General features: G+C 63.8%; 49 protein-coding genes (1 of these 49 running past the window's edge). 28 read left to right on the top strand and 21 right to left on the bottom strand.

Annotated features, from left to right (window positions below; all coding sequences use genetic code 11):
* The 7 genes from atpG to cfaB form a co-directional block, all read left to right on the top strand.
* Positions 1-839, top strand: the 3' portion of a protein-coding gene (gene atpG / locus E8E95_RS24100) for a F0F1 ATP synthase subunit gamma (RefSeq protein WP_280354461.1). The gene continues 22 nt to the left of window position 1, outside the view; the window shows 839 of its 861 coding nt (coding positions 23-861); the start codon falls outside the window, past its left edge; its stop codon occupies positions 837-839.
* A 30-nt stretch (positions 840-869) separates the two neighbouring features.
* Positions 870-2,246: a F0F1 ATP synthase subunit beta gene (gene atpD / locus E8E95_RS24095; protein WP_077527489.1), complete on the top strand. Its 1,377-nt coding sequence runs from the start codon at positions 870-872 to the stop codon at positions 2,244-2,246.
* Positions 2,247-2,289: 43 nt separating this feature from the next.
* Positions 2,290-2,715, top strand: a complete 426-nt coding sequence (locus tag E8E95_RS24090; protein WP_120653847.1) for a F0F1 ATP synthase subunit epsilon — start codon at positions 2,290-2,292, stop codon at positions 2,713-2,715.
* 138 nt (positions 2,716-2,853) lie between these two features.
* Positions 2,854-4,218, top strand: a complete 1,365-nt coding sequence (glmU, locus tag E8E95_RS24085; protein ID WP_280354459.1) for a bifunctional UDP-N-acetylglucosamine diphosphorylase/glucosamine-1-phosphate N-acetyltransferase GlmU — start codon at positions 2,854-2,856, stop codon at positions 4,216-4,218.
* 142 nt (positions 4,219-4,360) lie between these two features.
* Entirely contained in the window at positions 4,361-5,131 is a 771-nt protein-coding gene (locus tag E8E95_RS24080) for a DeoR family transcriptional regulator (RefSeq protein ID WP_280354457.1), read from the top strand.
* Between the two features lie 16 nt (positions 5,132-5,147).
* Positions 5,148-6,983, top strand: a complete 1,836-nt coding sequence (glmS, locus tag E8E95_RS24075; RefSeq protein WP_280354455.1) for a glutamine--fructose-6-phosphate transaminase (isomerizing) — start codon at positions 5,148-5,150, stop codon at positions 6,981-6,983.
* Between the two features lie 273 nt (positions 6,984-7,256).
* Entirely contained in the window at positions 7,257-8,444 is a 1,188-nt protein-coding gene (cfaB, locus tag E8E95_RS24070; RefSeq protein ID WP_280354453.1) for a C17 cyclopropane fatty acid synthase CfaB, read from the top strand.
* On the opposite strand, the gene folE2 is transcribed toward cfaB, so the two are convergent.
* Positions 8,432-9,322 carry a GTP cyclohydrolase FolE2 gene (gene folE2, locus E8E95_RS24065; RefSeq protein WP_280354451.1) on the bottom strand — a complete coding sequence of 297 codons (891 nt, stop codon included), beginning with the start codon at positions 9,320-9,322 and terminating at the stop codon, positions 8,432-8,434. The two genes, cfaB and folE2, sit on opposite strands and share 13 nt — an antisense overlap.
* Before the next feature lie 68 nt (positions 9,323-9,390).
* Between folE2 and dksA the strand changes: the two genes are divergently transcribed.
* The 3 genes from dksA to E8E95_RS24050 are packed head-to-tail and all read left to right on the top strand — an operon-like array spanning position 9,391 to position 11,665.
* Positions 9,391-9,810, top strand: coding sequence for an RNA polymerase-binding protein DksA (gene dksA / locus E8E95_RS24060; RefSeq protein WP_280354449.1), 420 nt, complete (start codon positions 9,391-9,393; stop codon positions 9,808-9,810).
* An 11-nt stretch (positions 9,811-9,821) separates the two neighbouring features.
* Positions 9,822-11,030: a zinc metallochaperone GTPase ZigA gene (gene zigA, locus E8E95_RS24055; RefSeq protein WP_280354447.1), complete on the top strand. Its 1,209-nt coding sequence runs from the start codon at positions 9,822-9,824 to the stop codon at positions 11,028-11,030.
* Positions 11,030-11,665, top strand: coding sequence for a DUF1826 domain-containing protein (locus E8E95_RS24050; protein ID WP_280354445.1), 636 nt, complete (start codon positions 11,030-11,032; stop codon positions 11,663-11,665). Before zigA ends, E8E95_RS24050 begins: the two co-directional genes overlap by 1 nt.
* Before the next feature lie 10 nt (positions 11,666-11,675).
* On the opposite strand, the gene E8E95_RS24045 is transcribed toward E8E95_RS24050, so the two are convergent.
* Positions 11,676-12,023, bottom strand: coding sequence for an NADH:ubiquinone oxidoreductase (locus E8E95_RS24045; RefSeq protein ID WP_280354444.1), 348 nt, complete (start codon positions 12,021-12,023; stop codon positions 11,676-11,678).
* A 79-nt stretch (positions 12,024-12,102) separates the two neighbouring features.
* Between E8E95_RS24045 and E8E95_RS24040 the strand changes: the two genes are divergently transcribed.
* The gene (locus E8E95_RS24040; RefSeq protein WP_280354778.1) at positions 12,103-13,080 is read left to right on the top strand and encodes a CobW family GTP-binding protein; all 978 of its coding nucleotides are present in this window, start codon (positions 12,103-12,105) and stop codon (positions 13,078-13,080) included.
* A 191-nt stretch (positions 13,081-13,271) separates the two neighbouring features.
* Here E8E95_RS24040 and E8E95_RS24035 read toward each other — a convergent pair whose 3' ends face one another.
* The 3 genes from E8E95_RS24035 to E8E95_RS24025 all read right to left on the bottom strand — a co-directional run bounded on the left by E8E95_RS24035 (position 13,272) and on the right by E8E95_RS24025 (position 17,919).
* Entirely contained in the window at positions 13,272-14,573 is a 1,302-nt protein-coding gene (locus E8E95_RS24035) for an MFS transporter (protein ID WP_077527478.1), read from the bottom strand.
* A 314-nt stretch (positions 14,574-14,887) separates the two neighbouring features.
* Complete coding sequence (locus tag E8E95_RS24030) at positions 14,888-16,228, bottom strand: sigma-54 dependent transcriptional regulator (protein WP_280354441.1); 1,341 nt, start codon at positions 16,226-16,228, stop codon at positions 14,888-14,890.
* Positions 16,225-17,919 carry an ATP-binding protein gene (locus tag E8E95_RS24025; RefSeq protein ID WP_280354776.1) on the bottom strand — a complete coding sequence of 565 codons (1,695 nt, stop codon included), beginning with the start codon at positions 17,917-17,919 and terminating at the stop codon, positions 16,225-16,227. The genes E8E95_RS24030 and E8E95_RS24025 overlap by 4 nt, the downstream gene beginning before the upstream one ends.
* A gap of 178 nt (positions 17,920-18,097) precedes the next feature.
* Between E8E95_RS24025 and E8E95_RS24020 the strand changes: the two genes are divergently transcribed.
* A complete protein-coding gene (locus tag E8E95_RS24020) occupies positions 18,098-18,976 on the top strand; it encodes an alpha/beta hydrolase (protein ID WP_280354439.1) in 879 nt (292 codons plus the stop codon).
* 89 nt (positions 18,977-19,065) lie between these two features.
* Here E8E95_RS24020 and E8E95_RS24015 read toward each other — a convergent pair whose 3' ends face one another.
* Both E8E95_RS24015 and E8E95_RS24010 read right to left on the bottom strand, forming a co-directional pair.
* Positions 19,066-19,476: a DUF3301 domain-containing protein gene (locus tag E8E95_RS24015; protein ID WP_280354438.1), complete on the bottom strand. Its 411-nt coding sequence runs from the start codon at positions 19,474-19,476 to the stop codon at positions 19,066-19,068.
* 47 nt (positions 19,477-19,523) lie between these two features.
* Positions 19,524-21,059 (bottom strand): sensor domain-containing diguanylate cyclase, encoded by a 1,536-nt coding sequence (locus E8E95_RS24010; RefSeq protein WP_280354436.1) that lies wholly within the window; start codon positions 21,057-21,059, stop codon positions 19,524-19,526.
* 190 nt (positions 21,060-21,249) lie between these two features.
* On the opposite strand from E8E95_RS24010, the gene E8E95_RS24005 reads away from it, so the two are divergent.
* From E8E95_RS24005 to E8E95_RS23990, 4 genes are all read left to right on the top strand, one after another.
* Positions 21,250-21,630 (top strand): DUF2946 domain-containing protein, encoded by a 381-nt coding sequence (locus E8E95_RS24005; RefSeq protein ID WP_280354434.1) that lies wholly within the window; start codon positions 21,250-21,252, stop codon positions 21,628-21,630.
* An 88-nt stretch (positions 21,631-21,718) separates the two neighbouring features.
* Positions 21,719-23,092, top strand: coding sequence for a PepSY domain-containing protein (locus E8E95_RS24000; RefSeq protein ID WP_280354433.1), 1,374 nt, complete (start codon positions 21,719-21,721; stop codon positions 23,090-23,092).
* A 100-nt stretch (positions 23,093-23,192) separates the two neighbouring features.
* Positions 23,193-23,663, top strand: a complete 471-nt coding sequence (locus E8E95_RS23995; protein ID WP_280354432.1) for a copper chaperone PCu(A)C — start codon at positions 23,193-23,195, stop codon at positions 23,661-23,663.
* 284 nt (positions 23,664-23,947) lie between these two features.
* Positions 23,948-25,348, top strand: a complete 1,401-nt coding sequence (locus E8E95_RS23990; RefSeq protein ID WP_280354431.1) for a mannan-binding lectin — start codon at positions 23,948-23,950, stop codon at positions 25,346-25,348.
* A gap of 1,239 nt (positions 25,349-26,587) precedes the next feature.
* Here E8E95_RS23990 and E8E95_RS23985 read toward each other — a convergent pair.
* The 4 genes from E8E95_RS23985 to E8E95_RS23970 form a co-directional block, all read right to left on the bottom strand.
* Positions 26,588-27,067, bottom strand: a complete 480-nt coding sequence (locus E8E95_RS23985; RefSeq protein ID WP_280354429.1) for an acyl-CoA thioesterase — start codon at positions 27,065-27,067, stop codon at positions 26,588-26,590.
* A gap of 107 nt (positions 27,068-27,174) precedes the next feature.
* On the bottom strand, positions 27,175-27,969 hold the full coding sequence (locus E8E95_RS23980; protein WP_280354427.1) for a transporter substrate-binding domain-containing protein: 795 nt from the start codon (positions 27,967-27,969) through the stop codon (positions 27,175-27,177).
* Between the two features lie 104 nt (positions 27,970-28,073).
* Complete coding sequence (locus tag E8E95_RS23975; RefSeq protein ID WP_280354426.1) at positions 28,074-29,441, bottom strand: glutamine synthetase family protein; 1,368 nt, start codon at positions 29,439-29,441, stop codon at positions 28,074-28,076.
* Between the two features lie 62 nt (positions 29,442-29,503).
* Positions 29,504-30,895 (bottom strand): aspartate aminotransferase family protein, encoded by a 1,392-nt coding sequence (locus tag E8E95_RS23970; RefSeq protein WP_280354424.1) that lies wholly within the window; start codon positions 30,893-30,895, stop codon positions 29,504-29,506.
* 271 nt (positions 30,896-31,166) lie between these two features.
* Here E8E95_RS23970 and E8E95_RS23965 point away from each other — a divergent pair, with 271 nt between their 5' ends.
* The gene (locus E8E95_RS23965; RefSeq protein WP_280354422.1) at positions 31,167-31,829 is read left to right on the top strand and encodes a GntR family transcriptional regulator; all 663 of its coding nucleotides are present in this window, start codon (positions 31,167-31,169) and stop codon (positions 31,827-31,829) included.
* 218 nt (positions 31,830-32,047) lie between these two features.
* Positions 32,048-33,808, top strand: a complete 1,761-nt coding sequence (locus E8E95_RS23960) for a cation:proton antiporter (protein WP_280354421.1) — start codon at positions 32,048-32,050, stop codon at positions 33,806-33,808.
* Between the two features lie 137 nt (positions 33,809-33,945).
* Here E8E95_RS23960 and E8E95_RS23955 read toward each other — a convergent pair whose 3' ends face one another.
* Positions 33,946-34,353, bottom strand: coding sequence for an SMI1/KNR4 family protein (locus E8E95_RS23955; protein ID WP_077527465.1), 408 nt, complete (start codon positions 34,351-34,353; stop codon positions 33,946-33,948).
* 140 nt (positions 34,354-34,493) lie between these two features.
* Here E8E95_RS23955 and E8E95_RS23950 point away from each other — a divergent pair, with 140 nt between their 5' ends.
* Positions 34,494-34,970, top strand: a complete 477-nt coding sequence (locus tag E8E95_RS23950) for a GNAT family N-acetyltransferase (RefSeq protein ID WP_280354420.1) — start codon at positions 34,494-34,496, stop codon at positions 34,968-34,970.
* 237 nt (positions 34,971-35,207) lie between these two features.
* A complete protein-coding gene (locus E8E95_RS23945) occupies positions 35,208-35,672 on the top strand; it encodes a YbaK/EbsC family protein (protein ID WP_077527463.1) in 465 nt (154 codons plus the stop codon).
* A 187-nt stretch (positions 35,673-35,859) separates the two neighbouring features.
* On the opposite strand, the gene E8E95_RS23940 is transcribed toward E8E95_RS23945, so the two are convergent.
* The 3 genes from E8E95_RS23940 to uvrD all read right to left on the bottom strand — a co-directional run bounded on the left by E8E95_RS23940 (position 35,860) and on the right by uvrD (position 39,802).
* Positions 35,860-36,723 carry a Tim44 domain-containing protein gene (locus E8E95_RS23940; protein ID WP_280354417.1) on the bottom strand — a complete coding sequence of 288 codons (864 nt, stop codon included), beginning with the start codon at positions 36,721-36,723 and terminating at the stop codon, positions 35,860-35,862.
* A gap of 124 nt (positions 36,724-36,847) precedes the next feature.
* A complete protein-coding gene (locus tag E8E95_RS23935; RefSeq protein ID WP_280354415.1) occupies positions 36,848-37,423 on the bottom strand; it encodes a TetR/AcrR family transcriptional regulator in 576 nt (191 codons plus the stop codon).
* A gap of 198 nt (positions 37,424-37,621) precedes the next feature.
* On the bottom strand, positions 37,622-39,802 hold the full coding sequence (gene uvrD / locus E8E95_RS23930; RefSeq protein ID WP_280354413.1) for a DNA helicase II: 2,181 nt from the start codon (positions 39,800-39,802) through the stop codon (positions 37,622-37,624).
* Positions 39,803-40,017: 215 nt separating this feature from the next.
* On the opposite strand from uvrD, the gene E8E95_RS23925 reads away from it, so the two are divergent.
* Positions 40,018-42,888, top strand: a complete 2,871-nt coding sequence (locus E8E95_RS23925) for a GGDEF domain-containing phosphodiesterase (protein WP_280354774.1) — start codon at positions 40,018-40,020, stop codon at positions 42,886-42,888.
* Between the two features lie 153 nt (positions 42,889-43,041).
* On the opposite strand, the gene yegQ is transcribed toward E8E95_RS23925, so the two are convergent.
* Both yegQ and zwf read right to left on the bottom strand, forming a co-directional pair.
* Positions 43,042-44,367, bottom strand: a complete 1,326-nt coding sequence (gene yegQ / locus E8E95_RS23920; RefSeq protein ID WP_280354411.1) for a tRNA 5-hydroxyuridine modification protein YegQ — start codon at positions 44,365-44,367, stop codon at positions 43,042-43,044.
* Positions 44,368-44,570: 203 nt separating this feature from the next.
* Positions 44,571-45,995 (bottom strand): glucose-6-phosphate dehydrogenase, encoded by a 1,425-nt coding sequence (gene zwf, locus E8E95_RS23915; protein WP_280354772.1) that lies wholly within the window; start codon positions 45,993-45,995, stop codon positions 44,571-44,573.
* A gap of 196 nt (positions 45,996-46,191) precedes the next feature.
* On the opposite strand from zwf, the gene hexR reads away from it, so the two are divergent.
* On the top strand, positions 46,192-47,058 hold the full coding sequence (hexR, locus tag E8E95_RS23910) for a transcriptional regulator HexR (RefSeq protein ID WP_077527452.1): 867 nt from the start codon (positions 46,192-46,194) through the stop codon (positions 47,056-47,058).
* 21 nt (positions 47,059-47,079) lie between these two features.
* Here the strand turns inward: hexR and E8E95_RS23905 are convergent, their stop codons facing one another.
* On the bottom strand, positions 47,080-47,454 hold the full coding sequence (locus tag E8E95_RS23905; protein WP_280354409.1) for a thioredoxin family protein: 375 nt from the start codon (positions 47,452-47,454) through the stop codon (positions 47,080-47,082).
* A 189-nt stretch (positions 47,455-47,643) separates the two neighbouring features.
* Here E8E95_RS23905 and E8E95_RS23900 point away from each other — a divergent pair, with 189 nt between their 5' ends.
* A complete protein-coding gene (locus tag E8E95_RS23900; RefSeq protein ID WP_280354407.1) occupies positions 47,644-47,865 on the top strand; it encodes a transcriptional regulator in 222 nt (73 codons plus the stop codon).
* On the opposite strand, the gene E8E95_RS23895 is transcribed toward E8E95_RS23900, so the two are convergent.
* On the bottom strand, positions 47,807-48,754 hold the full coding sequence (locus tag E8E95_RS23895; protein ID WP_280354770.1) for a LysR family transcriptional regulator: 948 nt from the start codon (positions 48,752-48,754) through the stop codon (positions 47,807-47,809). The two genes, E8E95_RS23900 and E8E95_RS23895, sit on opposite strands and share 59 nt — an antisense overlap.
* Positions 48,755-48,955: 201 nt before the next feature.
* Between E8E95_RS23895 and E8E95_RS23890 the strand changes: the two genes are divergently transcribed.
* From E8E95_RS23890 to E8E95_RS23870, 5 genes are all read left to right on the top strand, one after another.
* Positions 48,956-50,371, top strand: a complete 1,416-nt coding sequence (locus E8E95_RS23890; protein WP_280354405.1) for an acetyl-CoA carboxylase biotin carboxylase subunit — start codon at positions 48,956-48,958, stop codon at positions 50,369-50,371.
* A 16-nt stretch (positions 50,372-50,387) separates the two neighbouring features.
* A complete protein-coding gene (gene oadA / locus E8E95_RS23885; RefSeq protein WP_280354404.1) occupies positions 50,388-52,193 on the top strand; it encodes a sodium-extruding oxaloacetate decarboxylase subunit alpha in 1,806 nt (601 codons plus the stop codon).
* Positions 52,194-52,561: 368 nt separating this feature from the next.
* Positions 52,562-53,002, top strand: coding sequence for a CBS domain-containing protein (locus E8E95_RS23880; protein ID WP_077524396.1), 441 nt, complete (start codon positions 52,562-52,564; stop codon positions 53,000-53,002).
* 133 nt (positions 53,003-53,135) lie between these two features.
* Positions 53,136-53,951: an EAL domain-containing protein gene (locus E8E95_RS23875; RefSeq protein ID WP_280354403.1), complete on the top strand. Its 816-nt coding sequence runs from the start codon at positions 53,136-53,138 to the stop codon at positions 53,949-53,951.
* Between the two features lie 47 nt (positions 53,952-53,998).
* The gene (locus E8E95_RS23870; RefSeq protein ID WP_280354756.1) at positions 53,999-54,595 is read left to right on the top strand and encodes a hypothetical protein; all 597 of its coding nucleotides are present in this window, start codon (positions 53,999-54,001) and stop codon (positions 54,593-54,595) included.
* A gap of 160 nt (positions 54,596-54,755) precedes the next feature.
* Here E8E95_RS23870 and E8E95_RS23865 read toward each other — a convergent pair whose 3' ends face one another.
* The gene (locus E8E95_RS23865; protein WP_280354402.1) at positions 54,756-55,739 is read right to left on the bottom strand and encodes an asparaginase; all 984 of its coding nucleotides are present in this window, start codon (positions 55,737-55,739) and stop codon (positions 54,756-54,758) included.
* Positions 55,740-55,835: 96 nt separating this feature from the next.
* A partial coding sequence (locus tag E8E95_RS23860; protein WP_280354400.1) for an alanine/glycine:cation symporter family protein occupies positions 55,836-56,990 on the bottom strand: 1,155 nt, incomplete at its 5' end.

The raw sequence follows: 56,990 nt of genomic DNA, 5'->3' as shown, positions 1-56,990 counted from the left end.
GCAGCAAGATTGCGAGCATCAAAAGCACGCAGAAGATCACCAGCGCCATGGAAAAGGTGGCGGTCAGCAAGATGCGCAGGGCTCAACTGCGTATGGCTGCCAGCCGCCCCTACGCGGAGCGCATCCGCCAGGTGATCGGTCATTTGGCCAACGCGAACCCGGAATACCGTCATCCCTTCATGATCGAGCGTGAAGTAAAGCGCGTCGGTTACGTCGTGGTGAGTACCGACCGTGGTCTGTGTGGCGGCTTGAACATCAACCTGTTCAAGGCCCTGGTCAAGGACATGGCGGTTTACCGTGAACAAGGCGTGGAGATCGACCTCTGCGTGATTGGTAGCAAGGGTGCGGCCTTCTTCCGCAACTACGGCGGCAACGTCGTGGCAGCTATCAGCCACATCGGCGAGGAACCCTCGATCAACGACCTGATCGGCAGCGTCAAGGTCATGCTCGATGCATACCTGGATGGCCGTATCGATCGCCTGTTCGTGGTTTCCAACAAGTTCGTCAACACCATGACGCAGAAGCCGACCGTGGACCAACTGGTTCCGCTGGTGGCCGACGCCGATCAAGAGTTGAAGCACCACTGGGACTACCTCTACGAGCCCGACGCCAAGGAGATCCTTGAGGGTCTGCTGGTGCGCTACGTGGAATCCCAGGTGTATCAGTCCGTGGTTGAAAACAACGCCTGCGAGCAGGCGGCACGGATGATCGCGATGAAGAACGCCACCGACAACGCCGGTGACCTGATCAGCAGTCTTCAGCTGGTCTACAACAAGGCGCGTCAGGCAGCGATCACTCAAGAGATTTCGGAAATCGTCGGCGGCGCTGCCGCGGTTTAAGACCGGTTCATATATTTAGAGGAACCAGATATGAGTAGCGGACGTATCGTTCAAATCATCGGCGCCGTTATCGACGTGGAATTCCCGCGTGATCAGGTGCCGAACGTCTACGACGCGCTGAAAGTCAGCGGCGTCGAAACCACCCTGGAAGTTCAGCAGCAGCTGGGCGACGGCGTGGTTCGTTCCATCGCCATGGGTTCGACCGAAGGCCTCAAGCGTGGCCTGGACGTATCCAACACCGGCGCAGCCATCTCCGTCCCGGTTGGCACGGCCACCCTGGGCCGCATCATGGACGTGCTGGGCAACCCCATCGACGAAGCTGGCCCCATCGGCGAAGAAGAGCGCTGGGTTATCCACCGCGACGCTCCGTCCTACGCTGAACAAGCGGGTGGCAACGAGCTGCTGGAAACCGGCATCAAGGTAATCGACCTGGTCTGCCCCTTCGCCAAAGGCGGTAAGGTCGGCCTGTTCGGTGGCGCCGGTGTAGGCAAGACCGTAAACATGATGGAACTGATCCGTAACATCGCGATCGAGCACAGCGGTTACTCTGTGTTCGCCGGCGTGGGTGAGCGTACTCGTGAGGGTAACGACTTCTACCACGAGATGAAGGATTCCAACGTTCTGGACAAAGTGGCCCTGGTATACGGCCAGATGAACGAGCCGCCGGGCAACCGTCTGCGCGTTGCACTGACCGGCCTGACCATGGCCGAGAAGTTCCGTGACGAAGGCCGCGACGTTCTGCTGTTCGTCGACAACATCTACCGTTACACCCTGGCCGGTACCGAAGTGTCCGCGCTGCTGGGTCGTATGCCGTCCGCTGTGGGTTACCAGCCGACCCTGGCCGAGGAAATGGGCGTTCTGCAAGAGCGCATCACCTCCACCAAGACCGGTTCGATCACCTCCATCCAGGCCGTATACGTTCCCGCGGACGACCTGACCGACCCGTCCCCGGCGACCACCTTCGCCCACCTGGACGCCACCGTCGTACTGTCCCGTGACATCGCGTCCCTGGGTATCTACCCGGCCGTTGACCCGCTGGACTCGACCTCGCGCCAGCTGGACCCGCTGGTGATCGGTCAGGACCACTACGACACCGCTCGCGGCGTCCAGTACGTTCTGCAGCGTTACAAGGAACTGAAGGACATCATCGCGATCCTCGGTATGGACGAACTGTCCGAAGCGGACAAGCAGCTCGTTAACCGTGCTCGTAAGATCCAGCGCTTCCTGTCCCAGCCGTTCTTCGTGGCCGAAGTCTTCACCGGTTCCCCGGGTAAGTACGTGTCGCTGAAGGACACCATCGCTGGCTTCAAAGGCATCCTCAACGGTGACTACGACCACCTGCCCGAGCAGGCGTTCTACATGGTCGGCGGCATCGAAGAAGCCATCGAGAAAGCGAAGAAACTGTAACCCCCTGAGCGCCCGGCGACGGGCGCTTACGTGAGGCAAGCGTATGGCTATTACTGTCCATTGCGATATCGTCAGCGCCGAAGCGGAGATCTTCTCCGGTCTGGTGGAGATGGTGATTGCGCACGGCCACCTGGGCGATCTGGGTATCGCGCCGGGCCACGCCCCGCTGATCACCGACCTCAAGCCGGGTCCGATCCGCCTGGTCAAACAGGGTGGTGAGGAGGAGGTGTACTACATCTCCGGTGGTTTCCTCGAGGTCCAGCCCAACATGGTGAAGGTCCTGGCCGACACCGTGCTGCGCGCCGGCGACCTGGACGAAGCTGCTGCTCAGGAGTCCCTCAAGGCTGCTGAGAAGGCCCTCCACGAGAAGGGCGCAGAGTTCGATTACTCTGCCGCCTCTGCTCGTCTGGCCGAGGCCGCGGCCCAGCTGCGTACCGTCCAGCAGATCCGCAAGAAGTTCGGCGGCTAAGAGCTCATTCACGATCTTGTGGATAAGCTCTTGGACCCAAGGCTTCATTGCAGACAAGTTAAAGGGTAGCCTTGGCTACCCTTTTTCTTTTCCGGTATTCCGGTTTTCGCTTTCCAGCCTGATTCGGTGATTCCCTCCATGTCCCTCGATATCGTCATCCTCGCCGCCGGCCAAGGCACGCGCATGCGTTCGGCCCTGCCCAAGGTCCTGCATCCGGTGGCCGGCAAGGCCATGCTCGGCCACGTCATCGACTCGGCCCGCAAACTCGAGCCCAAGGGCATTCATGTGGTGATCGGCCATGGCGCCGAGACCGTACGCGAGCGCCTGGCTGCCGATGACCTGAATTTCGTGCTCCAGGCCGAACAGCTGGGTACCGGCCACGCCGTCGCCCAGGCGCTGCCACAGCTGACTGCCGAGCGCGTGCTGATCCTTTACGGCGACGTGCCGCTGATCGAAGTGGAAACCCTCCAGCGCCTGCTGGAAAAGGTGAAGGATGACCAGCTCGCCCTGCTCACCGTGAAACTGGACGACCCCACTGGCTACGGCCGTATCGTTCGCGATGCCGAAGGTGTGGTGAAGGCCATCGTCGAACACAAGGATGCGACGCCCGAGCAGCGCGCAATCCAGGAAGGCAACACCGGCATTCTCGCAGTGCCTGGGAAGCGCCTGGCTGACTGGCTGGGCCGGCTGTCCAACAACAATGCCCAAGGTGAGTACTACCTCACCGATGTCATCGCCATGGCCGTGGCAGACGGCCTGGTAGTGGCCACCGAGCAGCCCCATGACGCGATGGAAGTGCAGGGTGCCAACGATCGCATCCAGCTTTCCGAGCTCGAGCGTCACTTCCAGAAGCGCGCTGCCCGCCGCCTGATGACTCAAGGCGTGACCCTGCTGGACCCTGCCCGTTTCGACCTGCGTGGCGAAGTGAGCGTAGGCCGCGATGTGCTGATCGACGTGAACGTCATCCTCGAAGGACGTGTGGTGATTGAGGACGGTGTGCAGATTGGCCCTAACTGCGTCATCAAGGACAGCACCCTGCGCCGTGGAGCCGTGGTCAAGGCCAACAGCCACCTTGAAGGCGCTGAACTGGGCGAGGGCGCCGATTGTGGTCCGTTCGCTCGCTTGCGTCCCGGTGCCGTACTGGGCGCCAAGGCCCATGTGGGTAACTTCGTCGAACTGAAGAACGCCGTGCTGGGCGAGGGCGCCAAGGCGGGTCACCTGGCTTACCTGGGCGACGCCGAGATCGGCGCGCGCACCAACATCGGTGCTGGCACCATTACCTGCAACTACGACGGCGCCAACAAGTTCCGCACCGTCATGGGCGAGGATGTGTTCATCGGTTCCAACAGTTCCCTGGTCGCTCCGCTCACTTTGGGTGACGGCGTCACCACGGGTGCGGGCTCGACCATCACCCAGGACGTGCCAGCCAACACCCTGGCCGTTGGCCGCGCGAAACAGCGCAACATCGAAGGCTGGAAGCGTCCGGTGAAGACGAAGAAGTAAGCCTGTGGAAAACCTGGGTTGTGGATAACTCATGACCCAGACAAAAAAGGCGGCCCAGGCCGCCTTTTGTCGTTTTTGGGGTTGACGCAAAAGCTTCGTTAGGTTTTGATTCGCGCCATTATCTTTCGAAACGAAACTTTCGTTGATGACGAAACGCAATACTCCCCAACGCCGCCACGCGATCCTTGCGCTGCTCGACGAGCAGGGCGAGGTGAGTGTCGACGAGTTGGCCAAAGCGTTCGCAACGTCCGAAGTGACCATTCGCAAGGACCTCACCGCGCTCGAGAAGAACGGCCTGCTGCTCCGTCGTTACGGTGGCGCGGTACCGATGCCGCAGGAGCTGATCGGCGAAGGTAACCAGCCGGTTTCCTCGTACAAGCTTGCCATCGCCCGCGCAGCCGTCGGCTGCATTCGGGAGCACGCGCGGATCATCATCGACAGCGGCAGCACCACCGCCGCCATGATCCCGGAGCTTGGCCACAAGCCGGGACTGGTGGTGATGACCAACTCGCTGAGTGTCGCCAATGCCCTGCGCGAGCTGGAACATGAACCCGTACTGCTGATGACCGGCGGCACCTGGGACCCACATTCCGAATCCTTCCAGGGCCAGGTAGCCGAACAGGTCCTGCGTTCCTACGATTTCGACCAGTTGTTCATTGGCGCCGACGGTATCGACCTGCAGCGCGGCACGTCCACCTTCAACGAACTGCTGGGGCTCTCGCGGGTCATGGCCGAAGTGGCGCGCGAGGTCATCGTCATGGCCGAGTCCGACAAGGTCGGCCGACGCATTCCCAACCTGGAGCTGCCCTGGAGCAGCATCCACACCCTGATAACCGACGAGCGCCTTTCTACCGAAGCGCGCGAACAGATAGCCGCGCGCGGGGTCAAGCTGATCTGCGCGCGCATAGATTGAGAGAGGAGAACCAGCCATGTGTGGCATCGTTGGCGCCATTGCCGAGCGTAATATCACCCCAATCCTGGTCGAGGGCCTGAAGCGCCTCGAATACCGTGGCTACGACAGCGCTGGTGTGGCCGTCTTCACCAACGAAGGCAAGCTGGACCGCAGCCGCCGCGTCGGTAAGGTGGCCGAGCTGGAACAGGCCCTTGCGGAGCAGCCCCTGGTCGGTCGCCTGGGCATCGCCCACACCCGCTGGGCCACCCACGGTGCACCCAGCGAGCACAACGCCCACCCGCACTTCTCTGGCGACCGACTGGCCGTCGTCCACAACGGCATCATCGAGAACTACGAAGCCCTGCGCGAGCAACTCAAGACGCTGGGCTACGTATTCACCTCGGATACCGATACCGAAGTCATCGTCCACCTGCTGCACCACAAGCTGAAGACCATCCCGGATCTCGCCGATGCGCTCAAGGCCGCGGTACCGGAACTGCATGGTGCCTACGGCCTGGCCGTTATCAGTGCCAGCCAGCCTGACCGCCTGCTCGCCGCCCGCAGCGGCAGCCCGCTGGTGATCGGCCTGGGCCTGGGCGAGAACTTCCTCGCGTCCGACCAACTGGCCCTGCGCCAGGTGACCGACCGTTTCATCTACCTGGAGGAAGGCGATATCGCCGAGATCCGCCGCGACAGCGTGCAGATCTGGGACGAGCAGGGTCGCGCTGTGCAGCGTGAGCCTGTGCAGTACCACGAAGGCGCCGAAGCTGCCGACAAGGGCGAGTACCGCCACTTCATGCTGAAGGAAATCCACGAGCAGCCGAAGGTCGTGCAGCGCACCATGGAAGGCCGCCTCGGTGCGGACCATGTCCTGGTCAACGCCTTCGGCCCGCGTGCCGCCGAGCTGTTCGCCAAGGTGCGCAATGTGCAGATCGTCGCCTGCGGCACCAGCTACCACGCCGGCATGGTCGCCCGTTACTGGCTGGAAGACCTGGCCGGCATTCCCTGCCAGATCGAGGTGGCCAGCGAGTTCCGCTACCGGAAGGTAGTGGTCCAGCCGGACACCCTCTTCGTGACGATTTCCCAGTCCGGCGAAACCGCCGACACCCTGGCCGCGCTGCGCAATGCCAAGGAGCTGGGCTACCTGACCAGCCTGGCCATCTGCAACGTCGGCACCAGCTCCCTGGTGCGCGAATCCGACCTCACCCTGCTGACCCAGGCCGGTCCGGAAATCGGTGTCGCCTCCACCAAGGCCTTCACCACCCAGCTGGTGGGCCTGCTGCTGCTGACCCTGTCCCTCGGTCAGGTGCGCGGTACTCTGGAAGCCGGCGTCGAAGCCCGTCTGGTGGACGAACTTCGCCGCCTGCCGACTCGCCTGGGTGAAGCCCTGGCCATGGACAAGACCATCGAGAAAGTGGCCGAGCTCTTCGCTGAGAAGCACCACACCCTGTTCCTCGGCCGTGGCGCGCAGTATCCGGTGGCAATGGAGGGTTCGCTGAAGCTCAAGGAAATCTCCTACATCCATGCGGAAGCCTATCCGGCAGGTGAGCTCAAGCACGGCCCGCTGGCCCTGGTGGACAGCGACATGCCAGTGGTGACCGTTGCGCCGAACAACGAGCTGGTGGAGAAGCTGAAGTCCAACCTGCAGGAGGTTCGTGCCCGCGGTGGCCAGCTGATCGTCTTCGCCGATGGCGAAGCAGGCATCCACAACGGCGAGGGCACTCACGTGGTGGCCATGCCGCACATCGATGACGTGCTGGCACCGATCCTCTACACCATCCCGCTGCAGCTGCTGTCCTACTACGTCGCCGTGCTCAAGGGCACCGACGTCGACCAGCCGCGCAACCTGGCGAAATCCGTGACCGTGGAATAACGCGGCTTCCGGTAGCACGACACGGCGCCCTAGGGCGCCGTTTCTTTTTGACCCTTCCTGCGTGGGCAAGACGCGCCGCCCTGTGTCATCACCATTGCAACCAAACCCGCTTGAATCGTTGCGCGGTGCTGGGGGTCATATCTCCTGAGTGGACAGAAATGCTGGATTGGGGTGCTGGCGCCCGCCCTATCGAGGAAAACTATCAACTCGATAGCCTGACAACTTTATAGGGTGGTCTACCTTTCCAGTGTCCTTGGTGAAGGAGGAGTTCCCATGCTTGCGCAACTTCCGCCGGTCATGCGCGATCTGAAATTGCCCCTGCGTGTACTGCTCTGGGATGGCAAGGAGATCGAACTGGGTCCCAACCCGACCGTGACCATGAGGGTCAAGGACCCCAGCGTGGTCTCCCTGCTGGCCCGGCCCAGCCTCGGCACGCTGGGAACCGCCTATGTGGAAGGACGCCTGGAACTGGAAGGACCGATCCTTGAAGTGATCCGGGTCGGTGATGCCCTGAGCGAGGCGCTGGTCGGTGACGAGGATGAGTCGGTGCCGGAGCGTCTGTCCCACGACAAGGCGACCGACGCCGCTGCGATTTCCTACCACTACGACCTCTCCAACGATTTCTATGCCCTTTGGCTCGATCGCGAGATGGTGTACTCCTGCGCCTACTTCCCCACTGGCACCGAAGACCTCGAAAGCGCCCAGCAGGCCAAGCTGCACCATCTCTGCCGAAAACTCCGCCTCAAGGCGGGCGAGTACCTCCTGGATGTCGGCTGTGGCTGGGGCGGTCTGGCGCGCTTCGCCGCTCGTGAGTATGGAGCCCGTGTGTTTGGCGTCACCCTCAGCAGTGAGCAACTGGCCCTTGGGCGTGAACGGGTCAAGGCAGAAGGCCTGGACGACCAGGTACAGCTGGAACTGCTGGATTACCGTGACCTGCCGCAGGATGGCCGCTTCGACAAGGTGGTCAGCGTCGGCATGTTCGAACACGTAGGTCACGCTAACCTGCCGCTCTACTGCAAGCGCCTCTTCGGGGCGGTTCGTGACGGCGGACTGGTGATGAACCACGGGATCACCGCCCGGCATCCCGATGGCCGTCCCGTAGGCCGGGGCGCCGGTGAGTTCATCGCCCGCTATGTATTCCCCCATGGCGAGCTGCCGCACCTGGCCGCCATGGTCACGGAGCTGAGTCTGGCCGGCATGGAAGTGGTGGATGTTGAAAGCCTGCGACTGCACTACGCGCGCACCCTGGAGTTCTGGAGCACCAACCTGGAAGCCAACCTCGCCCAGGCCTCCAAGCTGGTGCCGGAGCAGGCGCTGCGCATCTGGCGGCTGTATCTGGCAGGCTGCTCCCATGCCTTCCAGAAGGGCTGGATCAACCTGCACCAGATCCTCGTGACCAAGCCTCATGCCGATGGCTCCCATGAACTGCCCTGGAGCCGGGCGGACCTCTACGCCGGGTAGCGCCAGGCATATTCGGCGACGGCGTCGTGTGCATGAAGGCTCTCCGCGTGCACGACCCGTAGCCGGAACCCCTCTAGCCCATCCTGCTGCCGCAAGGCGTTGCCCAGGCGTCTGGCGGCATCCTCACAGAACATCAGGTTCCGGCGATTGGCCAAAGCGAAGGCCTGTTCGTCTGCGCGCCTGACAGCGGTCTGAACCGCGGTGCCGAGCGTGGCTTCCGCAAGGTCGGCCAGGCGTTGTAGTGCCAGGGTTCCGCCTGAGACCAGGCGCAGCGAGATCGTTGCAGTGCTGCGTTGGCTGTGGGGTGTTGCGACGATGCCATCACTGTTTCCCAGCCATTCCAGTACCCGTTCCTGCTCCAGGGAGAGACCTGAAAAATCCTCGGCGAAGCGCTGCTGGATCAACTGACGAGCGAGGGCCGCCGAGCATGGGCATGTCGAGGAATAGGTCACCTGCAATTGAAGTTCCACGTGAAACCCCCATCGATCCTGGCGTGCACGGACTTCGAATGGATAAGCCTTCCAACCTGCCAGTGGGCTGACCAGGGCCGGTCGCTGCAGCAACGCCTCGCCCTGCAACTTCAGGCTGGCCCTGGAGGAAAGACCCTGATGACTGTCGAGAAAGCGGGCCAGGACCCGCCGCAGCAGCTCGACGGAGAGCTCTTCTCTCTCGAACTCTTCCAACGCCAGATAGAGGCGTGACATATGGATGCCACGGGCACCGCCGTCATCCAGGCTGACGCCCGCATCGACGCGGGTGCTGATGCGCTGTCCTTCAAACCAAATCGGTTGGGCGATGCCACACATGCCGACCCAATTCAGGGGAAGGTCCAGGTTGGAAGCTCCGGATGGGATATCCGGGAGGGCGAGGGCATTCATCGGCGACCTCTTGAAGTGAATGGTGATTGTTATGTTATAACAAGTTAAGCATTCAAAGATCACTCGACATGTCAGACATTCCCTTCAGCCACGAAGAACTCCTGTCCCAGCCTGCCGAGTCCTACATGGACTCGGCGCAACGGGCGTTCTTTCGTGCCTTGCTGGAACGCCAGCGCGAAGCACTGCGGCAGCACATCGACATCGAGCTGGTGGACTTGCGTGAGGTCGAACCCGTCAGCGACGCCCTCGATCTCGCCAGCCGCGAGGAGCAGCGTCTCTGGCAGTTGCGGCTGCTGGAACGGGACAAGCGGTTGCTGGACAAGATCGACGACGCCCTGGATCGCCTGGCCCGGGGCGAATACGGCTGGTGCGAGGAGACCGGTGACCCCATCGGTCTGCGCCGGCTGCTGTTGAGGCCAACGGCAACCCTCTGCCTCGAAGCCAAGCAACGCCAGGAACTCAAAGAACGCCACCAGCGCCACGCCTGAAGGATACCCTCATGGACACACGCCTCCCCGTCACCCTCCTTTCCGGTTTCCTCGGCGCCGGCAAGAGCACCTTGCTCAACCATGTGCTGCGCAATCGAGAACGCTTGCGCGTGGCCGTGATCGTCAACGACATGAGCGAGATAAACATCGACGCCAGCGAGGTTCAGCGTGAGGTCAGCCTGAACCACGCGGAGGAGCGCCTGGTGGAAATGAGCAACGGCTGCATCTGCTGCACCCTGCGCGAAGACTTGCTGGAGGAGGTCAGCCGCCTGGCCCGCGAAGGACGCTTCGATTACCTGCTGATCGAATCCACAGGAATCTCCGAACCGCTTCCCGTAGCCGAAACCTTCACCTTCCGCGACGAGCAGGGCTGCAGCCTCTCGGACCTGGCGCGCCTCGACACCCTGGTAACCGTCGTCGACGGGGTGAACTTCCTGCGCGATTACCAGGCTGCCGATGACATTGCCAGCCGTGGCGAATCCCTCGGGGTGGATGACGAGCGCTCCATCAGCGACCTGCTCATCGAACAGGTGGAGTTCGCCGATGTGCTGCTGATCAGCAAGGCCGATCTGATTTCCAGCACCGACCGCGACGAGTTGATCGCCATCCTGCGGTGCCTCAACCCTGGCGCCGAAGTCATGCCGATGGTGATGGGCCAGGTGGACCTCCGGCGGATACTCGACACCGGCCGCTTCGACTTCGACCGTGCCGCCCAGGCAACGGGGTGGCTGAAGGAACTGCGCGGTGAGCACATCCCTGAAACCGAGGAATACGGCATCGCGTCCACGGCCTACCGTGCGCGACGTCCCTTCCATCCGCAGCGTTTCTTCCGGTTCCTCAATCGCCCATGGAGCAACGGTCGCCTGCTGCGCTCCAAGGGTTTCTTCTGGCTGGCCAGCCGCCACCGCGATGCGGGTAGCTGGTCCCAGGCAGGTGGATTGATGCGCTACGAGCTGGCGGGTTCCTGGTGGCGCTTCGTGCCGCGCGATCGCTGGCCCGAGGATCACGAAGGATTGCGCAGCGTCATGCAGCATTGGACGCCAGAGGTGGGCGATTGCCGTCAGGAACTGGTGTTTATCGGACAGGACATCGACTTCGCGCGCCTGCGCGCCGAACTGGACACCTGCCTGCTGGATGACGGTGAAATGGTGGGCGGACCGCAAGCCTGGTCGCGGATGCCGGACCCCTTCGCGCCCTGGCACGTCGAGGAATCCTCCTGATGCTGGCGCTCCCGTTGGCGCCGCAACAATTGCACGGCGATAGCCCGGACGTGCTGGGTGAAGTGCTGCGTGATGGGGTCAATCTCGCCATCTGGCAGCGGCAGCTACCTCTACATGTCCAGGGCTTCGCCAACAGCCTGCTGGCCTTGGGTGAGCCGCTGGCCGAATCCCTGTGCGTTGAGCTCCAGGGAATGGATGACGATCCGCGACTTCCCAGCCTGGCTGCTGGTTTCGCCGATCTGGAAGGCTATCAGGGCTTTGTTGCCGACGTGGGGTGGCTGGTGCGCGCCTTTGCCTGCCTGGTGGATGCGCGGCGCATCGGCCTGCGCCTTCGTCGCCTGGACCGGGCCATGTGCCCGCGCTTTCACGTTGATCATGTGCCGCTGCGACTGATCACCACCTATGCGGGCGCAGGCAGCCAATGGTTGCGGGAAGGTGAAATGCCCCGGTCAGGTCTGGGCAATCCCGCCTCGGAACCGGAGGGTGTGGATAACCAGCAAATGGGCGCAGGTCATGTGGCCCTGTTCAAAGGAGAGAAGTGGCTGGGTAACGAAGGTCGTGGAATTATCCACAGGTCGCCACAGCTTGCGCCCGGAGAAAGCCGGCTGCTGCTCACGCTGGATTGGCTGGGCTAGGTGGAAAATCCTATTCCCACTTGCCCTGGCTCTGAGTTTCGCAGAATGGCTTCAGGTAGCGCGCATCGCTGGCGACGCCGTAATAGTGGATGTCCTGGCGGTACAGCTGGTTACTGACCTTGGCATTGCGGCACACGCCGAAAGCGCCACTGGGGCAGTTATCCACAAAGCTCACCTCCACTTTCTGCCCTTTCATTTCCGGCTTGCAGAAGCCGTCACGGAAGAGTTGTGCAGGGATGCTACGGTTTTCCTGACAGAGCTTCACATCGAGGCCACCGCCCTGGCTGTGGACAACACAGGCTTCGGCATGGGCTTCGACTGAGAGCAACAGCAGCAAAGGCAGCAACCAGACGCGCATCGGAGGTCTTCCAGAACATGAAGGCAGCGACTCTAGCACGGCGCTTTCTAAGCGGGTTGTGAGCAAGCACCATATCCCGATGCTTACTCATATCCCTACCCATCTCATTGCCGGGCCTCTGGGCGCCGGCAAGACCAGCCTGATCCGCGACCTGCTGGCGCAGCGCCCTGCATCCGAACGCTGGGCAGTGCTGATCAACGAATTCGGCCAGATCGGCCTGGACGCGGCACTGCTGGCCAGCAGCGACGATGGCATCGCCATTGCCGAAGTGGCCGGCGGCTGTGTGTGCTGCGTCAACGGCGCGCCCTTCCAGGTCGGACTGGGCCGGCTACTGCGCAAGGCACGGCCAGACCGTCTACTGATTGAACCGTCCGGACTTGGACACCCGGTCGAGCTACTGCGACAGCTACGCGAACCCCCTTGGGAGCGCGTTTTGGCGCTACAGCCGAGCGTCGTGGTGCTTGACGCGGCGGCGCTGGCTACGGGCCAGCTACTGCCAGACAGCCAGCGAGAGGCACTTTTGGATGCTGGCCTGGTGCTACTAAACAAGGCCGAAGGCCTGGATTCGGCTACCTGTGAACAACTTTCTGCAGCATTGCCTTCAGTTAAGCTCCTGTGGACGACGCGTGGGAAACTAGACATCAAGAAGCTTCCAGGCATTCATGCACATTGTGGGAAAGCTGTTGGTATCAATGACTTACCAACAGGTGTGGATAAACCTGCACTTCTGTGGAGGAATCCCGCCGCGCCGATCTGCCAGGTACAGGCTGCAGATGACGGTTGGAGCATCGGCTGGCGCTGGCATCCGAGCCATAAGTTCGATCAGATTCGCCTGCAGGCGTGGCTGGCCAGCCTGCCCTGGCGTCGCGCCAAGCTGGTGCTGCAGACGGGCGCTGGCTGGCTTTCCGGCAACGCGCTGGAAGGCGCGCCGATCCACTGGCAGGCCAGCGAATGGCGCAAGGACTCGCGATTGGAACTGATATTCGCCGGGCCCCAGGACGAGGCGGCGTTGAAGGCGGGAATGGAGGCGTGCCGGTTGGGTAGTGAGAAGGGCTGAGGATCGTCGGCTTGCCTGTAGGGGCGAATTCATTCGCCAAGGGCAGCCTAGCTGCCCCATGCAAGGCCATAGGGCGAACCTGGGGTTCGTTTGGCGATTGAAATCGCCCCTACAACGAACGCTCGCAGGCATTCCCCCCAGAAACGAAAACGGGCCCCGAAGGGCCCGTGTGATGTCGATCCTTGTCGGGATCAGTCCATCCGCGAGTGGGTGCGGGTGTCCTTCATGAACACGTACACCAGCAGCGAGCAGGCAATGCAGGCGGTGACGTACCAGTAGAAGCCGCTTTCCATGCCGATGCTCTTGAACCACAGCGCAATGTACTCGGCGGTACCACCGAAGATGGACACGGTCAGTGCATAGGGCAGGCCTACGCCCAGGGCGCGGATTTCGGTGGGGAAGAGTTCGGCTTTCACCACAGCGTTGATCGAGGTGTATCCGCTGACGATGATCAGCGCCGCCATGATCAGGAAGAATGCGCCCCACCAGGTTTCGATGGTGTGCAGCGTGCTGAGGATCGGGTAGGTGAACAGGGTGCCCAACACGCCGAAGGCGATCAGGATCGGACGACGGCCGATCTTGTCGGAGAGTCCGCCAACGATCGGCTGCAGCAGCATGAACAGGAACAGCGTGGCGGCGGAGATCATGGTCGAGTCGTCCTTGCTCATGCCCACGGTGTTCACCAGGTACTTCTGCATGTAGGTGGTGTACGTGTAGAAGGCCAGGGTGCCGCCCATGGTCAGTCCGACGACGGTCAGTACTTCCTTCGGATGGCGCATCAGCGTGCGCAGCAGGCTTTCCTTCGGCTTGTCCTTCTTCTTGGTGAAGGAGTCGGTCTCTTCCATGCCGCGACGCAGGAACATGGCGACTACCGCGCACAGGGCGCCGATGAAGAAGGGCACGCGCCAGCCCCAGCTCTCCAGCTGTTCGGTGGTCAGGGTCTGTTGGAGGATGATCAGCACCGCCAAGGCGATGAGCTGGCCGGAAATCAGCGTCACGTACTGGAAGCTGGAGAAGAAGCCGCGTTGCTCCTTGGTCGCCATCTCTGACAGGTAGGTGGCCGAGGTGCCGTATTCACCGCCCACCGAGAGGCCCTGCAGCAGGCGCGCGACCACCAGCAGGATCGGGGCGGCGACGCCGATGGTCTCGTAGCTGGGGGTCAGGGCGATGATCAGCGAGCCGAAGCACATCAGCAGCACCGAGGCCAACAGGGCAGCCTTGCGGCCTTTGCGGTCGGCGTAGATACCCATCAGCCAGCCGCCGATGGGGCGCATCAGGAAGCCCACGGCGAAGATCGCGGCAGTGTTGAGCAACTGGGCGGTCATGTCGCCCTGGGGGAAGAAGGCCTTGGCGAAGTACAGCGAGAAGGCCGCGTAGACGTACCAGTCGTACCACTCGACCAGGTTGCCGACCGAGCCACTGAAAATCGATTTGATGCGTTGCGATGTCGTGCGGGGTTCTGCAGAGGCAGCCAGGGTGCTGGAGTTATCCATCATCTTTCCTCGACGCGTAGTTGTTGTTGTGGAGGCGCTGCTCTATGGCGGCGCGCTTCGGGCACTGGGCACATAGCAGGAGCTGTGCCAGGGGAGGAAAGACCCGGAATAGAGGGGTTTCTACGCGGTGAGATGAGGATCATGCGCGGAATCCTGCCGATGCCGGAATGGCCATGAGCAAGATTCCGCCGATGGTGAGTTGCCTGTAGGGGCGAATTCATTCGCCAAGGACAGCGCAGCTGTCCCGGGATATTCCCTAGGGCGAACCTGCGGTCCGCTTGGCGATTGAAATCGCCCCTACAGTGAAGCGCGAGTCAGTCTTCCTCGCCGCGCAGGAACTCGCTGCGCGCCAGGCCGTGGCGGACCATCTTTTCGTTGAGCGTGCGACGTGGCAGTTGCAGGAGGGTCATCACCGCCTTGATATCGCCCTGGCTGCGCGCCAGAGCCTGGCGCAGGCATTGCGCCTCGTAGGCTTCCATCAACTCGGCAAGGGAAGGCTCGCCTTCCTTCCGTTCTGCCTGCCCTGTGGATAACCCCAGCACATGGCGTTCGGCGGCGTTGGACAGCTCACGCACGTTGCCTGGCCAGTCGTGCGCGAGCAGTTGTGCGAGTTCGGCCGGGGTCAGGATGGGTTGCGGCCGGCCCAGGCGTTCACTGGCCTGACGGGCGAAATGTTCGAAGAGCAGGGGAATGTCTTCGCGGCGCTCACGCAGTGCCGGAAGCTGCAATTCGGCCACATTGAGGCGGTACAACAGGTCCTCGCGGAAGCGCCCGGCACGGACCTCATCACGAAGGTCAGGCTTGGTGGCGGCGACCACGCGGATATCCACAGCGATGCTCTGGTTCGAGCCCAGGCGTTCCAGGCGTTGCTCCTGCAACACCCGCAGCAGCTTGACCTGCTGCGCCAGGGGCATGCTCTCGATCTCGTCGAGGAACAGCGTGCCGCCATGGGCATGCTCGATCTTGCCGATGCGCTTGCCCTGGGCGCCGGTGAAGGCGCCGCTCTCGTGGCCGAACAACTCGCTCTCGAACAGGTTTTCCGGGATGGCCGCGCAGTTCAGCGCCACGAAGGGTTTGCCGGCGCGCGGGCCGAAATCGTGCAGGCAGCGCGCAACCATTTCCTTGCCGGCGCCGGTATCGCCCCGCAGCAGGATATTCACCGGGGTGGCGGCTAGATCCAGCACCTGGCGACGCAACTTCACCATGGCGGGCGAAACGCCGAGCAGGCGCCCGTCGAGTTCGTCCTTGCGCTCGGCCTGAACCCGCAGGCGGCGGTTCTCCTGCACCAGCCGGCGCTTTTCCAGGGCTCGGCGCAGGCTCTCCAGCAGGCGCTCAGCGGTGAAGGGCTTCTCGATGAAGTCATAGGCGCCCAGGCGCATGGCCTCTACGGCCTGGGGAACGTCACCGTGGCCGGTGACCATCAGGAACGGCAGCTCGCGGTCCAGCGCCTGCACGGCCTGGAGCAGCGCCATGCCATCCATGCCGGGCATGCGCAGGTCGCTGATCACTACGCCGGGGAAATCCCGGTCCAGGCGTTTGAGGCAGTCCTCGGCACTGGATTCCACCCGTACTTCGAATCCGGAGAGTTCCAGCCACTCGCGCACGGCGTCGCGGATGGCCGCTTCGTCGTCGACGAAGATCACCTGGGCAGTCATGGCAATTCCTCTCTGGTTTTATCCACAGGCAGGCGCAAGCTGAACAGCGCGCCCTCGCCCTGGTTGGCGGCGGTCAGCGTGCCGCCCAGTTCGTGGACGATGGCGTAGGACACCGCCAGTCCAATTCCCAGTCCGGCACCCGCCGGCTTGGTGGTGAAGAAAGGGTCGAACACCCTGGGCAGGTCGTCCTCGCGAATACCGCCGCCATTGTCGACCACTTCGAGCAGCCAGTGGCCGTCGTCCCGCCGCAGGGTTATCCACAATTTTGGCTCTGGCTTTCCCGCCACGGCATCGAGGGCATTGCGCAACAGGTTGACCAGCACTTGTTCAAGGCGAATGGCATCGCCCGAGACCCAGGCCGGCACATTCAATTCCTGGCTGATCTGAACCTGGGCATCGCGCAGGTTGGGGGCCAGCAATTGCAGGGACTTATCCACAACGCTGCCCAGCTCCAGGCATTCGCGCAGACCTCCGGGTGTCTTGCGTGCGTAGGTCTTGAGGTGTCCGGTGAGGGCGGCCATGCGTTGCAGCAATTCATCGTGGCGACCCAATGCCTTGCGCGCCTGCTCCAGCTGGCCGTTGTCGAGCATCAGGCGCAGGCTCGCCAGGTGCATCTGCAAGGCGGTGAGCGGCTGGTTGATCTCGTGGGCCAGGGCTGTGGACATCTGCCCCAGTGCTGCCAGCTTGGCGGCCTGGATCAGACCATCCTGGGCGGTACGCAGGGCTGCCGTGCGTTGTTCAACCAACTGCTCCAGCTCTTCGCGGCTGCGCTGGCGGATGCGTGCCAGGCGCCAGCGCTGGTGCAGGAAGAGGGCCAGGAAGAACACCGCCAGCCAGGCACCGCCGGCAGCAAGGCTGGCCGCGCGTGCGCTGCTGGCGGCTTCCTGCGGCGTACGCAGCAGGTGCAGGGTCCAGCCTTCACTGGCCAGCGGCAAGGTTTCCCACAGGTAGTCGGCGGGGCCGTCGGGTCCTTCGACCCGGGCCAGCCGGCTGCCATTGCCGAAATCGACCCGCGTGTTGTGGATAAGTGGCGCCAGGGGTTGTTTGTCGTACTGGCGGGTGGCGGTCATCTCGGCGCGCCCCTCGGCCGAAATGGGCTGCAGCTCTCGGTAGCGCCAGCCTGCCTGGTTGGCGATGAACACCACGCCACGGGCGTCGCTGACCAGGATGATGTCCGAGCGCTGCCCCCATTCCTGTTCCAGTTCGGGAAATTCCAGCTTCACCACGATGGCGCCGATGAAGCTGTCCTCGGTGCCGCGCACGGCGCTGGCCAGGAAGTATCCGGGAATCCCGCTGGTCACGCCCACCGCATAGAAGCGGCCGCTGCCGAGGCGCCGGGCTTCGGCGAAGTAGGGGCGGAAGCCATAGTTGTGGCCGACGAAGCTGGTAGGCAGACGCCAGTTGCTGGCGGCCACCGCGAGGCCGTCGCGATCCAGCAATTCCAAGGTGGTGGAACCGGCGGCGCGATTCATCTGCTCCAGCTTGAGGTTGAGCCGGTGCTGGGCGTCGTTATCCACAGGGGCGGCCAGTGTTGCGCGCAGCTCAGGGTCCAGTGCCAGCACCGCGGGCAGGGCGCGGAAACGGTCGATCAGCGTGCGCAGGCTGCCGGCGTAGAGCGTCAGTTGCTCGCGGGCCTGCTCGCCTTCCGAGCGCAGCGCCTGGTGTTCCGCCTGGCGACCGGCCAGATGCATCGCCAGGAACAGGCCGGCGAGCAGCAGCAGGATCAGCAGGGCAATGCGCAGTTGGCGGGAAATCAAGGCGTGGCGTCCCCAGGTCAGAGGCGGCGACGATAGCACGGCAGGCCCTGGCCACTGCTCCTGGCGGACGTCTGCGGATACACTTCGCGCAGACAACTTCAAGGCACGTTCGATGCAATTGCTCCCCTGGTCCCACTCCACTTCCGCCGGATTCACCCTGCGCGGCTGGCAAACGCCCGCCTCCGGCAAACCGCTCCTGCATTTCCTCCATGGCAACGGTTTCTGCGGCCGTACCTACACGCCATTGCTGCAAGCACTGGCGGACGACTTCGACCTCTGGCTGTGTGATATCCAGGGCCATGGCGACAGCGACCACGGTGGCCGATTCCTAGGCTGGAACCGCAATGCCGAACTGGCGGTGGAAGCCTTCGAGGCCGGCCGCGGAGAGTACGGCGACGTGAAACGGGTGGCGTTGGGGCATAGCTTCGGCGGGGTGCTCAGCAGCCTGATCCTCGCCCGCCATCCGGAGCTGTTCAGTCGTGCGGTGCTGCTCGACCCGGTGATCTTCACGCCAGCGATGATCGGGGTGATGGCGTTTTCCGAAGTGCTCGGCCTGCACCGCCGCACCACCATGGCCAGCCGCGCGCGTGCCCGGCGCAACCACTGGGCCGACCGCGAGGCAGCGTGGAACGGCCTGCATGGCCGCGGCATCTTCAAGGGCTGGACTGAAGAGGCTCTGAACGGCTATGTGGATCACGCCATCAAGGCTGTGGATAACGGCGTCGAACTGAAGTGCCGACCCAGCCGCGAGGCGGAAATCTTCAGTTCCTTCCCCAAGCGCCTGTGGCCGTCGCTGGGACGCATCGTGACGCCGACCCTGATCCTTCACGGCCAGCACAGCTATCCCTTCGTGGCCAAGTCGGTGGCGCGCCTCACCGCTGTCAATGGCCACGTCAGCGCTCAGGTGGTGGAGGGCGGTCACTGCTTCATGCAGGAGTATCCCCAGGCCAGCGCAGAGCGCACGGCCGAGTTCCTGCTGCGCATGCCGTGACGGAACTCCGCGGGTGCGGCAGGTTGTTATCCACAGATTCAGCCGAACCATGAAAAACGGGCCCGAAGGCCCGTTGGATTGAGTGGCGGTCAGTCCACGCGGCGCTTCTCGTCCGGCTTCGGATGATTGCGTCGCCACTCGTTCATGTGGATAACCTTGTCGTCCTGCGCGATCTCGAGGTCGGAGCGGAACGGGTGGGCCTCCACATCGATGCGGCCGAGGTGATTGCCGAACATCTGGATGCTGCCGATCAGGCGTTGCTCACCGGTAACGGTGAATTCGAAGTCATAGATGCGCGCCAGACGCCGGTTGCCCTTGCCGTCGCGTACCAATGCCAGGCGGCGGAAGGCGACATTACCGTCCAGCAGCTCAACGTCAAGTCGAGCGCAGTGCTGTTTTGCCAGCACCAGCGCCCGCTCGCGCACACCATGACCGCGCCACAGCCAGGCTGCACCGGCGGTGAACAGTATCAGTAGGAAAACGTCAGCCAGGCTCAGCATGTGAACTCCAGAAACATAGGCCCAAGCTTAAACCATCCACAGTGGTTTCAGAGGGCCACTTCGATACGGTTTCTTCCCTGTTGCTTGGCGCGGTAGAGCGCCGCATCGGCTTCGCCCTGCAGGCGGTGCAGATTGTCGTTGGCGCCGACGCTGGCCACGCCGATGCTCACGCTGACGCGTATCGGTCCCTCGGGGCCGGCGATCTCCAGTTCCTGCAATGCCAGGCGCAAGCGTTCCAGCAGATGGCGCGCCGATTCGGCGCTGGTGTCCGGTAGCAGATAGATGAACTCCTCGCCGCCATAGCGGGCGAAAAGGTCAGTGCGTCGTGCCTGCAGCCGGCAAAGCTCGCTGAACTTCCGCAGGACCTCGTCCCCCGTCTGATGGCCGTATCGGTCGTTGATCTGCTTGAAGTGATCCAGGTCGAGCAGGGCCAGGCACATCGGCGAGCTCTGCCGTCGCGCACGCTGCAGTTCCTGTTCGGCGCGCTCTTCGAATGCCCGGCGATTGAGGGCGCCGGTCAGCGGATCGGTGGTGGCCAGGTGCAGCAATTGCCGCTCCAGCGCCTTGCGATGGCTGACGTCGCGAATCTCCACCAGGCGCTGCGGGGAGTCGTCGAGGGCGGCGATGGCCAGCTCCGCCGGGAAGCCGCTGCCGTCACCACGGCGTGCCTCGATATCGTGGGGGCGACCATCCGCCCGTTGCAGCAGATCAGCCAGCAGTGGCGCTTCGTTTTCGCCCACCAGCCGCGCCAGGGGTTGTCCGAGCAGCGCCTCACGGGGTTGGGCAAAGAGTTGCTCGAGCATCGGGTTGGCATCGCGGATGCGACCCTCTTCCACCACCACCATGCCCGCGTTGGCCACGCCCATCAGGCGCTCGAAACGGTGCGCGCTGGCTTCGGCCTGCTGGGCGTGGCGTTGGCTGTCCTGGAGGATGCGGCGCATGGTCATCAATGCCAGGCCCACCAGGGCGATGACCCAGAGCGGAATGCCGAAGTTGTACGGCAGCAGATAACTCACCGAACGGGTGACATCGGCGTGCACCACGCTCTGCAGCCAGTCATGAATGCCAATGGCCGCGCGCATCAGCGTCACCAGCGCATAACCCAGCAGGGTCACACCGACGAACAGTCGCACACTGCGCAGTGCCGGTTCGCGCCGCTCGGTCAGCAATACATGGCAGGCCTGCAAGGGCAGGGCGCCACCAATGGCCGCGTAGATGGCAACCATCAACTCGGTATTGATCGGGCTGTACCAGTACCAGCAGTTCACCACCGCCATCGCGCCGGCGCTGGCTGGCACCGTCCAATAGGGAGGCCGCAGGTCCAGGAAGCGGAACACGCCGAGCAGCAGAATCGCCTCGCCGGCCAGTTGGGTGGCGTTTCCGAGCACGTTGAGGACCGGGCTGCCACTGGCCATGAAGCCCATGAACAGCAGGATGCCGAGAATCAGGGTCCAGGCGCCGGCCATCCAGAATCCGGGTCCCCGATAGGGCCGGGAGAAATACCAGAGGGCGGTGCAGGCGACAGCGCTGGCGAGCATCAGGTTGAGCCCGAGCAGCATGGGGGAGAAGTACAGGGTTTCCATCGAGGCCCTCCCGGGCCTGGGATTCGACGCCCGGATTCTGGCACTGCCGAATTCAGCTGTCTTGCTGCCGAACGGCGAGAATTCCGGAATGTCCGGCCTGCGGCCATCTGTCCCAGCGGCTAGGCTTCATCCCAAGCAGGCGCTTGGCTAGCATATGCGCCTCCCGTTCGACCGGCATGGAACCCTCCCTGTGACCCACGGCAGAGCACGACATCGCGGCGCCTGGCTTGGCCTTCTGGCCATGCTGCTGGTGCTCGTCGGGCCGCTGGTGTCACAGGCACGGGACATGGGGCAGGGCGGGGTGCCGGTGTGGATGGACGAGCTGGCCTGCGCCACCGACCACAGCGCGCCCGGTCATGAACCGTCGATGCCCAGCCACGAGATGTCCTGGGCCAAGTGCGGATACTGCACCCTGCTGTTCAACTCTCCCGCCCTGACCCCGGCCAGCCTCCACGGGCTGGACCTTGCCGGGCTCGCCAGTCCGCATCCGGCCCTGGCGACCTTGAGCGGCCACGGCGGCCGGGCGATCTTCCCCGGCGCGCTGACCCGCGCTCCCCCCGCGCTTTCCTGATCCAGGCAAACCTTCTTTCTGCTGTGCATGGCCCGGCCCATACCGGCACCTGTGCGCGCAGGCCACTGGTTCATCAGGGAGCACGACAATGTCGAAAAACACTGTCTCCTTTTACAACCTGGCGTGGCGCTGGCATTTCTATGCCGGGCTGTTCGTCATCCCCTTCATGATCATGCTGGCGGTCACCGGCAGCATCTACCTGTTCAAACCGCAGCTGGACAACATGCTCTACAGCGACCTGATGCTGGTTCGCCCCAGCGGCCAGGCACTCACCGCCGACCAGCAGCTGGACAAGGTGCGCCTGGCTTATCCACAGGCCGCCGTCAGCCAGTACCTGCCGCCGGTCGATAACGAGCACAGCGCGCAGTTCGTGGTCAGCCTCGACGGGCGCAAGACCAACCTCTTCCTCGACCCCTACAGCGGCCAGGTGCTGGGCACCCAGGATGCGCAGAACAACCTCCAGGCCATCGCCCGCTCACTGCACGGGACCCTGCTGGCCGGTACTGTCGGCGACCGCCTGATCGAGCTGGCCGCTGGCTGGGCGATCGTACTGGTGGTCTCCGGGCTCTACCTCTGGTGGCCACGGGGACAGGGCATGCGCGGTGTGTTCTGGCCGCGGCTGGCCAATCGCGGGCGCCTGTTCTGGCGAGACCTGCATACGGTGACCGGTTTCTGGGGGTCGCTGCTGCTGCTGTTCATGCTGCTTACCGGCATGACCTGGACGGGCTTCTGGGGCGAGAAATTCGCCGACGTCTGGAACACCTTCCCGGCGGCCATGTGGAACAAGGTGCCCAAATCCGACCAGCAGGCCCGCAGCCTGAATACTGCCGAGGATCAGACCGTGGCCTGGGCGGTGGAGAACACGCCACTGCCGGCGTCCGATCCGCACGCCGCGCACAAGGGGCATGAGATGGCCAGCACGGCCGCCAGTGCCAATCAGGTTGGCCTGCAACAGGTGGTGGACACCGCCCGCGATCGCGGTGTGGTGCCGGGTTACAGCATCACGTTGCCGGCCGACGCCACCGGGGTGTACAGCATCGCGGTGTTCGCCGACGACCCGCGTAACGACGCCACCCTGCACCTGGACCAGTACAGCGGCAAGGTGCTGGCCGACATCCGTTGGCAGGACTACGGCGTTGTCGCCAAGAGCGTCGAAATGGGCGTGGTGCTGCATGAAGGCAAATTCTTCGGCCTCGCCAACCAGCTGATGATGTTCGGCGTCTGCCTGTTGATCCTGCTGAGTGCCGTGAGCGGCCTGGTGATGTGGTGGAAGCGCCGGCCGCAGGGCTCGCTCGGCGTTCCGCCGCTGCGCCATGACCTGCCATTGTGGAAAACCGCGGTGGTGATCATGATCGGCCTCGGCATCGCGCTCCCGCTGGTGGGCATGTCCCTCCTGGCGATCTGGGCGCTGGACTGGCTGGTGCTGTCGCGCATCGGTGGCAGCAAGGTGGTGGCCGGCTAACCGGCGATGCAGGCGCGGCGCTGTCGCCGCGTCCGCAATGGATAGCAATCGGCGCCCGCCGGGGGTGGGCGCCAGTCAATCGAATGAACGGAGTTTCAACATGCGCAAGACCTTGCTGGCCCTGGGGGCCCTGCTGAGTTTCTCTGGCTCCCTGGCCGCCCATGGCTACAACCTGGGTTCGCTGCATATCGAACATCCCTGGGCGCTGGCCGTACCCGCGGTATCGCCGAATGGCGCCGCCTACCTGGTTATCCACAACAAGGGCGCGGAGGCAGACAAATTGCTCGGCGCCGATACCGCCCGCGCAGGCAAGACCGAAATCCACGAGCACCTGCACAAGGACGGCCTGATGAAGATGCAGCAGGTGCCGAACGGCCTCGATATCCCTGCCGGGGGCGAAGTGCGCCTCGAACAGGGCGGCTACCACCTGATGATGTTCGGCCTGAAGCAGCCGCTGAACGATGGCGACAAGTTCCCTATGACCCTGCACTTCCAGAAGGCGGGCGACCTGGAAGTGGAAGTCCATGTGCAGAAGGAAGCGCCGGCCGGAAAAGGCGAGCACCAGCACTGATGCCTACTCGCGGGGCCGTCCGGCCCCGCGAACGTTCCTGCCAGGTTATCCACAGCTGCCGTTCGGCACCGTGGTTTGCCGGGCGGCGGTGGCTCTTCTAGCCTGAATCCATCGCAAGGAGCACCCGCCGGCAGGACGCCAGCCCCCGCGCAATGCGCGGCCTCGCATGAATCATCTGCCCCCCTGCTGTTTCCTGGCGATGCACTGCATCGGGCCCAGGCGCTGCGCATCGCGCCGCGTCAGGCTGGCCCGTGCCTGATGAGCCAAGACAAGGAGATGGAAAGATGAACACAGCAAGGACATTCCGTGTTGCCTGGTTCCTGTCGCTCGTCCTGTTTTGCGCAGGCCCGCTGCTGGTCGCCGGTTCGGCGCAGGCGGCGACTCCCGCGTGCAGCGCGAGCCAGGACTGGATCACCAACCCCGCCCCACCCAGCGAGATACCGGAAGGCAGCAATGCCGATTTCTGCGACTTCTACCAGTTCGCCTGGCAATGGTTCTTCCAGCTGGTCAGCCCGTCCCAGAGCGATCCGAGCCTGCGCAATTTCCAGGTCAACGCCAACTACCCGATCCTCCAGGCGACCGGCACCAATTCCTGTGATCCGGCCAAGCAGGCCGAAGTGATGTTCGTGCGCCGCGACAAGCCCATCGCCGCCGATACGCCCTTCCAGATTCCTGAACGCACTGGCCAGGCGGGTGGCGGAGATACCATCTTCGACCAGAACGGCAATGTGGTTTTCTACGAGATCCGCTTCAGCCAGAGCCTGTGCAATGTGGCGCAGATTCAGAGCGCGCCGAACTATCCGGCCGGTACCACCGAGTTGAAGAGCGCCTGGCGGATCATCACCGACGCCGACAAAGCGAATTACTTCTGGATTGAGGCGAACGTTGACGGAGTGCCCGGCAACGAGCTGCTGGGGTTGGTGGGCTTCCACATGGCCATCGCCACCGCGCTGCACCCGGAGTTCGTCTGGGCCACCTTCGAACACCGCAGCAATGTGCCCGAATGCAGCAATCCGGGCACCGCACCGGCTGGCGGGTGGTCGTTCACCAGCCCGACCTGCGCTGTGGATAACCCACCGTCGACCTGCAAGATGAACCTGGCCGCACCCAGTAGCAGCCTGACTGGCACACCCTCGGAAATCTGCCGGGTCTACCACGACGGCACCAACACCGCCGACCATGAAGCCGCCACCAACATCGCCGATATCGACAGCCTGAATACGCAGATCCAGGGCTTTCTCTCGGCACTGGGCAGCAACAATCCCATGAGCGTGTGGCAGAACTACATGAATGTAGGCGCCCTCTGGGAAAACGACGTTACCCAGCCGTCTTCCAACTTCTCCAACCAGCGCGGCTCCATGCGCCTGGCCAATTCGGTAATGGAAACCACCTTCCAGAACGTGGACCCGACACAACCCTTCATCTCCAACTGCTTCGGCTGCCACAACTTCAACGGCAGCGGCAGCAGCAACACCATTCCGTGGGCCAGTTTGAGCCACATCTTCGACGACGTGATGCAAGGCCAGTGCGCCACCCCGCAGGATGTGCAAGCCGGGCCGATCTGGAACAACAGCCAGGCCGCGCAGACCTGTCCACAGGTGTGCAACAGCAAGGGTGGCTGGAACGGCAATTGGAAGACCACCGAACCGGGGAGCATGTCGGTTTGCGGCTGCTGTGGGGGATAAGTCCCCAGCCGAGCGCTTGATCGTTTATTGATCAGATTCGTGCAGGCCGCGTCAATCGTGGGATGCGCCATGGGCCGCACAGCTTATCCACAGACGGCTGCACAGATATTGTGAGCAGCCGTCTGTGTAAGTCATTGAAATTGCGCGAAAAATGCTCAGTTTGTGAAAAGCTGTGCCGTGTCTGGCTTACAGCCATCCATAGACACCTTATGCACAGGACCATCCACGCGATTTGGGTACAAGCGTGGACAACCATTCGCGGGGTTGTGGGTTACTTGCTCTCAGTATCGATGGATAAGCCGTGGCGTTGCCCCGAAGGCGGTGCTGATCAGGAATTGATCAGACAGCTGGAGGCCCCGATGTGCCTGGCTTTTAGCGATACCTGAACAGCTTATCCACAAAGACTCGCACAGATAATGTGTGCAACGCCGTGCGTAACTGATTGAAATAGAACGAAAAATGCTCAGTGGCGTGGAAGCCGCGATATGCCTGCATCCTGGAGGGCGAACTACAGCTTATCCACAGATGAGTCCACGGGATTTGGGTAAAAGTAACGCGCTCCTGTGAACAGATCTTTGGAGTTCAGGCATCGGGGATGATTTGCCGGCCAAACCATCTGCGCGTGGGCCGTTTTCGCGAATGAATTCGTTCCTACAGGGGAGCACCGTTGATCCCTTATTCACAGCTCTGCCTCGCTGGCTTGGGGCTGTTCAGAAGTTGATCAAGTTTCTCGAGGCCGCACCAGCCTTGACTCGTGGCGTTGTCCTCACAAGATATCCACAGATGGCTACACAGATATTGTGCGCAATGGTGGAGTTATCCCTATGATTCTGCTCGAAAAATACCCAGGCAGTGGAAACCCGCGCGGCGCTTGGCCCCTGTACGTTCATCGACAACTTATTCACAGGGGCATCCACCGGAATTGGGGGGAAAGGCTCTGGAATGCGCCTTCCACTACAGAAGGCGCACAGACGCAGTGGCTGCTTCACCAAGGCACGAAAGCCTGGTCAGAAGATGATCAAACGCAGAAAAGGCACGGCTGGCGCGGGATTGCGCGGTATCCAAACAGCTTATCCACAAGCTGTTACACAGTATCTGTGCGCAGTATCCAGGCAAGTAATTGAAAACGCTCAGAAAATAACCTGATCACGGTGAAGCGCGCGTGGTGCGGGGCCTGGAGGTTGGTCTACACCTTATCCACAGGCCCTTCCACTGATTTTGGGGAACACAGGGGAAAAGTCAGCCTTCGCGCATTTCCCGGTAGCGCGCTTCCAGTTCCTGGCGAATCTGGCGGCGCTGCTTGGCCTGGGCGAAACGGCGTTTCTCGTCGGCGGTTTCTGGCTGCAATGGCGGGACCTGGGCGGGACGACGCTCGTCGTCCAGGGCCACCATGGTGAAGAAGCAGCTGTTGGTGTGGCGTACCGAGCGCTCGCGGATGTTCTCGGTGACCACCTTGATGCCGACTTCCATGGAGGTATTGCCGGTGAAATTCACCGAAGCGAGGAAGGTCACCAGTTCGCCCACGTGGATAGGTTCGCGGAAGATCACCTGGTCCACCGACAGGGTCACCACATAACGACCGGCATAGCGGCTGGCGCAGGCGTAGGCGACCTCATCGAGGTACTTGAGCAGGGTGCCGCCGTGGACGTTGCCGGAGAAGTTGGCCATATCCGGGGTCATGAGGACGGTCATCGACAGTTGTGCGGTTCCGGGTTCCATGCTGGCCTCGTCGGTTTTGGGGGGCTGTCAGGGATAGACGCGGGCGGGCGCCGGGGCGCCACAGTCGGCGGTCTGCCAATTCCAGGCCCGCCTGTGGATAACCGGTTTCAGGGGGCTTCGCTGGTCTGCTGGCAGGCGGGGTGCTCTTCCACCAGATCACTGGGGCCGCAGGCCAGGCCATGCTGTCGGCGGAGCTGCGCCAGCTCCTCGCTCTGCTCGACCAGGAAGCGGTCAAAGGCTTCCAGAAGTTCCGGGTACTTGAGGCTGCTGGCGTGGAAGGCCGTCCGCTCCAGCGGCAATTGCGGGTCCAGCAGCAGCCGGTCGCTGCCAAGGTTGGTGCTGGTTTCCAGGTAGTGGTGCAGCACTTCCGGATTGGCGTAGATGGCATCGATGCGCAAGCGCAGCAGCATGCGCACCAGGCCGCCGATGTCGCCGGCTTCCACTAGCTGCACCTGACCCTCATGCAAGCGCTCCTGCCAGGCTTCCGGGGTGAAGCCGCGCACCGTGCCGAGGCGGCGTACCGAATCGACGCCCCGTCCCAGGTGCTCGCGCAGTACCAGGGTGCCGTCGACGATGCGGATCACCGGGCGGCTGTAGTGCAGGCGCGCATCGCCCTTGAGCTGGCGCGACCATTCGGGGTTGTCGGGGAAGACCAGCATCAGCCGGTCGGTGGTTTGCAGGTTGCGGTGCAGGCGGTTGATCGGCAGGGGTTCCAGCTCCAGGGCCAGGCCCTGGCTGATGGCGAAGCGCTGGAGGACGGCGATGGCATAGCCTTCGGCGGGCTGGCCCGGAATCGCACGGTAATAGGGAAGGTAGTCCTGGCTTTCCAGGCCGATGCGCAATGACTCGGCCTGGCAGACGCCGATAGCCAGGAACAGCAGCGTGAGGATCGCAGCCTTCATCGGGCGGGCCAGAAAAGGTGGAGATGCTCTGAGCCTAGCAGCCGCACGGGGCGAGCGTCGGCGCCCGGACGGTTTGCCGGGCGCCGCCCAAACGCCCTTCGCCATCAGGCGTGGGTCAAGTACCAGCGCCAATCCTGCTCGCCGACTTCGCTGACGAACTGGCGGAACTCTTCCCACTTGATGGCGAGGAAGATTTTCAGGAAGTCCTCGCCCAGGGCTTCCTTGGCCCAGGCCGACTGCTCCAGGTTGCGTAGGGCGGTGAGCCAGTCCGTCGGCAAGGTTTCGCGTGCCTGCTCATAGCCGTTGCCAAGGATGGGTTCGCCCGGATCGATCTGTTCGCGAATGCCCTTGTGGATGCCGGCGAGAATCGCCGCAGCCGCCAGGTAGGGGTTGGCATCGGCGCCACAGATGCGGTGCTCGACGTGGCGGCTCTTGGCCGGTCCGCCGGGCACGCGGAAGGACACGGTGCGGTTGTTCACGCCCCAGCTCTTCGCCAGCGGCGCATAGCTGTTGGCCTGGAAGCGGCGGTAGGAGTTGGCGTTGGGGCAGAAGATCGCCAGCGTATCGTTCAGGGTCGCCATCATGCCGCCGATGGCATGGCGCAGCAGCGGGGTGCCGTGCGGATCGTCGCTGGCCATCAGGTTGTTGCCCTGCTCGTCGGCCAGGCTCACGTGCATGTGCAGGCCGCTGCCGGCGAGGTCGCCGAACGGTTTGGCCATGAAGCAGGCAACCAGCCCGTGCTTGTTGGCCACGCCTTTGACCAGGCGCTTGTAGCGAATGCCTTCGTCGACCGCGCGCAGGGCGTCGAAACGGTGCTCCAGGGTCAGCTCCAGCTGGCCGGGTGCGTATTCGGAGATCGCGGTACGGACTGGCAGACCCTGGGCTTCACAGGCGGCGTAAAGGTCATCGAGGAACGGCTGCAACTGTTCCAGTTCATAGACGCCGTAGACCTGCGGCGCTTGCGGGCGCACACCGTTCGCCTGCAGCGCTGGCTGCGGACGACCGTTGGCATCGCGCTGCTTGTCCAGCAGGTAGAACTCCAGCTCGACGGCCATCACCGGGTGGTAGCCGTCGGCCTTGAGGCGCTCGATGGCACGCGCCAGCACATGGCGCGGATCGCCCGGCGTGGCGGGTAGTCCTTGGGTCGGGTGCATGCTCACCTGCACCTGGGCGGTGGGTGTGGCGCGCCAGGGCTGCAGCGCCAGCGAGCCGGGGATCGGATAGGTCCAGCAGTCGGCATCGGCGACTTCCCACACCAGGCCGCTGGCCTCGACGTCTTCACCCTGGATGGTCAGGGAGAGAATGGAGCTGGGCAGCGGACGGCCGTTCTCGAAGATTGCCAGCAACTCGTCCCGGTGCAGCAGCTTGCCGCGCGGGATGCCGTTTGCGTCGATCAGCATCAGTTCGATGCTGCGGACTTCCGGATGTTGTTCAAGGAAGTCGCGGGCTTCCTGGGGATCGGCGAATTGCATCGTGGTGTCCTTCGTCGTGCTCCCCTCTCCCGCTCGCGGGAGAGGGGCCGGGGGAGAGGGTATTAAAGGCGTGCGCCGGGGATCGCCAGCAGCTCGCCGATGGCTTCGTCCAGGGTCGCGATGAGCCTGTCCACGTCGGCAGCGGTGGTCGCCGGGCAGCACAGGGTCATGTTGTGGAACGGCGTGATCAGGATGCCGCGGTTGATCAGGTAAAGGTGCAGGGCCATCTGCAGCTCATCGTGGAAGGCGGCTTCGGCTTCGGCGCCGGTGCGGGGCGATACCGGGCAGAACTGGAATTCGCTGCGTGCGCCCAGCTCGGTCACCGACCACTTCAGGTCGTACTTGGCGATCAGGCTGCGGAAGCCATCGGCCAGGCGCTTGGCAAGCGGCAGCATGTGGTCGTAGGCGGCCTGGGTCATCACCTGTTCGAGGTTGGCGCGCATGCAATGCATGGCCAGGGCGTTGGCGGAAAGGGTGGTACCCATGCCGCTGTGGCCGTGGCCATGGCTGTCTTCCTGGGCTTTCTTGCGCGAGGCGAGCATCCGCTCCGCCATGTCCGCGCTGCAACCGAAGATGCCGCAGGGCACGCCGCCGGCGATCGGTTTGCCGACCACGAAGAAGTCCGGATCGAGGTTCCACAGCTGGGTGCAGCCGCCGATGTTGGTGGAGATGGTGTGGGTCTCGTCGATGATCAGCAGGCTGCCGTACTTGCGGGTCAGTTCGCGGCACTTCTGCATGAAGCCCGGATCGGGCAGGACCATGCCGATGTTGGTCATCGCCGGCTCGCAGAGCAGGGCGCAGACATCGCCCTTGGCCAGCGCGGCTTCCAGCGCCTCGACGTCGTTGAAGGGAATGGAGCGGCTGTACTGGGTCAGGTCGTAGGCCTGGCCGACCAGGCCGGAGCGGGGCACGGTCTCACCATCGCGGTAGCGCACCATCACGTCGTCCACTGTGCCGTGGTAGCAGCCGTCGAACACCAGCAGGGTTTTGCGCTCGGTGATGGCGCGAGCCCAGCGCAGTACGTAGCGGTTGGAGTCGGTGGCGGTGGCGGTCACCTGCCAGAAGGGCAGTCCAAAGCGCTGGGCCAGCAGTTCACCGCAGACGACGGCGTCCTCGCCGGGCAGCATGGTGGTCAGGCCGTTGTTGGCCTGTTCGGCAATGGCGCGGGCGATCGGGTCCGGCGAGTGGCCGAACATGGTGCCGGTGTCGCCCAGGCAGAAGTCGACGTACTCGTGGCCGTCGACGTCATAGAAGCGGGCGCCCTTCGCGCGCTCGACGAACAACGGGCAGGGCGTGGACCAGTCGGCCATCCAGTGCATCGGCACGCCGGCATAGAGAGACTTGTGCGCGCGTTCGGCGAGGGCGACGGATTTCGGGTTGCGCTCGAGGAAACGGGCGCGCTCGCGGGCGGCAAAGGTTTCCACAGCCGCTTGGCTGATTCCACTGGCAGTCATGTTGAACACCTCGTTCGAATTTCTGCACATCGTGTTTTGTGATCACAATTCTGTCAAGGCTTGCTAAAAGAGCCCAAGAAATTTAACGTTTAACCATATTTGTGATCACAGGAATGAACGAAAGACTAGATGGAAACTGTCCATCCGGCCTGGCGACCCATCCTGATCAAACCCACCCACCCCAGAACAGAAGGCGACCCAAACCATGCGTAACTGCAGCCTGACCATGAACCAACTGCCGGCGCCGCCGGCCTGTGCATGGTGACAAGCCATGGCCGAGAACCTGCAGGAACAGCTTTACCAACGATTACGCGAGGGCCTGCTGGCAGGCCAGTTCAAACCCGGCGAGCGGCTGAAGATCCGCGATCTCGCCGCCGCCTGGGGCACGAGTCCAATGCCCGTACGCGCCGCTTTGCAGCGGCTGGTGGCAGAAGGCGCGCTCGAGGGCGAGCCACAGCGCTCGGTGCGCGTGCCGCCCATGACCCGCGAACGCTTCAAGCAGATCTTCCAGGTGCGCATGGCACTGGAAGGCATGGCCGTGGAAGCGGCCGCCCCACGATTGACCGCCGATGAGCTGGAAATCCTGCGGGTCTGCATGGAGCGCATGGACATCGCCATCGAGCAGCGCGATGTGCAGGGCTACCTGAACGACAATAGCCAGTTCCATCGGGTCCTGTACGGCGCCTGCGGCAATCCGATCTTGCTGCGGACCATCGAAAACCTCTGGCTGCAGGTCGGCCCGTTCTTCAATCGCCTGTTCACCGAAGCGGACCTTTCATTGCGGCTGAACGACTTCCACGAGGACGCCTTCAAGGCACTGCTGGAAGGTGACGGCAAGGCCGCGCGCTTCGCCATCGAGCAGGATCTTTCCTACTTCGGCCAGTTCCTCCTCAACCTGCTGGAACTGGACTTCGCCCAGGCCCGCAGCGGCTGATCCGCTCTTCTGCGAGAGCAGCCAGCCCTGCTCTCGTAGGTCGCTTCAGGCAAGTGTTACGGCATATTGCGCCGCCCTGGCGAGACATATCGCAGTGATAATCTGCGTCCGTTCCTTGCACCAACTTCCCTACTTCCTACATAGCTCCGTCGGAGCCGAGCGAGTTGCCCGCGCGCGGGACCGCTGTGCCGCGCATTGCAGAAAAGGAGTCGTCCGCCATGCATGCCATTGCTTTCATCCAGGATCTTGCCGTGATCATGCTGGTCGCGGGCATGGTGACCATCCTTTTCCACCGGTTCAAACAACCGGTGGTGCTGGGCTACATCGTTGCCGGCTTCATCATCGGGCCGCATACGCCACCCTTCGAGCTGATCCACGACGAGGAAACCATCAAGACCCTCGCCGAGCTCGGGGTGATCTTCCTGATGTTCTGCCTGGGGCTCGAGTTCAGCCTGGGCAAGCTGTTCAAGGTCGGTGCCACGGCCTTCATCGCCGCCTTCCTGGAAATCGTGCTGATGATCTGGATCGGCTACGAGATCGGCAGCTACTTCGGCTGGAGCACCATGGACTCGCTGTTCCTCGGCGCGATCCTGGCCATCTCGTCCACCACCATCATCGTCAAGGCGCTCAGCGACCTGAAGCTGAAGAACGAGCGCTTCGCCCAGCTCATCTTCGGCGTGCTGATCGTCGAAGACATCCTCGGTATCGGCATCATCGCGCTGCTCTCGGGCATCGCGGTGAGCGGCTCGGTGGAAACCGGCGAGGTGTTCGCCACCGTCGGCAAACTCAGTCTGTTCATGATCGTCGCGCTGGTCGTCGGCATCCTGCTGGTGCCGCGCCTGCTCGCGTATGTGGCGAAGTTCGAGAGCAACGAGATGCTCCTGGTGACCGTGCTGGGCCTGTGCTTCGGCTTCTGCCTGCTGGTGGTGAAGCTGGAATACAGCATGGTGCTGGGCGCCTTCCTGATCGGCGCGATCATGGCCGAATCGCGCCAGCTGGTGCAGATCGAGCGGCTGATCGAGCCGGTACGCGACATGTTCAGCGCGATCTTCTTCGTCGCCATCGGCCTGCTGATCGACCCCAAGGTGCTGGTCGAGTACGCCTGGCCCATCGTCGTCATCACCCTGGCGGTGGTACTGGGCAAGATGATCTCCTGCGGCCTCGGCGCCTTCATCGCTGGCAATGACGGTCGCACCTCGCTGCGGGTTGGCATGGGCCTGTCGCAGATCGGCGAGTTCTCGTTCATCATCGCCGCGCTCGGCATCACCCTGCAGGTCACCAGCGACTTCCTGTACCCCGTGGCGGTGGCCGTGTCGGCCATCACCACGCTGCTGACGCCCTACCTCATCCGCGCCGCCGACCCGCTCTCGATCAAGCTGGCCAAGGTCATGCCGGAGCCCCTGGTACGGGTCTTCGGTTTATATGGCGAATGGCTGCGCAGCATCCAGCCGCAGGGTCAGAGTGCGGTGCTGGCGGGGATGATCCGCAAGATCCTGCTGCAGGTGATGGTCAACCTGGCCCTCGTGGTGGCCATCTTCCTCGGCATCGCCTACTTCGCCGGCACCCTGGCCGAGTACCTGAGCACCTGGCTGACTTCTCCCAACCCGCAGAAGGCGCTGATCTGGGGCGGTGCGCTGTTGCTCTCGCTGCCTTTCCTGATCGCCGCTTACCGCAAGCTCAAGGCGCTTTCCATGCTGCTGGCGGAGATGGGCGTGAGCCCGGACAAGGCCGGGCGCCACACCGAGCGGGTGCGCAAGGTCATCGCCGAAGTGATCCCGTTGCTTTCGCTGCTGGGCATCATGCTGCTGCTGATGGCGCTGTCGGCGAGCATCCTGCCGACGCTGGAACTGCTGGTGCTGGTCGGCCTGCTGGCGGCGGGCGTCAGCGCACTGCTCTGGCGCTGGCTGATCCGCGTGCATTCACGGATGCAGATCGCCCTCATGGAGACCCTGGAGCAGAACCAGGACAACCATCATTGAGCGTCTACCTCTTAACGCGCTCGCGAGCTAGAGAAGAGCAAGGCGAAAATGGCTGAGGGCGCGGAGTTTACGTCTGTAAATGAGCAACCCGAAGCCATTCTCAACGCTGCTATTCCGACGCGCAGCAGCGCGTTCGCTCAGTTGGCTAGCCAGACGTCTCTCGCCCAGTGCCACACCGAGTCCCAGCTTTCGTCGGTGAGCTCGCCCTCGTCGCCGTCCCACAGGACGACTTCGCCTTCGCCGTCGACCAGGTAGTAGTCGCGGCCATCCTGGCAGAGGGGCACCAGGTCGCGCGGTACGCCAAGGTCCCAGGCGACGGCAGCGACTTCCGGCAGGTAGGTGTGGGATTGCGGGTCGGTGGCGGTCACCGGCTCCAGGCGGCCATAGACCACGTCGCTGACCTTGAGTAGGAACTCGCGCAACTCGAAGGGCAGGTTGATCAGCAACTGCTCCTCGATCTCCACCAGCAGTTCCTCGTCAGGAAGCTCCAGGGGAACCGGCACCGGCTCGTTGAGTTCGCGCAGCTGTTCGATGACTTCTTCCATGGCGGCAGGCCCTCATGCATTGGGATGCGCTTTATACAGTAGCCGCATGGGCGGGAAAATCGCAGGTTCGATAAACGAAGGTTCCACCAGACAGTTCGGCCCGCCCGCCTTATCCTCGATCTTTTGCCACGGAGCCCGTCATGGCGATCACCTGGACCTGCAAGCACCACAGCGAACTCGACGCCCACGAGGTCTATGCCTTCCTGGCGCTGCGTTGCCAGGTATTCGTGGTGGAGCAGAAATGCCCCTACCTGGATGTCGATGGCCAGGATCTCGAAGCCGATACCTGCCATGTGATGGCCTGGGAAGACGGGCAGTTGCTGGCGTACCTGCGCCTGCTGGACCCGTCGACCCAGGAGGGCGACGTGGTGATCGGGCGCGTGGTCAGCGCCGCCGAAGCACGCGGTCGCGGCCTAGGCCACGGGCTGATGGAGCGCGCCGTGACCGAGGCCGAAAAGCGCTGGCCGGGCATGCCGGTGTATCTTTCGGCGCAGGCGCACTTGCAGGGTTACTACGGCCGTTATGGCTTCTCTGCGGTGACCGAGGTTTATCTGGACGATGGCATTCCCCATGTCGGAATGCGCAAAAAACTACCTGCGTTGCCGATACGGCGTTAAAAACCGCCTCAGAATGCTCATTTACAGCTCGTAAACTCCGCTTCTTCGGCGGTTTTTGGCCTTGTCTCGGCTGCCTCGCCTACGTTTTTCAACACTTTTTAGTCCCAACGCTGCTTTGCAAGGTCAGGCTCAGCACCAACCGCTTTATTCCGTCCGGAATGAGGTAGCTAAACTTTGTGCACCATGCGGCTGCCTGGGGCAGCCGCCAACACCCTGGCTATCCACAGGAGGTGCATCATGCGAATGGCCGCAACCCTGCAGCGCAGCCTGGAAAGTACCCACACCCAATTCGACCTGGTGCCGCACCCTCACTCGGCCACCAGCCTGGAGTCGGCGCGCGTCGCCAATATCCCTGCCGAACGCCTGGCCAAGCCGGTGATCCTGGACGACCGCCAGGGCCACTTCCTCATGGCGGTGGTTCCCTCCAGCCGACACCTGGACGTGGGCAAGGTGCGCAAGGACTCGAGGATCTGGCAACTCACCCACGAAGCCGACCTGGCCCGTCTATTCACGGATTGCGAACTGGGCGCCGTACCGGCACTCGGCGAACCCTACGGCATGAACATGCTGGTGGACCCACAACTGACGCGGCAGAAGGACATCTACCTGGAGGCCGGCGACCACGAAAACCTCGTGCACATGCGTATGGATGACTACCTGAAGCTGGTGCCTCATGCGGAAGTCTGCGAGCTCTGCCACTAAGGGCCGTGGTTTGCTGCGCGTCAGGCTCGCGCAATCATGAAGAAGGTCCGGGGCATTCGACCGCCCATTCCGCCCCCCTTCTGGTTCCGCCGTTCCCTGGCGCGTCGGCGCTGGCGCAGGGGTGGTGGTCGCCATCAGTGAAAAGAAAAACCCGGGACAAGCCCGGGTTTTTTCATTGCAGCAGCGATCAGTTCTGGCGGATGCCCGCCACCAGCCAGGGCTGGTTGTCGCCATTCACACGCTCCATGCGCCAGCTTTCGCTGAACACCTCGCCCTGGTCGAAGCGCGAGGACTTGGAAACGCCGTTGAAGGTCAGGGTGGCGACGGTCTTGTCGGCCAACTCATCGATGCCGTCCAGTTGAACCTGGAGGTTGTCGATGTAGGTGGACTGGTAGGCATCACCCAGGCTGGCGCGCTCTTCCTTCAGGAAGCTCAGCATCTGCGGGGTGACGAACTCGGCGATCTTGTCCATCTCGGCCGCGTCCCAATGCTGTTGCAGGGCCATGAAGTGCTCGCGACCGGCTTCGATGAAGCGTTGCTCATTGAACCAACTCGGCGCGTTGAAGGCCGGTTGGGCAACCGGTGCGGCGCTGCCGAAGATCGACGGCTGCTGCTGCGGCATCTGCGGCATTTCGCGCTGGAACGGCGCATGGCCGCCGGCCATGGCAGGACGGCCCTGCTGCTGGGCGCGTTTGCGGGCGGCCAGGAAGCGGAAGATCAGGAAGGCGATCAGGCCGATGATCAGGAAGTCGAAGATCTGCATGCCGTCGAAGCCGTCGCCCATGAACATCGAGGCGAGCAGGCCACCGGCGGCGATGCCGGCCAGCGGGCCGAGCCAGCGGGAAGCACCGCTCGCGGCGGCGGCGGGTTTGCCGGCAGTGGCAGGGGCAGCGGCGTTAGGCGCTTGCTGGGCGGGGGCTGCCTGGCGGGTCTGGTGGGTCGGCGCGGAGCCGAAGGACTTGCCGCCACCCATACGCTTGGCGGCGTTGACATCCAGGCTCAGCGTCAGACCGACGCAGAGGGCCAGGGCAATACTGAGAAATCGGCGCATCAGAGGCTTCTCTTGGTTATGAATCTACGCGCGCCATGCTGCACAGTCAGTCGCGCGATAGCTAGGGGCAGAGTGTTTCGGGATTTTGTCATACAGCCCTGTCGGCCTTTTCCGGGCATGCCGTTCATCTGCGCAGTAGGAATACCAGCGGGCCGCAGCGCAACTGACGGCGCAACAGGGCGCGCAGGTCCGCTTCATCTTCAAGCGGATGACGCAGCCAGTGGAGGAAGGTGCGCAGGTAGGCCGCGGTGAGCAGGCTTTCCTCGGCGATGCGGCACAGGTGCAGGGTTTCCCGCTGTGCCGCCTCGCGCCACCACTGCACCGTCCGGCTGACGCGCAGCAGGCCCAGTACCTGAAGGTGGATATGGCCGGGCTCCAGCTTGTAGAGCAGCATCTGCCCGGTCACCGAACGGTGTGGGGCCAGTGCGTTGAGCCAGGCTATCAGCAGTTCCTCCAGGCGCCTTTCCGCACTCAGGGCCGCCAGGTCGCCGCCCTTGCTGCGATCCAGCAGGGCCTGGTCGGCGCGGTCGAACCAGGCCTCTACAAGGTCATCCTTCTGTTGATAGTGCTTGGCGATGGCATCGAGGCTGACACCGAGTTCGTTGGCCACCTCGAACAGGTGCAGCCGTTCCCAGCCACTGGTATCGGCCAGGTTCAGGGCGCAATCGAGTATCTGCTGGGCGCTGGGTGAGCGGGGCATGGACTTACCTCCGCAAGTGAGTATGGCCAAGCGAACGGCGGCGGCAGGGGCATCGGACGGGCGGAGGGTGATGCCGAAGGGGACGGCTGCTGCTCTTGTGGGGGCGAATTCATTCGCTAAGGGCAGCGCAGCTGCCCCTTGATCACCAAGGGCAGGCCTACGGCCTGCTCAGCGAATGAATTCGCCCCCACAGACAAATCAGAGCGGCTGCAGCTTGGCGTAGGCCAGCATCAGCCACTTGCTGCCTTCGCTCTCGAACTTCACCTGCACCCTGGCCTGGGCGCCGGCGCCTTCGAAGTTGAGGATGGTGCCTTCGCCGAACAAGGCGTGCTGTACCCGCTGGCCCAGGGAGAAGGGCGTTTCCGGTACGGCGGCGCCATCGAAGATGGAGCCGTGGCGGCTACCGCTGCCCATGGGACGGCTGATGCTGTTGTTCAGGCGCACTTCGCGGATCAGCTGCGGCGGCACTTCGCGGACGAAGCGCGAGACCTTGTTGTAGGTCTCGCTGCCGTAGAGCCGGCGGGTTTCGGCGTAGGTCATGACCAGTCGCTGCATGGCGCGGGTAACGCCGACATAGGCCAGGCGGCGTTCCTCCTCCAGGCGGGTCGGGTCTTCCATGCTCATCTTGTGCGGGAACAGGCCTTCTTCCATGCCCACCAGGAACACCAGGGGGAATTCCAGGCCCTTGGCGCTGTGCAGGGTCATCAGCTGCACGCTGTCCTCGAAGGCGTCGGCCTGGGTTTCCCCGGCCTCCAGCGAGGCGTGGCTGAGGAAGGCCTGCAGCGGTGTCAGGTCGTCTTCGGGTTCTTCGTTCTCGAAGGCGCGGGCGGCGCTGACCAGTTCTTCCAGGTTTTCCACCCGGGCCTGGCCTTTCTCGCCCTTCTCGTCCTTGTGGTAAGCGACCAGGCCGCTCTGCTCGATGACCGTCTGGGTCATCAGGTGCAGGGGCATGTCCAGGCACTTCGCGGTCAGGTTCTCGATCAGCTCCATGAAGACCGCCAGGGCGCTGGAGGCGCGACCGGCCAGGGCCTTGTTGGCGATCATCAGGCGAATCGCTTCCCACATCGAGACGTCGTTGACGCGGGAGAACTCGCGGATGCTTTCTACGGTTTTCTCGCCGATGCCGCGCGGCGGCACGTTGATCACCCGCTCCAGCGCAGCGTCATTACCGCGGCCGTCGAGCAGGCGCAGGTAGGCCATGGCGTTCTTGATCTCGGCGCGCTCGAAGAAGCGCTGGCCGCCATAGATGCGGTAGGGAATCTTCTCCCGCAGCAGGGCTTCTTCCAGTACCCGCGACTGAGCGTTGGAGCGATAGAGGATGGCGATTTCGCTGCGGGCCATGCCGTCTTTCAAGGCGCTCTCGATGCTCTCCACCACGTAGCGGGCTTCGTCGTGCTCGTTGAACGCGGCGTAAAGGCCGATGGGCTCGCCGTCTTCGCCCTCGGTCCAGAGTTCCTTGCCCAGACGCCCCTGGTTGTTGGCGATGAGGGCGTTGGCGGCCTTGAGGATGCCGGCGGTGGAGCGATAGTTCTGCTCCAGGCGAATCACCTCGGTGTCCGGGAAGTCGCTGGAGAATTGCTGGATGTTCTCGATCCGCGCACCGCGCCAGCCGTAGATCGACTGATCGTCATCGCCCACCACCATCAGGCTCTGGCCGCCCTTGGCGAGCAGGCGCAGCCAGGCGTATTGCACGGCGTTGGTGTCCTGGAACTCGTCCACCAGCACGTGGCGGAAGCGCCGCTGGTAATGCTCCAGCAGGCTCGGGCGGTCACGCCAGAGGTCGAGGGCGCGCAGCAGCAGCTCGGAGAAGTCGATCACCCCGGTGCGCGCGCAAGCCGCTTCGTAGGCTTCGTAGATCTTCAGCATGGTGCCGAGGAACAGGTCGCCGCCGGCCTGGATGTGCTGCGGACGGATGCCCTCGTCCTTCTGCCCGTTGATGAACCATTGGGCCTGACGTGCCGGCCAGCGCTGCTCGTCGAGGCCGAGGTCGCGGATCACCCGTTTGACCAGGCGCTGCTGGTCGTCACTGTCGAGGATCTGGAAGTTCTCGGCCAGGCCCGCTTCCTGCCAGTGGGCGCGCAACAGGCGGTGTGCCAGGCCGTGGAAGGTGCCGACCCACATGCCGGCTGGGTTGATCCCCAGCAATTGCTCGATGCGCTGGCGCATTTCGGCCGCGGCCTTGTTGGTGAAGGTCACCGACAGGATCGAATGCGGCGAAGCCTGCTCCACCTGGATCAGCCAGGCGATGCGGTGCACCAGCACACGGGTTTTGCCGGAACCGGCGCCGGCAAGCACCAGTTGACGCCCCAGCGAGGCCGCTACGGCCTGGCGTTGAGCGTCGTTGAGGGAGTTCAGAAGGAGGGAGAGATCATCATGCATCGCGGCATTCTAGGGGCGCGGCTGGGGGAGGGCAAACCGATGACCGGATAGTCAGCCGGATGGTCGCCGATCCCCACGGCGGAGACCCTCCGAAAGTTGGGCGACGCTCATCCGGAACCTCGCACATAAAGCTATTGCAGCGATTCACCGCTCGGGTAAGCTCCGGGCTCGCTTAGGCAGACCACTAAAAAAAAGCGCCTATGACCGCCAATTCAATGCCCGCCGACCAGGCGTCGTTCCTGGTCGACAGCCGCGAGATCCGCCAGCAGTTCGCGACCGACATTGCGGCCGAACGAACGCGCCTCCTTTACCAGGGCTCCCAGGTCCCGACCCTGTTCATGCTGCTCAACGGCCTGGCCTGCGCCTACCTGCTGTGGGGGACGGGCAACAGCCTGCTGCTCGGCGTGTGGCTGGTCTGGCTGGTGCTGCTGGCCATCCTGCGCCTGACCCAGGTGGCCGCCTTCAACAAGGCACTGCCGTCGAAGCAGGCCTGTCCGCGCTGGCGCCACGCCTTTCTGCTGGGGGCCGGTGCCTCCGGCCTGACCCTGGCGTTCGCCGCCGTGGCGCTGGTGCCGCCGGACGCATTCCTGACCCAGGCTCTGGTCTACGGGTTGATCGCCGCGGCGATCCTCTCCGCTAGCGTCGCCTATGCCGTCAGTCTTTCCGCCTTCCTCACCTTCGCCTTGCCATGCCTGTTGCCGTCCATTACCTGGCTGCTGCTGGGAGATACCTCCCTGCTGCGCGGCTGGGGCGTGCTGGGCGTGATACTGGCTGCGTCGCTCATGGTAGTGGCCTGGCAGATCAACCGGCTGGTGCAGCGCAGCCTCCTGCAGCGGTTCCAGAACCAGGCGCTGATCGCTCATCTGGAAGAAGCCAAGACCCGTGCCGAAGGCCTCAACGGGGAACTGGCCCGCGAAGTGGAACAGCGCCGCCGGGCCGAGCGTGAACTGCGCCGCGCCCATGGTGAACTGGAGATGCGCGTGGCCCAGCGCACCCTGGAGCTGGCCGATGCCAGCCATGCGCTGGTCAAGAGCGAGGCGCGCCTGGCCCTGGCGCTGGAAGCCAGCGAGTTGGGCCTGTGGGACTGGAACCTGGAAACCGACGAAGTCCACCACACGCAGCTCAAGGCGATCTTCGGCATAGACGCCGACGACGTGACCCGCGTCCTCAGCGACCTGAAGCCGCGCCTGCACCCGGACGACCTGCCGCTGCTGCGTCGCGCCCTGGTGGAACATATGAAGGGCCGCACGGACGGCTACGCCATCGACTACAGGGTGCGCCACAACGACGGCCACTGGGTCTGGGTGGAAGACCGCGGCCGCGTGGTGGAGCGCGATGAAGACGGCACGGTGCTGCGCATGCTGGGCACCCGTCGCGACGTCACGGCGCGCAAGCACCAGGACGAGGAACAGCGCCTGGCGGCCACGGTATTAGAGGCGGCCAGCGAGGGCATCGTCATCCTCGATCCTGACTACCGGGTGATCCAGGCCAACGAAGCCTTCAGCCAGGTCACCGGCTATCGCCAGGATGAGGTGATCGGGCGCAGCGTCGCGACTCTCATCGGTAACCGCGAAGCCCGTCGCCGCTATTACCTGATCCGCGAAGAGCTGGAACAGAGCGGCAGCTGGCAGGGCGAGCTGATGGACACGCGCAAGAGCGGCGAGCTCTATCCGCAATGGCTGCAACTCAACATGGTGCGCGACTCCCGGGGCAACGTCAGCCACATCGTGGGCTTCTTCGCTGACCTCACCTCCCGCCGGGAGGCCGAGGAGCGCCTGCGTTACCTGTCCAACTATGACGAACTCACCGGACTGGCCAACCGCACCCTGTTCAAGGACCGTCTGCACGAGGCCAGCCAGCGCGCCCGGCAGAGTGGCCGCAGCCTGGCCCTGCTGCACATCGACCTGGATCGATTCAAGGTGCTCAACGACAGCCTCGGCCATGAAGTGGCCGACCAGCTGCTGCGCCAGGTCAGTCGCCGCCTGACCCAGGCGGTTCCGGAAGCCGACACCATCGCACGCCTGTCCGGTGACGAGTTCGCGGTAATCCTCGACGCCTACGGCAGCCTTTCCAGCCTGGCGCGCCAGGCCAGCCGTCTGCTTGGAAAGCTGCGCATGCCGATCACCGTGGGAGGCCATGAGCTGGTCATCAGCGGCTCACTGGGCATCAGCCTGCTCCCGGAAAACGCCCGCGACATTTCCGCGCTGATCAGCCAGGCCAACATGGCCATGCAACATGCCAAGCACCTGGGCGGCAATACCTTCCAGTTCTTCACCGACAACCTCCAGGCCTGCACCTTGGAGCGCCTGCAGCTGGAAAACCAGTTGCGCAAGGCCATCGAGGAAGGCCAGCTGGAGGTCTTCTACCAGCCCAAGCTGGGTCTGGCCGATAACAGCCTGAATGCCGCCGAGGCGCTGGTGCGCTGGCGCCATCCGCAGCAGGGGCTGATCCCGCCGGGGGACTTCATCGGCCTGGCTGAGGAGACCGGGCTGATCGCGCCCATCGGCGAGTTCGTGCTGCGCCAGGCCTGCCAGCAGGCCCGCGAGTGGCAGCGCCAGGGGCTGGCCGACATAAGGGTTTCGGTGAACCTGTCGATGCACCAGTTGCGCCAGGGCAACCTCGTCAGCCTGGTACGCCAGGTGCTGGAGGAAACCGGGCTGCAGGCGCGCCTGCTGGAGCTGGAACTGACCGAAAGCCACCTGCTGGAGAACGTCGAGAATGTCATCGCCACCTTCCATCAGCTGCGCCAGCTGGGCGTGAAGCTGGCCATCGACGACTTCGGCACCGGCTATTCGTCCCTGAGTTACCTCAAGCGCTTCCCGGTGGACTACGTGAAGATCGACCAGACCTTCATCCGCGACCTATCCGCCGGCAGCGAGGATGCCGCCATCACCCGCGCGATCATCGCCATGGCCCACAGCCTGGAACTGAAGGTGGTGGCCGAGGGCGTGGAGAACCAGGAGCAGCTGAACTTCCTGCGCAGCCAGCGCTGCGACGAAATCCAGGGCTACCTGATCAGCCCGCCGGTGGAAGCGCCGCAGTTCGTGCGACTACTCAGGGAACAGGCAACGGCGCTCTGGTACTGAGCCATTGGGTGGGGCGATGAGTATCGCTCCGCTGAACCCATCCTACGAAGCTGGGGCTTTGTAGGAGCGAGCTCTGCTCGCGAAGCTTTGTGCCACGTCGGTTCGCGAGCAAGCTCGCTCCTACAGGTTCGAATGGACCATTTCCACCCGGCATCAGGCGCTTGCGGCGGTGCAGCTATTGCCGGTGCTGAACCAGCGCAGCAACAACGCGTTTTCCAGGGGAAGGTCCGTCGGCAGCGGCAGGTACAGGGTATGGCCGTCACCCGGCGCCACCGCCTTGCGCTCGCCGAAGCGGTTTTCCAGGGTGTCCAGCCTGAAATCCACATTGCCTTGCGGCGTCATGAGTTGCAGGCGGTCGCCGACGGCGAAATGGTTTTTCACGCGCACTTCCGCGAGGCCCTGGCGCACCACTCCCGTCAGCTCGCCGACGAATTGCTGGCGCTCGGCAAGGGAGTAGCCGTGTTCGTAGTTCTGGTACTCGTCATGCACGTGGCGACGTAGGAAGCCTTCGGTGTAGCCGCGATTGGCCAGGGATTCGAGGTCGTCCATCAGCGCGCGGTCGAAGGGCCTTCCCGCGCAGGCGTCGTCGATGGCCTTGCGATAGGCCTGCGCGGTGCGTGCCACATAGAAGTGCGACTTGGTGCGGCCCTCGATCTTCAGTGAGTGCACGCCCATCTGCAGCAAGCGCTCCACGTGGTGCACGGCGCGCAGGTCCTTGGAGTTCATGATGTAGGTGCCGTGTTCGTCTTCCCAGGCAGACATCAGTTCGCCCGGCCGATTGGCCTCCTCCAGCAGGACCAGTTGCTCGCTCGGCGCGCCGCAACCCAGCGTGGGCACCAACTGGCCCACGTCATCTTCCTGCGCCGGTTTCGCGCTGTATTGCCAGCGGCAGGCATTGGTGCAGGTGCCCTGGTTGGGGTCGCGGTGGTTGAGATAGCCTGAGAGCAGGCAGCGGCCGGAGTAGGCCATGCACAGGGCGCCGTGGACGAAGACTTCCAGCTCCATGCCCGGCACTTGCTGGCGGATTTCCCCGATCTCTTCCAGCGAGAGTTCACGGGACAGGATCACCCGGCTCAGCCCCTGCTGTTGCCAGAACTTCACGCTCGCCCAGTTCACTGCGTTGGCCTGCACCGAGAGGTGGATGGGCATCTGCGGGAAGTGCTCGCGAACCAGCATGATCAGGCCGGGATCGGACATGATCAGCGCATCCGGCCCCATGGCGATGACCGGCTCCAGGTCCTTGAGGAAGGTACGCAGCTTGGCGTTGTGCGGGGCGATGTTCACCACCACGTAGAAACGCTTGCCGGCGGCATGCGCCTCGGCGATGCCAAGGGCCAGGTTGGCGTGATCGAACTCGTTGTTGCGTACCCGCAGGCTGTAGCGCGGCTGGCCGGCGTAAACAGCATCGGCGCCATAGGCGAAGGCGTAACGCATGGCCTTGAGGGTACCGGCGGGGGAGAGCAGTTCGGGGCTGTGCATGGCGCGGCTCGCGGAGGCAGGGCGAAAGACGCGCGATTCTAGGGAGGGCGGCGGGGAGGAATATTGCTCTGGAGCAATGGGGCTGCTGGGGGCCGTCTTTCGTAGGTTGGTCCGAGCGAAGCGAGGCCCAACGTTGCCCGGGCCAACCCCTGCCTGTTGGGCTTCGCTGCGCTCTGCACCAACCTACAGGAGACTGGTGCTCTTCAGTCGTGCCAGGCGCGCTCGTGCAGTTCCAGCAGGCTGTGGGCCTGTTCCGGCCCCGTGGAGCCGGCGGGGTACGGGCGGGGGCTCTGGTAGTACTCGTGCCAGCCATCGAGGATCGGACTGATCCAGCGCCAGGCGGCTTCCACCTCGTCACGGCGCATGAACAGCGTCGAGTCCCCCTCGATCACGTCCAGCAGCAGGCGTTCGTAGGCGTCCCAGCGGCGCTGGTGGCTGAAGGCCTTGGCCAGGTTCAGGTCCAGCTCCACCGGCTCCAGGTTCATGCCTTTGCCCGGGGTCTTGGCCATCAGTTGCAGGCTGATGCGCTCTTCCGGTTGCAGGCGGATCAGCAGGCGGTTGGCCTCGCCGTCGGCGAACAGGCGGTGCGGCACCGGCTTGAACTGGATGACGATCTCCGAGTACTTGCGCGCCAGGCGCTTGCCGGTGCGCAGGTAGAAGGGCACGCCGGCCCACCGCCAGTTGTCGATCTCCGCCTGCAGGGCGACGAAGGTTTCGGTATCGCTGTCGTTGTCGACGTTCTTTTCGAAGTAATAGGCCGGCACTTCCTGGCCGCCGATCTTGCCGGCGCTGTACTGGCCGCGCACGGTCTTGTCACGCACGTCCTGGCCGGAAATCGGCTTGAGCGCCTCGAGTACCTTCACCTTCTCGTTGCGCACCGCCTCGGCATCGAAGCGTACCGGCGCCTCCATGGCCACCAGGCAGAGCAACTGCAGCAGGTGGTTCTGCACCATGTCGCGCATGGCCCCGGATCGGTCGTAGTAGGCGCCACGGTTCTCCACGCCGAGCGTCTCGCAGACGCTGATCTGCACATGGTCGATGTGCCCGGCGCGCCAGATCGGCTCGAACAGGCCATTGGCGAAGCGCAGCGCCATGAGGTTCTGCACGGTTTCCTTGCCCAGGTAGTGATCGATGCGGAACACCTGGGATTCGTCGAATACCTTGCCGATCGCGGCGTTGATCGCCTGGGCCGACTCCAGCGAGTGGCCGATGGGCTTTTCCAGCACGATGCGTGACTGTGGCGTGGCCATCCGGGCGATCGACAGGTGCGCGGCGATGTCCTCGAACAGGTCGGGGGCGGTGGCCAGGTAATAGACCCGCCCGCAGCCTGGGTCGGGTCCGAGGTGGCGGGCCAGGCGGACGAAGTCGGCGCTCTGGGAAACGTCCATGGCGAAGTAATCGAGGCGCTCGGAGAAGCCGCGCCAGGCTTCTGCGGTGAAGTCCGAACGCGCTACCTGGGCGCGGCAGCGACGCTCTGCGAGGGCACGATAGCCGTCACGATCGAGGGTATTGCGGGCCAGGGCGAGGATGCGCATCTGCGGATGCAGTCGCCCTTCGCGATGCAGGTGATAGAGGGCCGGAAGCAGCTTGTGCAGCGCGAGATCGCCGGTGCCGCCGAAGACGAGCATGTCGCAGGAGCTGGTCAAGGATGCGCTCTCCCTTCCTTGCACGCTGAGAAAAGGTGGTTCAAGTGGGCGGAAAAGCGGTTCATGTAGTATAACTACAAGGCCACTACAGCCTGATTCCGCCGATCATAACCGAGTCGCGCCCCGTTGCATGACTGAAGAAACCGGCAAAACCCCCATTCCAGACAGAGCCTGCCCTGTGAACCTGCTGCAACATATCGCCCAGTCGCGTCATCTGCTACGCAAGTCGGAACTGAAAGTCGCCGACCACGTCCTGCTCGATCCCGCTGCGGTCATGCACAGCTCCATGGCCGACCTGGCCCAGGGTGTCGGGGTCAGCGAGCCCACCATCGTGCGCTTCTGCCGCGCCATCGGTTGCGGCGGCTTCCAGGACCTCAAGCTGAAACTGGCGCAGAGCCTGGCTGCCGGTGCCAGCTTCGGCCAGTTCGCGATACACGAGGACGACTCGGTCGCGGACTTCAGCCTGAAGATCTTCGACACCACCCTGCACACCCTGATGGAAGTCCGCGAAAGGCTCGACCCGGAAGCGCTGCAGCGCGCCATCGGCGCCTGCGCCCAGGCCCAGCGTGTGGAGTTCTACGGCTTCGGCGCATCCGGTGCGGTGGCGGCCGACGCCCAGCACAAGTTCTTCCGCCTGCTGCTCACCGCGGCGGCCTATTCCGACCCGCACATGCAGGCGATGTCGGCGGTCACCCTGAAGCCTTCGGACGTGGCCATCTGCATTTCCCAGTCGGGCCGCTCCAAGGACCTGCTGATCACCGCCAACCTGGTGCGTGAGGCCGGCGCGACCCTCATCACCCTGTGCCCGAGCCAGACCCCATTGGCCGACCTGGCCACGGTGAACCTCGCCATCGACGTGCAGGAAGACACCGAAATCTACACCCCGCTGACCTCGCGGATCGCCCATCTGGTGGTGATCGATGTGCTGGCGATGGGTGTCGCCATGGCCCGTGGCCCGACCCTGGTGAACCACCTCAAGAGCGTGAAGCGAAGCCTGCGCAGCCTCCGTCTGTCGCCCAAGTCGGTGAAGAGCGCGGAGGACTGAGCTCCTTCGAGCCTGCTTCGCTCAGACGAGCCCTTGTCGTACCAGGAGCCGCTCTATCGCCTCGATGAATGGCCCGCTGCCCGGCCAACTGGTGATCCGTCCCAGCGGCCGGCCGCGGTAGAGGGCTATGAAAGTCGGCACGCCGTGCAGCCCGAAGCGCAGTGCCAGCGCCGGGTCTTCGTCCACTTCGTCATGCAGCCAGCGCACCTGGGGCCACTGGCAGCGTTCCTGGGTGCGCAGCAGGTCGTGCTTGGCCACATCGCACAGTGGGCAATCGTCCTGCCAGAGGTAGAGCAGCACGAGCCGTTGGCGTTCGCTGGCCAGAACGTCATCGAGGATGCTGGCGCGCACCCGTTGGATCGGAAAGCGTTGGAAGAATTCGACGGCATTGCTCATGGCGTCCTCCAGCGACGTTGCCCGTAATTGCTGAGCAAAGTCGCGCCGCGCCGGTCTGTCCAGCTATCGCGCCGATAGCCTGAAACCTTCGCTTCACCACAGATTCACCGAGCCTTCGCGAAAGCGTCACGGGCGGGGACGATCCTGCGCCTGTCAGCCTGCTTCCGAACCCACCCTGGGAGAGATGCCATGCAACGCTTTCACGATGAGTCCGCCCATCTGGACAGCAAGACCCGGCGCAAACTGGAGGATCAGCGGCGTATGCAGTTTCGTCGCGCCATTGAAGACCGCGCCGATCAGCGCCGCCTGCAGATGGAGTGTTCGGATTATCCCTACCCCGAATTGATCGCCGCTAACTACCTGTTGTCGTCAAAGGCAGTGCGCCGGAAAATCGGTGCGAAAGTGCACTGATCTGTGCGCGTTCTTCGCGGATAAAGGCCAGAAACGCCTGGGCGACCGGCGATAGCCGCTTGCCCTTGGCGTGCACGGCGCACCAACTGCGATACAGCGGCAATTCTTCCACCGGCAACTCCCGCAGCAGCCCGGTCGCCAGTTCCAGGCTCACCGCGTGGCGTGGAATCAGGGCGATGCCAAGGTCGGCCACCACGCATTCCTTCTGCGCATCCAGCGAGGCCACTTCCATGGTCTCGGCGAAGTGTGCGCGCTTCTGCTGGAAGTACTCCTCGCAGGCCTTGCGGGTGCCCGAACCGGCTTCGCGCACCAGCAGCGTGTAAGACTCCAGATCCTTCAGGGTCAGCTTCGCCGCATTGCACAGTGGGTGGCTGGGCGGCGCCACGGCAACGATCGGGTTGTTCAGGAACGGCAGGAATTCCAGGGCCATGTCCTGGGGCACCAGGGACATGATCACCAGGTCGTCACGGTTGTCCGAGAGGCGCTTGATCACCTGCGCGCGGTTGGTCACCACCAGGTGCAGGCTGACGTCCGGATGCTGCTCGCGGAACGCGGCGAACAGGTGCGGCACGAAGTACTTGGCGCTCGACTCCACCGCCAGGTTGAGCTGGCCCTGCAGCGAGCCCTGCAGGTCCGAGAGCTGCATGTCGAGACTGGCCAGGCGCTGGAAGATATCGCTGCTGGCGCGCATCAGTGCCTCGGCGGCGTCGGTCACGTAGAGCTTCTTGCCGACGTACTCGAACAGCGGCTGGCCCACCAGCTCCTCGAGCTGGCGGATCTGCAGGCTGACGGCCGGCTGGGTCAGGGCCATTTCCTCGGCCGCGCGGCTGTAGGAGCGGCTTTCGAACACCGCTCGGAATACCTGGAGCTGGCGCAGCGTCATACGCAGCAAGGTCTTGCGCATCGATTTCAGCCTCGCGGGGGTGGGCAGGTTGCTGACTATAAGCTCATCCTAATGGATACCCCAATAATTATTGATTAGGGTTATTCCCATCCGCGGCGTAGGGTAATGACGCGACCGCTACACGACCTGCGGTCACCCAACGACCGGCCCAGCCGATCGCCTGTTCACTTGGTCGAGGGACAACTCGTGATCAAGAAAATCCTGATCGCCAACCGTGGTGAGATTGCCGTCCGCATCGTGCGCGCTTGCGCCGAGATGGGCATCCGCTCGGTGGCCATCTACTCCGATGCCGACCGGCACGCCCTGCACGTGAAGCGTGCCGATGAAGCCCACAGCATCGGCGACGATCCCCTGGCGGGCTACCTGAACCCGCGCAAACTGGTGAACCTGGCGGTCGAGACCGGCTGCGATGCCTTGCATCCGGGTTATGGCTTCCTCTCCGAGAACGCTGAACTGGCGGATATCTGCGCCGAGCGCGGGATCAAGTTCATCGGCCCGAGCGCCGAAGTGATCCGCCGCATGGGCGACAAGACCGAAGCCCGCCGCAGCATGATCAAGGCCGGCGTGCCGGTCACCCCCGGTACCGAAGGCAACGTCGCCGACCTCGCTGAGGCCCTCAGCGAAGCCGAGCGCATCGGCTACCCGGTGATGCTCAAGGCCACTTCCGGTGGCGGCGGCCGCGGCATCCGTCGCTGCAACAGCCGCGAGGAACTGGAACAGGCTTACCCGCGCGTGATTTCCGAAGCCACCAAGGCCTTCGGCTCGGCGGAAGTCTTCCTCGAGAAGTGCATCGTCAATCCGAAGCACATCGAAGCGCAGATCCTGGCCGACTCCTTCGGCAACACCGTGCACCTGTTCGAGCGCGACTGCTCGATCCAGCGCCGCAACCAGAAGCTCATCGAGATCGCCCCGAGCCCGCAGCTCACCCCCGAGCAGCGCGCCTACATCGGCGACCTCTCCGTGCGTGCGGCCAAGGCCGTGGGCTACGAGAACGCCGGTACCGTGGAGTTCCTGCTCGCCGAGGGCGAGGTGTACTTCATGGAGATGAACACCCGCGTGCAGGTGGAACACACCATCACCGAGGAAATCACCGGCATCGACATCGTCCGTGAGCAGATCCGCATCGCCTCCGGCATGGAGCTCTCGGTCAAGCAGGACGACATCATCCATCGCGGCTTCGCCCTGCAGTTCCGCATCAACGCCGAGGACCCGAAGAACAACTTCCTGCCGTCCTTCGGCAAGATCACCCGTTACTACGCCCCCGGCGGCCCCGGCGTTCGCACCGATACCGCGATCTACACCGGCTACACCATTCCGCCGTACTACGACTCCATGTGCCTGAAGCTGATCGTCTGGGCACTGACCTGGGAAGAAGCCCTGGACCGTGGCCTGCGCGCCCTCGACGACATGCGCGTGCAGGGTGTGCGGACCACCGCGCCCTATTACCAGGAAATCCTGCGTAATCCCGAGTTCCGCAGCGCCGAGTTCAACACCAGCTTCGTCGAGAGCCATCCGGAGCTGACCCAGTACTCGATCAAGCGCAACCCGTCGCACCTGGCCATCGCCATCGCCACCGCCATCGCCGCCCACGCCGGCCTGTAGGGGAAGGATTCAGAACATGAGCAAGAAGATTTCGATCACCGATACCATCCTGCGCGACGCGCACCAGTCCCTGCTGGCCACCCGCATGCGCACCGAAGACATGCTTCCGATCTGCGACAAGCTCGACAAGGTCGGCTACTGGTCGCTGGAAGTCTGGGGCGGCGCCACCTTCGACGCCTGCGTGCGCTTCCTCAAGGAAGACCCATGGGAGCGCCTGCGCAAGCTCAAGGCCGCCCTGCCGAACACCCGCCTGCAGATGCTCCTGCGCGGCCAGAACCTGCTGGGCTACCGCCACTACAGCGATGACGTGGTCCGTGCCTTCGTCGCCAAGGCTGCGGTCAACGGCATCGACGTGTTCCGCATCTTCGACGCGATGAACGACGTGCGTAACCTGCGTACCTCCATCGAGGCCGTGAAGGCCGCCGGCAAGCACGCCCAGGGCACCATCGCCTACACCACCAGCCCCGTGCACACCATCGACGCCTTCGTTGCCCAGGGCAGGGCGATGGCCGACATGGGCGTGGACTCCATCGCCATCAAGGACATGGCGGGCCTGCTGACCCCGTACGCCACCGGCGAACTGGTCAAGGCGCTGAAAGACGCGCTGCCGCTGGACGTGGTCGTGCACTCCCACGACACCGCCGGCGTGGCCAGCATGTGCCAGCTCAAGGCCGTGGAAAACGGTGCCGACCGCATCGACACCGCCATCTCCAGCATGGCCTGGGGCACCAGCCACCCGGGCACCGAGTCGATGGTCGCCGCCCTGCGCGACACCCCGTACGACACCGGCCTGGACCTGGAACTGATCCAGGAAATCGGCATGTACTTCCACGCTGTACGCAAGAAGTACCACCAGTTCGAAAGCGAGTTCACTGGCGTGGACACCCGCGTGCAAGTGAACCAGGTGCCGGGCGGGATGATTTCCAACCTGGCCAACCAGCTCAAGGAACAGGGTGCCCTGAACCGCATGCCGGAAGTACTGGCGGAAATCCCGCGCGTTCGCGAGGACCTCGGCTTCCCGCCCCTGGTCACTCCGACTTCGCAGATCGTTGGCACCCAGGCCTTCTTCAACGTGCTGGCCGGTGAGCGCTACAAGACCATCACCAACGAGGTGAAGCTCTACCTGCAAGGTCGCTACGGCAAGGCGCCGGGTCAGATCAACGAGCAACTGCGCCGTCAGGCCATCGGCAACGAGGAAGTCATCGATGTGCGTCCGGCCGACCTGCTCAAGCCGGAGCTGAACAAGCTGCGCGAAGACATCGGCAGCCTCGCCAAGTGCGAAGAGGACGTGCTGACCTTCGCCATGTTCCCGGACATCGGCCGCAAGTTCCTCGAAGAGCGTGCCGCCGGCACCCTGAAGCCGGAAGAACTGCTGCCCATGCCCAACGGCAAGGGTGCGGCCCCGGTCGGCGGCGAAGGCACTCCGACTGAGTTCGTGGTGGACGTCCACGGCGAGAGCTACCGCATCGACATCACCGGCGTAGGCGTGAAGAGCGACGGCAAGCGCCACTTCTACCTCGCCATCGACGGCATGCCGGAAGAAGTGGTGTTCGAGCCGCTCAACGAGTTCGTCGCAGGTGCCGGCAGCAAGCGTAAGAGCGCCAGCGCACCGGGCGATGTCAGCACGACCATGCCGGGCAACATCGTCGATGTGCTGGTGAAGGAAGGCGACCAGGTGAAAGCCGGTCAGGCCGTGCTGATCACCGAAGCCATGAAGATGGAAACCGAAGTCCAGGCGTCCATCGACGGCACCGTCAAGTCCGTCCACGTTGCCAAGGGCGACCGCGTGAACCCGGGTGAAGTCCTGATCGAAATCGCCTGATTGCTCCGGCGATAGTCCCCGTAGGGAGCCGCAAGGCTCCCTTTTTTTGTGCCCGGGAAACAGGTGAGTGGACGTGCTGTGGGAGCGACGTCGTTCCCCTTTCGCGAATGAACTCGCTTACAGGGCAGGTCTTTGACCTGCTTAGCGATTGAAATCGCCCCCACAGGACTGTTCCGAAGGTTGGGTCGAGAGTCACCCCTCGCCCTCTGGGAGAGGGGCCGGGGGTGAGGGCTGTCATCGGCTGGCACGGTGCCTTGCCATTTCGCGAATGAATTTATTAATAGTCACCATGAAAATCCCTCCTTGGCGCAGCGGGCTGGACTGCGGGCATTCTGGCCTTCCAGCCAACGCTACCGGAGGGATTACAGATGAAGACCGTCGCACAGATGCTCCGCGCCAAGCCGCGGCAGAAGGTTCACACCATTGACGTCGAAGCACCGATGCTCGAAGCCCTGCGGGTGATGGACGAACAGAACATCGGCGCCTTGCCGGTGACCGAGGGCGGGCGGCTGGTTGGCATCGTCAGCGAGCGCGACTACGCACGCAAAGGCGTGCTGCAAGGGCGTTCATCCGTGGCGACCGTGGTGCGCGAGTTCATGACCGTGCCGGTGCTGACCGTGACGTCGAAGCAGAGCATCCGTGAATGCATGTCACTGATGACCGAGCAGCACATGCGCCACCTGCCGGTGGTGGAAGACGACGAACTGGTCGGCCTGCTGTCCATCGGCGACCTGGTGAAAGAGGCCATGGCCGAGCAGGATGACCTGATCCTTCATCTGGAACAGTACATTCGCGGCGAAGTGGCCTGAGTCCGCAGCAAAGACCGGCTCTTCGGGGCCGGTAGCCGCTATCCACCGGGGCCGAAATGAAGATTTCTGATTTCCATCAATAGGAATCGGGCACCTAGCCTGCCGGCTCTTTCGAGCTGCGGGTACTCGCCCCATGTCCCTTCGTACGATTCGCCAAAGCCTGCCCGTTCACCAGGGGCGAACCCTGTACCCGGCCCGCCCCTTGACCGGGGCCCGAATGGGCGAAGTCAGGCTGCAACCGATCAAGGACCGGCAGGACCGGGTCGTCGGTTTCGAAAGTCTCTCCCGGTTCGCCTTCGACTCCTTTGTCGAAAGCACCGAAGACGCCATCAGCCGGCTGCCGCGGGACGACCTCCAGCGGCTCACGCGCGAGCTGCTCCAGGGACTGCGCATCCGCTGCATGCTCGACCGCAGCTACGCTCGATATCTTCACGACACCCAGACCGGTAGCCTGCCGGTGAGGCACTTCGTCAATGTCGAGAAGCGGAGCCTGGCGGAAGCGGAACTGATCGATGAACTCATCGAAGGTGCCGCCGACTTGCGTTGCTGCGGTGCCCAGCTGGTGGTCGAAGTCACGGAACGCCCAGTGGGCAGCGTCGACGGCTTCAGGTCATACATGAAGGGGCTGATGCGCCTGAAGCAGGAAGACGTGCTGGTGGCGCTCGACGGCTACGACATCGACAGCCCGGTCCACTGGGAACTCGACCTGGGCCTGTGCGATGTCGTGAAGTTCGACCTGAAGGGACTGGGCGTGCCACTGCACGAGGATCGGGACTTCCTGTCCAGACGCTATGCCGTGCTAGGCGAAAGGCTGTATGACTTCATTCATCGCTACCAGGTGGACCTGGTGGCCGAAAAAGTCGAGACCGGCTGGCAACACGAGGTCGCCAAGGGACTTCCGTTCAAGCTATTCCAGGGCTATCGCCTCGGCCTTCCGGCGCGGATTTAGGCCGTCCTGGCGCCCCTTCCATGCGTACCCGATTCGCGCTGTGCGCTATTGCTTCGCTGCTGGTCGCGCTTTCCTTGCTGTCGGGCTGCGCCACGGCGCCGCCGCGAGCGCCGGACAACCTGTGCGCGATCTTTCGCGAATACCCGGATTGGTACGAGGACGCCCTGGAGATGGAGGCCCGCTGGGGCACGCCCATCCCGGTGGCGATGGCGATCGTCGACCAGGAAAGCAGCTACCGGCACGATGCGCGTCCGCCACGGGATTACCTGCTCGGCTTCATTCCCTGGGGCCGAGTGACCTCCGCCTATGGCTACGCCCAGGCGCTGGACGCCACCTGGGCGGACTACCAGCAGGCAACGGGCTCGGGCGGCTCACGCACGTCCTTCAGCGACGCTATGGACTTCATCGGCTGGTACACCGACGCCACCCAGCGGCAACTGGGCATCTCGAAATGGGACGCGCACCACCAGTACCTGGCCTACCACGAAGGGCGGGGCGGGTTCCGTCGAGGCAGCTACCGGCAGAAGCCCTGGCTGACCCAAGTGGCACGCAAGGTTGACCAGCAGTCCCGGTCCTACAGCCGCCAATTGGCGAGTTGCCGCGCCGAACTGGAAGACGACCGCGGCTGGTGGCCGTTTTCGTAGGATGTGGTTGAGCGGAGCGAAACCCATCAAGCGGAGTCATTGGGTGAGTTTCTGTAGGAGCGAGCTTGCTCGCGAAGGATCGTGCTCGGCCTTTTCGCTGTAGGGGCGAATTCATTCGCCAAGGGCAGCTCCGCTGCCCCCAACGATGCCCCGGGGCCACTCAGTCCACCATTTCCCCACACAGGTCCACGGCAAACCATTGCTCCACCTCTTCCTGCCGCAAACCGGCGCCGAGCAGGGCGAACAGCTTGCCCAGCGCCGCCTCGCGAGTCATGCCACCGGCCGGCACCAGGCCGGTGGCCAGCAACTGGCTGCCGGCAGCGTAGACGCCTGCTTGCACATGCCCGGCCGGGCACTGGCTGGTGGCGACGAGCACCACGCCGCGCTCATGGGCCGCGCGCAGGACGTCGAGCAGCGCCTTGTCATCCGACGGACCGGTGCCGCTGCCGTAGCACTCCAGCACCAACCCTTGCACGCCGCTGGAAAGCAGCGCTTCCATGTGGCTGGCGGCTAGGCCTGGGAACAGCGGCAGCACCGCGAGGTTCACCGTCTGGCGCGGGGTGCGGTAATCCAGGCCGGCGGGAATCCGGCCGGCGTGCTCACCCGCCCGTGGTCTCGAAAGCACGGTGAACGCGTCGAAGGCGTCCGAGCGCAACTTGCTGGCGCGGGCGCCATGCATCAGGTTGCCATTGAAGAAGAGATGCACGCCGGGCGCGATCCCGGTCTGGAGTTCGCGAATGGCCCCCAGCAGATTGGGCCAGGCATCGCTGCCTTCGCTGCCGGCCGGCAGCATGGCGCCGGTCAGCACCACGGGTACTGGCAGGCCCAGTAACAGGAAGCCGAGGGCCGCTGCGCTGTAGGCCAGGGTGTCAGTACCGTGCAGCAGCAGCACGCCGTCGTGCCCGCGTTCCACCGCGTCGACTATCGCATCGCGCATGGCCAGCCAGTTGGCCTGGCGCATGTTGGCGCTGTCGATCAGCGGCAGCAGTTCCTGGAAGCTCCAGTCCAGTGCCAGTCCCTGACCGTCCAGTAGCTCGCGCATGCGTGCCTCGAAGCCGCTGGCCGGAGCGAGGCCTTCGGGCGTCTGCAGCATGCCGATGGTGCCGCCGGTATAGAGCACGAAGAGGTTCTTCACAGCATTCATGGGTGTGGATAACTCGGAAAGGCGAAGGTGCAGAAACGACAGTGCCGCTCCCCGCGTCAGCGGAGGAGCGGCACCAGGTCTTACCGGACGACGCGATCAGCGGTGGCTTTGCGCCAGGCCGTGAGCGACGTTGACGTTGGAGGCGTCGGCGACCGGATTGGTCGGCCAGGCATCGCGGTCCAGATCCAGGTCGGCGAACTTGGCGGAGTCGAACACCGGCTGGTCGATACCCGCCTTGCGCTGCTCGTCGTAGTCGCGCATCACCCGCAGGCCGACCTTGATCAGCATGGCCAGGGCCACCAGGTTGACGAAGGCCAGACAGGTCATGGTGATGTCGGCGAAGGCGAACACGGTGCCCAGGTTCTGCATCGAACCCCAGCAGATCAGCGCCAGCACCAGGCCGCGGTAGGTCAGTAGGGCGGCGCGGCTGCGACCGACCAGGAACTGCAGGGCGTTCTCGCCGAGGTAGTAGTTGTAGAGGATGCAGGTGAAGACGAAGAGGCTCAGCGCCACGCTGATGAACACGCGGCCCCATTCACCGACCACCGCGGCCAGGGAGTTCTGGGTCAGCACGATGCCGTCGCCTTCGAAGCCCGGAGTGTAGAAACCGGACAGCAGGATCAGCAGCGCGGTGCAGGTGCAGATCACGAAGGTGTCGAGGAAGACGCTGAACGCCTGCACCACGCCCTGGGCGGCCGGGTGCTTCACCGCAGCGACGGCGGCGACGTTGGGCGCGCTGCCGAGGCCGGCTTCGTTGGCGAACACGCCGCGCTTCACACCCATCACGATGGCGCTGCCGAGCAGGCCGGCGAAGGCCGGCTCCAGGCCGAAGGCGCTCTTCACGATGGTCACCAGCATGTCCGGCACCAGCTCGATCTGGGAGATGATCACGTAGCAGGTGACGGCGATGTAGGCCAGGGTCTTGACCGGCACCAGCAGGTCGGACACCGAGGCGATGCGCTTGATGCCGCCGATGAACACCAGGCCCAGGAGCACGGCCAGGCCGATACCGGTGTACTGCACCGGCAGGTCGAAGGCGTTTTCCAGGGAGTGGGTCACGGTGAAGGCCTGCAGGCCGTTGAAGGCGAAGCCGTAGGTCACCAGCAGCAGCACGGCGAAGGTCAGCGCCATCCAGCGCAGCTTCAGGCCGTGCTGGATGTAGTAGGACGGGCCGCCACGGTACAGGCCATCGCCATCGGCGCGCTTGTAGACCTGGGCCAGGGTGCACTCGAAGAAGCTGCTGGACATGCC

It is taken from the genome of Pseudomonas sp. BN414, assembly GCF_029871275.1.
Taxonomy (GTDB): domain Bacteria; phylum Pseudomonadota; class Gammaproteobacteria; order Pseudomonadales; family Pseudomonadaceae; genus Metapseudomonas; species Metapseudomonas resinovorans_C.
The sequence above is the reverse complement of the archived record's forward strand: the minus strand, read 5'-3'. Positions and strand labels throughout refer to the sequence as shown.

Excerpts from the sequence above, each read along its gene's own strand:
- E8E95_RS24090 (WP_120653847.1), top strand. The coding sequence starts at position 2,290 with ATGGCTATTACTGTCCATTGCGATATCGTCAGCGCCGAAGCGGAGATC.
- E8E95_RS24025 (WP_280354776.1), bottom strand. The coding sequence starts at position 17,919 with ATGCATCTGGCCGGTCGCCAGGCGGAACACCAGGCGCTGCGCTCGGAA.
- yegQ (WP_280354411.1), bottom strand. The coding sequence starts at position 44,367 with ATGCACAGCCCCGAACTGCTCTCCCCCGCCGGTACCCTCAAGGCCATG.
- E8E95_RS23960 (WP_280354421.1), top strand. The coding sequence starts at position 32,048 with ATGCATGCCATTGCTTTCATCCAGGATCTTGCCGTGATCATGCTGGTC.
- oadA (WP_280354404.1), top strand. The coding sequence starts at position 50,388 with ATGAGCAAGAAGATTTCGATCACCGATACCATCCTGCGCGACGCGCAC.
- E8E95_RS24020 (WP_280354439.1), top strand. The coding sequence starts at position 18,098 with ATGCAATTGCTCCCCTGGTCCCACTCCACTTCCGCCGGATTCACCCTG.
- E8E95_RS24040 (WP_280354778.1), top strand. The coding sequence starts at position 12,103 with ATGCTTACTCATATCCCTACCCATCTCATTGCCGGGCCTCTGGGCGCC.
- atpD (WP_077527489.1), top strand. The coding sequence starts at position 870 with ATGAGTAGCGGACGTATCGTTCAAATCATCGGCGCCGTTATCGACGTG.
- folE2 (WP_280354451.1), bottom strand. The coding sequence starts at position 9,322 with ATGAATGCCCTCGCCCTCCCGGATATCCCATCCGGAGCTTCCAACCTG.
- glmS (WP_280354455.1), top strand. The coding sequence starts at position 5,148 with ATGTGTGGCATCGTTGGCGCCATTGCCGAGCGTAATATCACCCCAATC.
- E8E95_RS24035 (WP_077527478.1), bottom strand. The coding sequence starts at position 14,573 with ATGGATAACTCCAGCACCCTGGCTGCCTCTGCAGAACCCCGCACGACA.
- E8E95_RS24045 (WP_280354444.1), bottom strand. The coding sequence starts at position 12,023 with ATGCGCGTCTGGTTGCTGCCTTTGCTGCTGTTGCTCTCAGTCGAAGCC.
- E8E95_RS24050 (WP_280354445.1), top strand. The coding sequence starts at position 11,030 with ATGCTGGCGCTCCCGTTGGCGCCGCAACAATTGCACGGCGATAGCCCG.
- E8E95_RS24000 (WP_280354433.1), top strand. The coding sequence starts at position 21,719 with ATGTCGAAAAACACTGTCTCCTTTTACAACCTGGCGTGGCGCTGGCAT.
- dksA (WP_280354449.1), top strand. The coding sequence starts at position 9,391 with ATGTCAGACATTCCCTTCAGCCACGAAGAACTCCTGTCCCAGCCTGCC.
- E8E95_RS23865 (WP_280354402.1), bottom strand. The coding sequence starts at position 55,739 with ATGAATGCTGTGAAGAACCTCTTCGTGCTCTATACCGGCGGCACCATC.
- E8E95_RS23975 (WP_280354426.1), bottom strand. The coding sequence starts at position 29,441 with ATGCAATTCGCCGATCCCCAGGAAGCCCGCGACTTCCTTGAACAACAT.
- zigA (WP_280354447.1), top strand. The coding sequence starts at position 9,822 with ATGGACACACGCCTCCCCGTCACCCTCCTTTCCGGTTTCCTCGGCGCC.
- E8E95_RS23990 (WP_280354431.1), top strand. The coding sequence starts at position 23,948 with ATGAACACAGCAAGGACATTCCGTGTTGCCTGGTTCCTGTCGCTCGTC.
- E8E95_RS23980 (WP_280354427.1), bottom strand. The coding sequence starts at position 27,969 with ATGAAGGCTGCGATCCTCACGCTGCTGTTCCTGGCTATCGGCGTCTGC.
- E8E95_RS23875 (WP_280354403.1), top strand. The coding sequence starts at position 53,136 with ATGTCCCTTCGTACGATTCGCCAAAGCCTGCCCGTTCACCAGGGGCGA.
- E8E95_RS23940 (WP_280354417.1), bottom strand. The coding sequence starts at position 36,723 with ATGCGCCGATTTCTCAGTATTGCCCTGGCCCTCTGCGTCGGTCTGACG.
- E8E95_RS23905 (WP_280354409.1), bottom strand. The coding sequence starts at position 47,454 with ATGAGCAATGCCGTCGAATTCTTCCAACGCTTTCCGATCCAACGGGTG.
- cfaB (WP_280354453.1), top strand. The coding sequence starts at position 7,257 with ATGCTTGCGCAACTTCCGCCGGTCATGCGCGATCTGAAATTGCCCCTG.
- E8E95_RS23945 (WP_077527463.1), top strand. The coding sequence starts at position 35,208 with ATGCGAATGGCCGCAACCCTGCAGCGCAGCCTGGAAAGTACCCACACC.
- E8E95_RS23955 (WP_077527465.1), bottom strand. The coding sequence starts at position 34,353 with ATGGAAGAAGTCATCGAACAGCTGCGCGAACTCAACGAGCCGGTGCCG.
- E8E95_RS23985 (WP_280354429.1), bottom strand. The coding sequence starts at position 27,067 with ATGGAACCCGGAACCGCACAACTGTCGATGACCGTCCTCATGACCCCG.
- E8E95_RS23900 (WP_280354407.1), top strand. The coding sequence starts at position 47,644 with ATGCAACGCTTTCACGATGAGTCCGCCCATCTGGACAGCAAGACCCGG.
- glmU (WP_280354459.1), top strand. The coding sequence starts at position 2,854 with ATGTCCCTCGATATCGTCATCCTCGCCGCCGGCCAAGGCACGCGCATG.
- E8E95_RS24010 (WP_280354436.1), bottom strand. The coding sequence starts at position 21,059 with ATGGAAACCCTGTACTTCTCCCCCATGCTGCTCGGGCTCAACCTGATG.
- E8E95_RS23935 (WP_280354415.1), bottom strand. The coding sequence starts at position 37,423 with ATGCCCCGCTCACCCAGCGCCCAGCAGATACTCGATTGCGCCCTGAAC.
- E8E95_RS23925 (WP_280354774.1), top strand. The coding sequence starts at position 40,018 with ATGCCCGCCGACCAGGCGTCGTTCCTGGTCGACAGCCGCGAGATCCGC.
- E8E95_RS23995 (WP_280354432.1), top strand. The coding sequence starts at position 23,193 with ATGCGCAAGACCTTGCTGGCCCTGGGGGCCCTGCTGAGTTTCTCTGGC.
- E8E95_RS23880 (WP_077524396.1), top strand. The coding sequence starts at position 52,562 with ATGAAGACCGTCGCACAGATGCTCCGCGCCAAGCCGCGGCAGAAGGTT.
- uvrD (WP_280354413.1), bottom strand. The coding sequence starts at position 39,802 with ATGCATGATGATCTCTCCCTCCTTCTGAACTCCCTCAACGACGCTCAA.
- E8E95_RS23970 (WP_280354424.1), bottom strand. The coding sequence starts at position 30,895 with ATGACTGCCAGTGGAATCAGCCAAGCGGCTGTGGAAACCTTTGCCGCC.
- E8E95_RS23965 (WP_280354422.1), top strand. The coding sequence starts at position 31,167 with ATGGCCGAGAACCTGCAGGAACAGCTTTACCAACGATTACGCGAGGGC.
- E8E95_RS24015 (WP_280354438.1), bottom strand. The coding sequence starts at position 19,476 with ATGCTGAGCCTGGCTGACGTTTTCCTACTGATACTGTTCACCGCCGGT.
- E8E95_RS23950 (WP_280354420.1), top strand. The coding sequence starts at position 34,494 with ATGGCGATCACCTGGACCTGCAAGCACCACAGCGAACTCGACGCCCAC.
- zwf (WP_280354772.1), bottom strand. The coding sequence starts at position 45,995 with ATGCTCGTCTTCGGCGGCACCGGCGATCTCGCGCTGCACAAGCTGCTT.
- E8E95_RS24030 (WP_280354441.1), bottom strand. The coding sequence starts at position 16,228 with ATGACTGCCCAGGTGATCTTCGTCGACGACGAAGCGGCCATCCGCGAC.